53 protein-coding genes, 1 pseudogene and 1 riboswitch (2 of these 55 cut by a window edge) are annotated in these 56240 nt (G+C 63.8%); of the genes and pseudogenes, 37 read left to right on the forward strand and 17 right to left on the reverse strand.

All coding sequences use genetic code 11. From position 1 onward, the window contains the following. The 3 genes and pseudogenes from KY379_RS14805 to KY379_RS14815 form a co-directional block, all read left to right on the forward strand. On the forward strand, positions 1-143 hold the end of the coding sequence (locus KY379_RS14805; RefSeq protein WP_261240634.1) for a hypothetical protein. Its footprint begins 313 nt before the window's first position; 143 of the gene's 456 nt are visible here — the last part of the coding sequence; its start codon lies off the left edge, out of view; it ends in the stop codon at positions 141-143. A gap of 239 nt (positions 144-382) precedes the next feature. Next, on the forward strand, positions 383-700 hold the full coding sequence (locus KY379_RS14810) for a helix-turn-helix domain-containing protein (RefSeq protein WP_196173904.1): 318 nt from the start codon (positions 383-385) through the stop codon (positions 698-700). Then, a pseudogene (locus tag KY379_RS14815) lies at positions 693-845 on the forward strand (type II toxin-antitoxin system HipA family toxin); the annotation flags it as partial. The gene KY379_RS14810 and the pseudogene KY379_RS14815, both read left to right, overlap by 8 nt. A 300-nt stretch (positions 846-1145) precedes the next feature. Here the strand turns inward: KY379_RS14815 and KY379_RS14820 are convergent. After that, complete coding sequence (locus KY379_RS14820) at positions 1146-2396, reverse strand: ribonucleotide-diphosphate reductase subunit beta (protein WP_133331732.1); 1251 nt, start codon at positions 2394-2396, stop codon at positions 1146-1148. Between the two features lie 541 nt (positions 2397-2937). Next, positions 2938-5817, reverse strand: coding sequence for a ribonucleoside-diphosphate reductase subunit alpha (locus KY379_RS14825; protein ID WP_133331733.1), 2880 nt, complete (start codon positions 5815-5817; stop codon positions 2938-2940). Positions 5818-6596: 779 nt separating this feature from the next. Here KY379_RS14825 and KY379_RS14830 point away from each other — a divergent pair. Then, positions 6597-7295 carry a response regulator transcription factor gene (locus KY379_RS14830; RefSeq protein ID WP_261240631.1) on the forward strand — a complete coding sequence of 233 codons (699 nt, stop codon included), beginning with the start codon at positions 6597-6599 and terminating at the stop codon, positions 7293-7295. After that, positions 7292-8899, forward strand: coding sequence for an ATP-binding protein (locus KY379_RS14835; RefSeq protein WP_133331735.1), 1608 nt, complete (start codon positions 7292-7294; stop codon positions 8897-8899). Before KY379_RS14830 ends, KY379_RS14835 begins: the two co-directional genes overlap by 4 nt. A gap of 3 nt (positions 8900-8902) precedes the next feature. Here the strand turns inward: KY379_RS14835 and KY379_RS14840 are convergent, their stop codons facing one another. Both KY379_RS14840 and KY379_RS14845 read right to left on the reverse strand, forming a co-directional pair. Then, the gene (locus KY379_RS14840) at positions 8903-9604 is read right to left on the reverse strand and encodes a 4'-phosphopantetheinyl transferase (RefSeq protein WP_133331736.1); all 702 of its coding nucleotides are present in this window, start codon (positions 9602-9604) and stop codon (positions 8903-8905) included. A gap of 48 nt (positions 9605-9652) precedes the next feature. After that, on the reverse strand, positions 9653-10444 hold the full coding sequence (locus tag KY379_RS14845) for a dienelactone hydrolase family protein (RefSeq protein WP_261240628.1): 792 nt from the start codon (positions 10442-10444) through the stop codon (positions 9653-9655). Between the two features lie 135 nt (positions 10445-10579). Between KY379_RS14845 and KY379_RS14850 the strand changes: the two genes are divergently transcribed. The 4 genes from KY379_RS14850 to KY379_RS14865 all read left to right on the forward strand — a co-directional run bounded on the left by KY379_RS14850 (position 10580) and on the right by KY379_RS14865 (position 14924). Next, positions 10580-11185: a porin family protein gene (locus KY379_RS14850; RefSeq protein WP_261240627.1), complete on the forward strand. Its 606-nt coding sequence runs from the start codon at positions 10580-10582 to the stop codon at positions 11183-11185. Positions 11186-11271: 86 nt separating this feature from the next. Further along, positions 11272-11949: a response regulator gene (locus KY379_RS14855; RefSeq protein ID WP_133331739.1), complete on the forward strand. Its 678-nt coding sequence runs from the start codon at positions 11272-11274 to the stop codon at positions 11947-11949. Next, positions 11946-13292, forward strand: coding sequence for an ATP-binding protein (locus tag KY379_RS14860; protein WP_196173513.1), 1347 nt, complete (start codon positions 11946-11948; stop codon positions 13290-13292). The genes KY379_RS14855 and KY379_RS14860 overlap by 4 nt, the downstream gene beginning before the upstream one ends. Before the next feature lie 309 nt (positions 13293-13601). Beyond that, the gene (locus KY379_RS14865) at positions 13602-14924 is read left to right on the forward strand and encodes a dicarboxylate/amino acid:cation symporter (RefSeq protein ID WP_133331741.1); all 1323 of its coding nucleotides are present in this window, start codon (positions 13602-13604) and stop codon (positions 14922-14924) included. A gap of 109 nt (positions 14925-15033) precedes the next feature. Here the strand turns inward: KY379_RS14865 and KY379_RS14870 are convergent, their stop codons facing one another. Both KY379_RS14870 and KY379_RS14875 read right to left on the reverse strand, forming a co-directional pair. Then, entirely contained in the window at positions 15034-15528 is a 495-nt protein-coding gene (locus KY379_RS14870; protein ID WP_133331742.1) for a SprT family zinc-dependent metalloprotease, read from the reverse strand. Positions 15529-15670: 142 nt separating this feature from the next. Continuing rightward, positions 15671-16270 carry a Yip1 family protein gene (locus KY379_RS14875; protein WP_133331743.1) on the reverse strand — a complete coding sequence of 200 codons (600 nt, stop codon included), beginning with the start codon at positions 16268-16270 and terminating at the stop codon, positions 15671-15673. Between the two features lie 263 nt (positions 16271-16533). Between KY379_RS14875 and ttcA the strand changes: the two genes are divergently transcribed. Beyond that, positions 16534-17358: a tRNA 2-thiocytidine(32) synthetase TtcA gene (gene ttcA / locus KY379_RS14880; RefSeq protein ID WP_133331744.1), complete on the forward strand. Its 825-nt coding sequence runs from the start codon at positions 16534-16536 to the stop codon at positions 17356-17358. 4 nt (positions 17359-17362) lie between these two features. Beyond that, the gene (locus KY379_RS14885) at positions 17363-18034 is read left to right on the forward strand and encodes a DNA-3-methyladenine glycosylase I (protein ID WP_261240624.1); all 672 of its coding nucleotides are present in this window, start codon (positions 17363-17365) and stop codon (positions 18032-18034) included. 40 nt (positions 18035-18074) lie between these two features. On the opposite strand, the gene KY379_RS14890 is transcribed toward KY379_RS14885, so the two are convergent. The 3 genes from KY379_RS14890 to arsC are packed head-to-tail and all read right to left on the reverse strand — an operon-like array spanning position 18075 to position 19436. Next, a complete protein-coding gene (locus KY379_RS14890) occupies positions 18075-18488 on the reverse strand; it encodes a DUF2069 domain-containing protein (RefSeq protein WP_196173515.1) in 414 nt (137 codons plus the stop codon). Continuing rightward, complete coding sequence (gene wrbA / locus KY379_RS14895; RefSeq protein ID WP_133331747.1) at positions 18481-19086, reverse strand: NAD(P)H:quinone oxidoreductase; 606 nt, start codon at positions 19084-19086, stop codon at positions 18481-18483. The genes KY379_RS14890 and wrbA overlap by 8 nt, the downstream gene beginning before the upstream one ends. Continuing rightward, positions 19083-19436 carry an arsenate reductase (glutaredoxin) gene (arsC, locus tag KY379_RS14900; RefSeq protein ID WP_133331748.1) on the reverse strand — a complete coding sequence of 118 codons (354 nt, stop codon included), beginning with the start codon at positions 19434-19436 and terminating at the stop codon, positions 19083-19085. The genes wrbA and arsC overlap by 4 nt, the downstream gene beginning before the upstream one ends. Before the next feature lie 85 nt (positions 19437-19521). Here arsC and KY379_RS14905 point away from each other — a divergent pair, with 85 nt between their 5' ends. Continuing rightward, positions 19522-19986, forward strand: a complete 465-nt coding sequence (locus KY379_RS14905; protein WP_133331749.1) for a TlpA disulfide reductase family protein — start codon at positions 19522-19524, stop codon at positions 19984-19986. A 103-nt stretch (positions 19987-20089) separates the two neighbouring features. Here the strand turns inward: KY379_RS14905 and KY379_RS14910 are convergent, their stop codons facing one another. The 4 genes from KY379_RS14910 to KY379_RS14925 form a co-directional block, all read right to left on the reverse strand. Beyond that, on the reverse strand, positions 20090-20494 hold the full coding sequence (locus KY379_RS14910) for an META domain-containing protein (RefSeq protein WP_196173517.1): 405 nt from the start codon (positions 20492-20494) through the stop codon (positions 20090-20092). Then, positions 20491-20928 carry a hypothetical protein gene (locus KY379_RS14915; protein ID WP_196173519.1) on the reverse strand — a complete coding sequence of 146 codons (438 nt, stop codon included), beginning with the start codon at positions 20926-20928 and terminating at the stop codon, positions 20491-20493. Before KY379_RS14915 ends, KY379_RS14910 begins: the two co-directional genes overlap by 4 nt. A 31-nt stretch (positions 20929-20959) precedes the next feature. Further along, positions 20960-21949 carry a 2-hydroxyacid dehydrogenase gene (locus tag KY379_RS14920; RefSeq protein ID WP_133331752.1) on the reverse strand — a complete coding sequence of 330 codons (990 nt, stop codon included), beginning with the start codon at positions 21947-21949 and terminating at the stop codon, positions 20960-20962. 76 nt (positions 21950-22025) lie between these two features. Beyond that, entirely contained in the window at positions 22026-24779 is a 2754-nt protein-coding gene (locus KY379_RS14925) for a response regulator (protein ID WP_261240620.1), read from the reverse strand. A gap of 190 nt (positions 24780-24969) precedes the next feature. Here KY379_RS14925 and KY379_RS14930 point away from each other — a divergent pair, with 190 nt between their 5' ends. The 7 genes from KY379_RS14930 to KY379_RS14960 all read left to right on the forward strand — a co-directional run bounded on the left by KY379_RS14930 (position 24970) and on the right by KY379_RS14960 (position 33298). Continuing rightward, a complete protein-coding gene (locus KY379_RS14930; RefSeq protein WP_133331754.1) occupies positions 24970-25686 on the forward strand; it encodes a response regulator transcription factor in 717 nt (238 codons plus the stop codon). A gap of 3 nt (positions 25687-25689) precedes the next feature. Continuing rightward, positions 25690-27087, forward strand: a complete 1398-nt coding sequence (locus tag KY379_RS14935; RefSeq protein ID WP_133331755.1) for a sensor histidine kinase — start codon at positions 25690-25692, stop codon at positions 27085-27087. Positions 27088-27181: 94 nt separating this feature from the next. Further along, entirely contained in the window at positions 27182-28081 is a 900-nt protein-coding gene (gene cysM / locus KY379_RS14940) for a cysteine synthase CysM (RefSeq protein ID WP_261240618.1), read from the forward strand. Next, positions 28082-29440 carry a 23S rRNA (uracil(1939)-C(5))-methyltransferase RlmD gene (gene rlmD / locus KY379_RS14945; RefSeq protein ID WP_261240617.1) on the forward strand — a complete coding sequence of 453 codons (1359 nt, stop codon included), beginning with the start codon at positions 28082-28084 and terminating at the stop codon, positions 29438-29440. Positions 29441-29536: 96 nt separating this feature from the next. Then, the gene (gene relA, locus KY379_RS14950) at positions 29537-31777 is read left to right on the forward strand and encodes a GTP diphosphokinase (RefSeq protein ID WP_133331758.1); all 2241 of its coding nucleotides are present in this window, start codon (positions 29537-29539) and stop codon (positions 31775-31777) included. A gap of 123 nt (positions 31778-31900) precedes the next feature. Next, the gene (gene mazG, locus KY379_RS14955) at positions 31901-32734 is read left to right on the forward strand and encodes a nucleoside triphosphate pyrophosphohydrolase (protein WP_133331759.1); all 834 of its coding nucleotides are present in this window, start codon (positions 31901-31903) and stop codon (positions 32732-32734) included. Between the two features lie 24 nt (positions 32735-32758). Further along, the gene (locus tag KY379_RS14960; protein WP_133331760.1) at positions 32759-33298 is read left to right on the forward strand and encodes a DUF2058 domain-containing protein; all 540 of its coding nucleotides are present in this window, start codon (positions 32759-32761) and stop codon (positions 33296-33298) included. A gap of 46 nt (positions 33299-33344) precedes the next feature. Here KY379_RS14960 and KY379_RS14965 read toward each other — a convergent pair whose 3' ends face one another. The 4 genes from KY379_RS14965 to purM form a co-directional block, all read right to left on the reverse strand. Then, positions 33345-33527: a hypothetical protein gene (locus KY379_RS14965; protein WP_133331761.1), complete on the reverse strand. Its 183-nt coding sequence runs from the start codon at positions 33525-33527 to the stop codon at positions 33345-33347. 174 nt (positions 33528-33701) lie between these two features. Next, positions 33702-34412 carry a DUF3108 domain-containing protein gene (locus KY379_RS14970; RefSeq protein WP_133331762.1) on the reverse strand — a complete coding sequence of 237 codons (711 nt, stop codon included), beginning with the start codon at positions 34410-34412 and terminating at the stop codon, positions 33702-33704. 8 nt (positions 34413-34420) lie between these two features. Continuing rightward, positions 34421-35074 (reverse strand): phosphoribosylglycinamide formyltransferase, encoded by a 654-nt coding sequence (gene purN / locus KY379_RS14975; protein ID WP_133331763.1) that lies wholly within the window; start codon positions 35072-35074, stop codon positions 34421-34423. Next, on the reverse strand, positions 35074-36132 hold the full coding sequence (gene purM / locus KY379_RS14980; RefSeq protein WP_261240616.1) for a phosphoribosylformylglycinamidine cyclo-ligase: 1059 nt from the start codon (positions 36130-36132) through the stop codon (positions 35074-35076). Before purM ends, purN begins: the two co-directional genes overlap by 1 nt. 337 nt (positions 36133-36469) lie before the next feature. Between purM and KY379_RS14985 the strand changes: the two genes are divergently transcribed. The 18 genes from KY379_RS14985 to KY379_RS15070 form a co-directional block, all read left to right on the forward strand. Next, positions 36470-37528, forward strand: a complete 1059-nt coding sequence (locus KY379_RS14985) for a DUF2066 domain-containing protein (protein WP_133331765.1) — start codon at positions 36470-36472, stop codon at positions 37526-37528. Between the two features lie 12 nt (positions 37529-37540). After that, entirely contained in the window at positions 37541-38614 is a 1074-nt protein-coding gene (locus KY379_RS14990) for an AI-2E family transporter (protein ID WP_133331766.1), read from the forward strand. A 149-nt stretch (positions 38615-38763) separates the two neighbouring features. After that, positions 38764-39468 carry a DnaA regulatory inactivator Hda gene (gene hda, locus KY379_RS14995; protein ID WP_133331767.1) on the forward strand — a complete coding sequence of 235 codons (705 nt, stop codon included), beginning with the start codon at positions 38764-38766 and terminating at the stop codon, positions 39466-39468. Between the two features lie 126 nt (positions 39469-39594). Then, complete coding sequence (locus tag KY379_RS15000) at positions 39595-40230, forward strand: C40 family peptidase (protein ID WP_261240615.1); 636 nt, start codon at positions 39595-39597, stop codon at positions 40228-40230. 140 nt (positions 40231-40370) lie between these two features. After that, positions 40371-40907, forward strand: coding sequence for a C40 family peptidase (locus tag KY379_RS15005; protein WP_133331769.1), 537 nt, complete (start codon positions 40371-40373; stop codon positions 40905-40907). 125 nt (positions 40908-41032) lie between these two features. After that, positions 41033-43576 (forward strand): dermonecrotic toxin domain-containing protein, encoded by a 2544-nt coding sequence (locus KY379_RS15010; RefSeq protein ID WP_133331770.1) that lies wholly within the window; start codon positions 41033-41035, stop codon positions 43574-43576. Positions 43577-43660: 84 nt separating this feature from the next. Further along, complete coding sequence (locus KY379_RS15015) at positions 43661-46213, forward strand: dermonecrotic toxin domain-containing protein (protein WP_196173536.1); 2553 nt, start codon at positions 43661-43663, stop codon at positions 46211-46213. Between the two features lie 82 nt (positions 46214-46295). Next, positions 46296-46517, forward strand: a riboswitch (cobalamin riboswitch). Between the two features lie 120 nt (positions 46518-46637). Continuing rightward, positions 46638-47249 (forward strand): cob(I)yrinic acid a,c-diamide adenosyltransferase, encoded by a 612-nt coding sequence (cobO, locus tag KY379_RS15020; RefSeq protein ID WP_133331772.1) that lies wholly within the window; start codon positions 46638-46640, stop codon positions 47247-47249. Beyond that, positions 47246-48541 carry a cobyrinate a,c-diamide synthase gene (locus KY379_RS15025; protein ID WP_133331773.1) on the forward strand — a complete coding sequence of 432 codons (1296 nt, stop codon included), beginning with the start codon at positions 47246-47248 and terminating at the stop codon, positions 48539-48541. The genes cobO and KY379_RS15025 overlap by 4 nt, the downstream gene beginning before the upstream one ends. Further along, positions 48538-49188, forward strand: coding sequence for a 5,6-dimethylbenzimidazole synthase (gene bluB, locus KY379_RS15030; RefSeq protein ID WP_133331774.1), 651 nt, complete (start codon positions 48538-48540; stop codon positions 49186-49188). The genes KY379_RS15025 and bluB overlap by 4 nt, the downstream gene beginning before the upstream one ends. Continuing rightward, entirely contained in the window at positions 49185-50093 is a 909-nt protein-coding gene (gene cbiB, locus KY379_RS15035) for an adenosylcobinamide-phosphate synthase CbiB (protein ID WP_261240614.1), read from the forward strand. The genes bluB and cbiB overlap by 4 nt, the downstream gene beginning before the upstream one ends. Next, positions 50086-51078 carry a threonine-phosphate decarboxylase CobD gene (cobD, locus tag KY379_RS15040; protein WP_196173540.1) on the forward strand — a complete coding sequence of 331 codons (993 nt, stop codon included), beginning with the start codon at positions 50086-50088 and terminating at the stop codon, positions 51076-51078. The genes cbiB and cobD overlap by 8 nt, the downstream gene beginning before the upstream one ends. After that, positions 51075-52529 (forward strand): cobyric acid synthase, encoded by a 1455-nt coding sequence (locus KY379_RS15045; RefSeq protein ID WP_133331777.1) that lies wholly within the window; start codon positions 51075-51077, stop codon positions 52527-52529. The genes cobD and KY379_RS15045 overlap by 4 nt, the downstream gene beginning before the upstream one ends. 1 nt (position 52530) lies before the next feature. Next, entirely contained in the window at positions 52531-53052 is a 522-nt protein-coding gene (cobU, locus tag KY379_RS15050) for a bifunctional adenosylcobinamide kinase/adenosylcobinamide-phosphate guanylyltransferase (protein WP_133331778.1), read from the forward strand. Then, entirely contained in the window at positions 53049-54104 is a 1056-nt protein-coding gene (gene cobT, locus KY379_RS15055) for a nicotinate-nucleotide--dimethylbenzimidazole phosphoribosyltransferase (protein ID WP_261240613.1), read from the forward strand. The genes cobU and cobT overlap by 4 nt, the downstream gene beginning before the upstream one ends. Beyond that, positions 54101-54658 (forward strand): alpha-ribazole phosphatase family protein, encoded by a 558-nt coding sequence (gene cobC, locus KY379_RS15060; protein WP_133331780.1) that lies wholly within the window; start codon positions 54101-54103, stop codon positions 54656-54658. Before cobT ends, cobC begins: the two co-directional genes overlap by 4 nt. A gap of 1 nt (position 54659) precedes the next feature. Continuing rightward, positions 54660-55388 (forward strand): adenosylcobinamide-GDP ribazoletransferase, encoded by a 729-nt coding sequence (locus tag KY379_RS15065; protein ID WP_133331781.1) that lies wholly within the window; start codon positions 54660-54662, stop codon positions 55386-55388. A 110-nt stretch (positions 55389-55498) separates the two neighbouring features. Then, positions 55499-56240, forward strand: the 5' portion of a protein-coding gene (locus tag KY379_RS15070; RefSeq protein ID WP_133331782.1) for a glycoside hydrolase family 5 protein. It continues 440 nt past the right edge of the window; 742 of the gene's 1182 nt are visible here — the first part of the coding sequence; the start codon lies at positions 55499-55501; its stop codon lies beyond the right edge, outside the window.

A 56240-nucleotide genomic window follows, 5' to 3' on the forward strand; every position in this document is an offset into this window, starting at 1 on the left:
TCAAAAAGGGCACCAGCCAGCACCTGGTTCGTTCGCTGATGCTGACCCCGGAGTACGCCGAAGGGCAGGTGATCGTGACGGACATGACCAGCCGTATGCAGGTGGTGGTAGAGCGGGTGGAGCCCCCGGTCGAGGCCAAGTAGCCGCATGACCGGCCTACAGACTCACCGCCCTCTTGGTGCACGGCGCTGGCCCTGTAGGAGCGGGTTTACCCGCGAAGGGGCACCTCGACACTCAGAACATCTACGCACCTATGATGGATGCATATTTCCTAAATTTTGTATTTTAATTCCATTATTTATCTTTAAGGCCCATTTTTTTGTGGTTAAAATCCATCTGCAATCGTCTTGTTTTCATGGTCTTGGATGGAGGACAGCCCTAGATGCTGGATCTAAGCCTCAGCAAGCCTGCCGAAATCGTCAAACGCCTCTGTGAGCGCTTGCGCAGCGAACGGCTAGCGCAACGGCTGACGCAAGCGGAGGTCGCTGGACGAGCGGGAATTGCCACCAACACCGTATCCAGTCTGGAGGCAGGGCGCAGCGTCGGCTTCGAGAATCTGGTCCGGATCGCGATGGTGTTAGGGCGTGGACAAGAACTGGAACTGCTGTTCCAGCCTAGAGTGGAAAGTCTCGATGACTTGCAGCGGTACGAAGAGGCTGCCAAGCGTCAGCGTATAAAGCGCAGGCACGACCATGGCTGAGCGTGTGCGTGTCTATTACGAGGGATGGGGCGAGCGCTGGTTGTGGGGAACACTTGCATCCACCAAAGCTATCGCCGGTCGTCCGCAGATCGTTTTTGAGTACAGCGCCGATGCTCAGCAGCGCGGTTTGGAGCTGTCGTCATGGTGGGCCTTCCGGAAATAGAAGAGCCGTTTCTAACGGGAACGGGATTCCGCTGCGAAGCGTTCTTAGCGCTTGTACAAAGCTAACGTCCGTGGGCTGTGTTCACAATATCGTTGGCTGTAGGAAGGGGCTGTAAATGCGTGGCGCGCGGAGGGCACGACGCTTGTACAGTTGTGTTGATGAGATCGAGCGCCGCCCGCGCGGCGCTCGATATCCGCGACGCTGCAACTACCAAGACGAACGCCCAATAAAAAAGGCCACCTCTCGGCAGCCTTTCTTCAATGCTGATTCAACCTGGGAAAATCAATCCCAGCTCAAAGCCCCGCCGGTCTGATACTCGATAACCCGAGTCTCGAAGAAGTTCTTCTCCTTCTTCAAGTCCATGATCTCGCTCATCCATGGGAACGGGTTGTTGGTCCCCGGGTACTCTTCCTTCAGACCAATCTGGGTCAGGCGACGGTTGGCGATGAACTTGAGGTAGTCCTCCATCATCGCCGCGTTCATGCCCAGCACGCCGCGCGGCATGGTGTCACGGGCGTATTCGATCTCCAGCTGGGTCCCTTGCAGGATCATCTGAGTCGCTTCTTCCTTCATCGCCGCGTCCCACAGGTGCGGGTTCTCGATCTTGATCTGGTTGATCACGTCGATACCGAAGTTCAGGTGCATCGACTCGTCACGCAGGATGTACTGGAACTGCTCGGCAACGCCGGTCATCTTGTTGCGGCGACCCATCGACAGGATCTGGGTGAAGCCGCAATAGAAGAAGATGCCTTCCAGTACGCAGTAGTAGGCGATCAGGTTGCGCAGCAGCTCCTTGTCGGTCTCGACGGTGCCGGTGTTGAATTCCGGATCGGAGATGGCGCGGGTGTACTTCAGGCCCCAGGCGGCTTTCTTCGCGACCGATGGGATCTCGTGGTACATGTTGAAGATCTCGCCTTCATCCATGCCCAGCGACTCGATGCAGTACTGGTAGGCGTGGGTGTGGATCGCCTCTTCGAAGGCCTGGCGCAGGATGTACTGGCGGCACTCCGGGTTGGTGATCAGGCGGTACACGGCCAGGGCCAGGTTGTTGGCGACCAGCGAGTCGGCGGTGGAGAAGAAGCCGAGGTTGCGCATGACGATGCGGCGCTCGTCCTCGGTCAGGCCGTCCTGGCTCTTCCACAGGGCGATGTCGGCGGTCATGTTGACCTCTTGCGGCATCCAGTGGTTGGCGCAGCCGTCGAGGTACTTCTGCCAGGCCCAGTCGTACTTGAACGGTACCAGCTGATTGAGGTCGGCGCGGCAGTTGATCATGCGCTTTTCGTCAACGCGTACGCGGGCCGAGGAACCTTCCAGCTCGGCCAGGCCTTCGGCGATGTCGAGGTCGTTCAGGGCAGCCTTGGCACGCTTGACCGCCTCGGAGTCGTCGGCGGTGGCAGCACGGGCTTCCTGGGCAGCGGCGTCGCCGGCGCTGTCCAGTTTGTCGAGGGTGGCTGCGGCGTTGCCCTGTGGGGCGGCGGCGCCTTTGGCGGCGACTTCGCCGTCTTCCTTGTCGAATTCGTCCCAGCTCAGCATGGTCATTGGCTCCTGCTTGAGGGTCACCCTCGGGTAACCGGTTGGATAGTGAAAATGTGATGCCTGTACGCAAGGCCGTTACGGCGATAGGACAGCTCGAGAGGCTGACTCTCGTTTACATCTGAATGTGTTCTGGCATGTGCCTGGCCATGCCTCGGAAGGGGCCAGGGCGCGCGAACAAAAGGGCGCGAAGTATAACGGAATTCGCTCGGAATCGGGACGCGCAACACGTGCGGACGGGGTAATTTTTCGACCGGTTTTGCGCGCATCCGTTCACGTATCTCGTGTCGTTTTCCACGGGAGGAGAGTGTAGCGGCAAATGTCTGGGTCTACCACATGTAGCGTTGGAATATTTTTAGATCTACTAGATGTTGTGGTTCTACAGACGCAATCGCCGGCAAGCCGGCGTCTGCAGATACCTCGGAGGCCCGGGGTAGCTACCCAATGCCCGGCGGGCAACGCAGGGGGCAAGGTCTCTCGGTGACGCGGATACAAAAATGCCGCGCGGGGCGCCCGTGGGCACCCCGCGCGGCATCAGGCCTTACTGGCAGGCTTCGCAGTCAGGCTCGTCGATCGCGCAGGCCTTCGGCACTGGCGCAGGGCCGGCTGCCTGGACCGGGGCGCTGTCGCCACCGCTGGATACGGCGTTGAGCTTGCCGGTGTTGATGGTCGACTTCTCGGTGCTGGTCGCGGCCAGGGCACGGAGATAGTAGGTGGTCTTCAGACCACGGTACCAGGCCATGCGGTAGGTCACGTCCAGCTTCTTGCCCGAGGCGCCGGCGATGTACAGGTTCAGCGACTGGGCCTGGTCGATCCACTTCTGGCGACGGGAGGCGGCATCGACGATCCACTTGGTCTCGACTTCGAACGCGGTGGCGTACAGGTCCTTCAGCTCTTGCGGGATACGCTCGATCTGCTGAACCGAACCGTCGTAGTACTTCAGGTCGTTGATCATGACCGAGTCCCACAGGCCACGGGCCTTCAGGTCGCGGACCAGGTACGGGTTGATCACGGTGAACTCGCCCGACAGGTTCGACTTCACGTACAGGTTCTGGTAGGTCGGCTCGATGGACTGCGACACGCCGGTGATGTTGGCGATGGTCGCGGTCGGCGCGATGGCCATGATGTTCGAGTTACGGATACCTTTCTTGACGCGCTCGCGCACCGGGGCCCAGTCGAGGCTTTCTTCCAGGTTGACGTCGATGTACTTGGCGCCACGGGCCTCGATCAGGATCTGTTGCGAATCCAGCGGCAGGATGCCCTTGGACCACAGCGAACCCTGGAAGGTCTCGTACGCGCCGCGCTCGTCGGCCAGGTCGCAGGACGCCTGGATGGCGAAGTAGCTGACCGCTTCCATCGACTTGTCGGCGAACTCGACGGCAGCGTCGGAACCGTAAGGGATGTGCTGCAGGTACAGCGCATCCTGGAAGCCCATGATGCCCAGGCCGACCGGACGGTGCTTGAAGTTCGAGTTACGCGCTTGCGGCACCGAGTAGTAGTTGATGTCGATCACGTTGTCGAGCATGCGCACGGCGGTGTTCACGGTGCGTTGCAGCTTGGCGGTGTCCAGCTTGCCGTCGACAATGTGGTTCGGCAGGTTGATCGAGCCCAGGTTGCAGACCGCGATCTCGTCCTTGTTGGTGTTCAAGGTGATCTCGGTGCACAGGTTCGAGCTGTGGACCACGCCTACGTGCTGCTGCGGCGAACGCAGGTTGCACGGATCCTTGAAGGTCAGCCATGGGTGGCCGGTCTCGAACAGCATCGACAGCATCTTGCGCCACAGGTCTTTGGCCTGGACGGTCTTGAACACCTTGATCTTGTTGTACTCGGTCAGGGCTTCGTAGTACTCGTAGCGCTCTTCGAAGGCCTTGCCGGTCAGGTCGTGCAGGTCTGGCACTTCCGATGGCGAGAACAGGGTCCACTTGCCGTCGTCGAAGACGCGCTTCATGAACAGGTCAGGGATCCAGTTGGCGGTGTTCATGTCGTGGGTACGACGACGATCGTCACCGGTGTTCTTGCGCAGTTCGATGAACTCTTCGATGTCCAGGTGCCAGGTTTCCAGGTAGGCACAGACAGCGCCCTTGCGCTTGCCGCCCTGGTTGACCGCGACGGCGGTGTCGTTGACCACTTTGAGGAACGGTACGACGCCCTGGGACTTGCCGTTGGTGCCCTTGATGTAGGAGCCCAGCGCACGCACCGGAGTCCAGTCGTTGCCCAGGCCACCGGCGAATTTCGACAGCATGGCGTTGTCGTGGATCGCGTGGTAGATGCCCGACAGGTCGTCCGGAACGGTGGTCAGGTAGCAGCTCGACAGCTGCGGACGCAGGGTGCCGGCGTTGAACAGGGTCGGGGTCGAAGCCATGTAGTCGAAGGACGACAACAGGTTGTAGAACTCGATCGCACGGGCTTCCTTGTCTTTCTCTTCCAGCGCCAGGCCCATGGCCACACGCATGAAGAACACCTGCGGCAGCTCGAAGCGCACGCCATCCTTGTGGATGAAGTAGCGATCGTAAAGGGTCTGCAGGCCCAGGTAGGTGAATTGCTGGTCACGCTCGTGGTCGATGGCCTTGCCCAGTTTTTCCAGGTCGTAGTTGGCCAGTGCCGGATCCAGCAGTTCGAACTCGATACCTTTGGCCACGTAGGCCGGCAGGGCCTTGGCGTACAGGTCGGCCATCTCGTGGTGGGTGGCGCTGTCGGCCACGCCCAGGAAGCCCAGGCCTTCGGCACGCAGGGTGTCCATCAGCAGGCGGGCGGTGACGAACGAGTAGTTCGGCTCGCGCTCGACCAGGGTACGGGCGGTCATCACCAGGGCGGTGTTGACGTCCTTCAAGGCCACGCCGTCGTACAGGTTCTTCAGGGTGTCGCGCTGGATCAGGCCGCCATCGACTTCGGCCAGGCCTTCGCAGGCTTCGCTGATGATGGTGTTCAGGCGGGCCATGTCGAGCGGCGCCAGGCTGCCGTCGGCCAGGGTGATGCGAATGCTCGGGTGCGGCTCGACCACGCTGTCGGTGGCGACGCGGGTGGCGCGCTCCTTGGCGCGTTGCTCGCGGTAGATCACGTAGTCGCGAGCGACCTTCTGCTCGCCGGCGCGCATCAGGGCCAGTTCGACCTGGTCCTGGATTTCTTCGATGTGGATGGTGCCACCCGATGGCATGCGACGCTTGAACGTGGCAGTGACCTGCTCGGTCAGGCGCGCGACGGTGTCGTGGATGCGCGACGAGGCAGCGGCGGTGCCGCCTTCAACTGCGAGGAACGCCTTGGTGATGGCCACGGTGATCTTGTCGTCGGTATAGGGGACGACAGTGCCGTTGCGCTTGATCACGCGCAGTTGGCCAGGGGCGGTGGCAGCCAGATCCTGATGGGCATCGGCGGCCTGCGGCACCTTGGCCTGCGAGTTCTCGCGAGTTGTGTCGGTTTGCATGGGTGGGTGTCTCCACAGTTTCTATATTGTTCAGGCGCGTTGTGCGCGCCCACCGTTCCGTCCACTTGCTCGATGGCCAGCCGGGGGATGCGGCATGTACGCGCATCCACCCGCTCGGGCGTACCGACTTCGGGACAGATCAGGAATGAGGGGCAAAAAACCTGCCGCTCCCTGGCCGAAGTCAAATGCTGTCGGGACCGGACAGGGCCGGGCCAAAAGCTGTTGCTCTTAATGCTTCCGCTGGAGCGGTTTGGCTGACGGAACCACGTAAAACCTTGCGAGAAATTTCGCTTGAATTTCTCCGCCGGCTGGTGTTGGCGATGGTGAGCCAAACCCAATATCTAGTGGTTCGTTGCGATAGGGATACAAGATAATGCGGTCTTGGGGCCTTTGCAAGGCAATCGCCTGTGGATAACTTGTGCGTACTTTGTGAGTGAAGAGTGGGTATTCGCTGTAGGCCTTGTACCAAGAGGTTTGCGCTATTTTTCTCTGCTTCGTCGAGCCAGTGCAGTTTTTTTCGGGCGCGAACCCTATCACAAAAAACGGTTCAGTCGAGGGGGCCGTGCGGCGGCTTGGCAGTGCCCTGGGCAGCCCTTAGTATCCTGGGCATATATTGCTCTTTGGTTAAACGATCATCGTCGCTTGTGCTGGGCCCTTCGCGGGTAAACCCGCTCCTACAGGTACTGCGCCGTTCCCAGCGGGCGGTGACCATCCTGTAGGAGCGGGTTTACCCGCGAAGGGGCCAGCACCGGCAATAGAACAACAAAAGGCACGAAGCCATGGCGCACCCCGCACCCCGCATCCTCATCGTCGAAGACGACCCCCGCCTGGCCGAGCTCACCGCCGAGTACCTGCAGGCCAACGCCTTCGAGGTGACCATCGAGCACGATGGTGCCCGCGCCGTGCGCCGGATCCTCGACAGCCAGCCCGACCTGGTGGTGCTCGACCTGATGCTCCCCGGCGAGGACGGTCTGAGCATCTGCCGACGGGTCCGCGGCCAGTATCCCGGGCCGATTCTCATGCTCACCGCCCGCAGCGATGAACTCGACCAAGTGCAGGGCCTGGACCTGGGCGCTGACGACTATGTGTGCAAACCGGTGCGTCCGCGCCTGCTGCTGGCGCACATCCAGGCCTTGCTGCGGCGCAGCGAACCGGCCCAGGCCAGGGAGCAGGCGCTGGCCTTCGGCGCACTGCGCATCGACAGCCGCTTGCGCGAGGCCTGGTTGGGCGAGCAGCCGATCGAGCTCACCGGAGCCGAATTCGACCTGCTCTGGCTGCTGGCCATCAATGCTGGCAAGGTGCTCTCGCGCGAGCAGATCTTCACCGCGCTGCGTGGCGTCGGCTATGACGGCCAGGACCGCTCCATCGATGTGCGAATCTCGCGCATCCGCCCGCGCATCGGCGACGACCCGGACCACCCACGGCTGATCAAGACCCTGCGCGGCAAGGGCTACCTGTTCGTCGGCGATGCCCCATGAACAACTCGATCTTCCTGCGTATCTATGGCGGCATGCTCGCCGTGCTGGTGCTGGTCGCCTTGCTGGGTGTGCTCAGCCTGCACCTGGTCAACGAAGTGCGTACGGCCCAACACCGCGAACGCCTGGCCCAGGGGACCTTCAGCCTGATGGCTGACAACCTGGCGCAGCAGAACGACACCGAGCGCAAGCGCTCGCTGCTGATGTGGAAACGGCTGCTCGGTGTGCCGCTGGCGCTGCAGCCGATGTCGGCGCGCAGCCTCGATGGCGGACAGCGCGCCCGCCTGAATCGTGGCCAGGTGGTGGTGCTGGAGACCGGGCCGCATGCCGTGACGGTCCTGCGCAAGGTCGGCCAACAGGACCTGTTGCTGGTGGCGCAGATCAAGCAGGTGAGCGAGCAGTTGGCCCGCGCTACGTTGTACCTGCTGGCCGACGAGCTGGTGCGCTACCCGGTGACCGAGCAGCAGCAACGCCTGGCGCAGCTCCGCCAGAGCAAGGGTTTCGGCTTCGGCGTGGCCCTGACGCGGCTGGAGCGGGTCGGCCTGGACGATGATCAGCGACGGCGGGTGGAGGAGGGCGACACGGTCATGGCCCTGGGCCCGGAAGGTGATGCCGTGCGCGTGTTCGCAGGCCTGCCGGGCTCGCCCTGGGTGCTGGAAATCGGGCCGCTGCAGCCGCTCAACCCCTATCCGCCGCAGCTGTTGATCCTCATCACGTTCCTCGGCCTGTGTCTGATCGGCCTGGTGGTGTACTTGCTGGTGCGGCAACTGGAACGGCGGGTGTCGGGCCTGGAGATCGCTGCCACGCGCATCGCCCAAGGTAGCCTGGATACCCGCGTGCCCGCGGGCGATGCCGACTCGGTAGGGCGCCTGGCCGCAGCCTTCAACCGGATGGCCGAGCACCTGCAACGTTCACTGAACATGCAGCGCGAGCTGGTGCGGGCGGTGTCCCACGAGTTGCGCACGCCAGTGGCGCGGTTGCGTTTCGGCCTGGAGATGATCGAAAGCGCAACTTCCGACCAGACCCGCGCCAAGCACCTCGCCGGCATGGATGGGGATATCCAGGACCTCGACCGGTTGGTCGACGAGATGCTCACCTACGCCCGGCTGGAGCAGGGCGCACCAGCGCTGAAGTTCGAGCGGGTCGATCTCGATGCCTTGTTCGATCGGGTGATCGACGAGCTGGCCCCGCTCAATGCTCAGGTCCGGCTGCTGCGTGGCAGTTGCCAGGCCCATGGCAGCGAGCCGGCCTGGGTCGAGGCCGAGCCACGTTACCTGCACCGTGCCCTGCAGAATCTGGTCAGCAACGCCTTGCGCCATGCCCGCAGCGAGGTGCGCCTGAGCTATCAGTTGGGCCAGCAGCGTTGCCGGATCGATGTGCAGGACGACGGCCCGGGTATACCTGAAGGCTTCTGGGACCGGATCTTCACGCCCTTCACCCGCCTCGACGACAGCCGTACCCGTGCCTCCGGTGGGCACGGCCTGGGCCTGTCTATCGTGCGGCGGATCATCTATTGGCACGCCGGTCGTGCTTCGGTGGGGCGCAGTGCCGAGCTGGGAGGCGCTTGTTTCAGCCTCGACTGGCCCCGCGAGCAGGCGTCGGCCTAGAGGCTAAACGCTGACCAGGCTGAGCAGGTGGCCGTCGTGCACGTTGAACTGGGCCTGCAACTCGACGCCGTAGCGCCATTCTGGCGACAGGTCGGTGAGCAGGCGCAGGCGCGCCTGGCCGTCTGCGCACCACGTCAGCACTTCGGCATGTTCGAAGTAGAAGCGCTGGCGGGTCAGGGGATAGAGGGCCTTGAACAGGCTTTCCTTGAGCGAGAAGGTCAAGGTGACGGCCATGGCCAGTTGGCTGTGGTCCAGGCGTTCGACCTCCGCTGGCGTGAGGATTTCGCCCAGCAGCCGCTCGGCCCGGGCTTCGTCGAGCAGTGCCTCCTGGTCCAGACCCAGGCCCCGGCAACTGCCCTCGGCGGCAACCACGGCGGCAGCCCAGCCCTTGCCATGGGTGATCGAGCCGTGGATACCCGCCGGCCAGATCGGTGCGCGATCCTCGTCGGTGCCCGGGACGTAATCGCGACCATCCAGGCGCTGCAGGGCGGCGCGGGCACAGACACGCCCGGCCAGATACTCGGCCTGGCGCTTGGCCACCGAGCGCTGCAGGCTGGTGCTGGGCGTGATGCCGGCGCGTTGGAAGTCGTCGGCGGCCAGGTGGGCCGGGTCGAAGCCGCAACTGACCAGCACTGCACCGGGCAGTGGCTGGGGCAGTGGCCAATGGTACTGGAGCGGGGAACAGCAAGCGGGGAGTGTGTTCATGGCGGTTATTGTGCCAGCCGTGGGGCTGCAAGGCAGCCCCGGCAAGGTTCAGTCGAACGCCTGTTTGAAGAAGGCCTGCATGTCCGCCCAGGACTTCTCGTCCGCTTCTTTGTTGTAGCCGATGTCCGGTCCGCCATGCTCGCCGTGGCTCAGGCGGTCGGCATCCGGGTTGCTGAAGCCGTGCTTGGAGCCGGGTAGGCTGACGAACCGATAGTCGACCTTCGCGGCATCCATTTCCGCCTTGAAGGCTGCAACCTGCTGTTCGGTAACCATGCTGTCCGCCGCCCCATGTTCCACCAGGATCTTGGCCCTGACCACGCCAGGCTTGGCTGGGGTCTGGGTGGCCAGGGCGCCATGGAAGCTCACCACACCGTCGAGCTTCTCGCCCCGGCGTGCGGCATCCAGTACCACCTTGCCGCCGAAGCAATAGCCAATGGCACCCAGTTGGTGCTTGTTGGTGTTGGGTTGCAGCTTGAGCAAATCCAGCCCGGCGTCGAAACGCCTGGCTGCCGCTTGCGGGTCTTTCAACGCCGCGGCCATGAATGCCTGGGCATCGGCAGGGTGCTCGGTGTTCTTGCCGTCGCCGTACATGTCGATCGCCAGCGCGTTGTAGCCAAGTGCGGCGAGGTCGCGGGCGCGGCGCTTGGCGTAGTCGTTCAGCCCCCACCATTCATGCACCACGACGATACCGGGGCGTTTGCCCTCGATGGCGTCGTCGTAGGCGTAGTAGCCGATCAGCGCGTTGCCGTCGGCGTCCTGGTAGCGGATTTCGCGGGTCTGCACCGCCGCCTGGGCGAGCGGGACGAGGCAAATCAGGGTCAAGGCCAGCAGGGCACGCATGTTCACGCTCCAGGTTCGGTAAAAGTCGACGGTCGTTTCGTTCAGCCAAGGTTCAGCCGGGGTTCAGCCGCGGTTCAGGGGGCCTTCCTTACTCTAGCTTCACACACAGACATCGCCCACTACGGAGTGCCAACCATGAAAACCCTGTCCTCATTGATCGCCGCCCTGGCCGTTTGCGCCGCTGGCATGACCCCCGCCCAGGCCGCCGACGACAATTTCGCCAGCCTGACCTACGGCCAGACCAGCGACAAAGTGAAGAAGTCCGGTCTGCTGCAGCGCAATACCGACAACCTGAACGCCGACGGCATCATCGGCAAGGACGATACCTGGGGCGTGCGCGTCGGTAAGATCAATGACGAACGCCGCTACTACATGACCTACGACAACGTCTCCGGTGACCACAGTGGCCTCAAGTTGCGCCAGGAAAACCTGCTCGGCAGCTACGATGTGTTCCTGCCGGTAGGCGACACCACCAAGCTGTTCGGCGGCGGCACCGCCGGTATCACCAAGCTGACCCAGGACTCGCCCGGCATGAGCCGTGACAAAGACTATGGCTATGCGGTCGGCCTGCAGGCCGGTGTGATTCAGGAGATCACCGACAAAGCCTCGGTAGAGCTGGGCTATCGTTACCTGCGCAGCAACGCCGCCACCGAAGTGGGCGAGCACGGTGGGCCCAAGGCTGGCACCCTGCGTCTGACCAGCAGCGCGCAAACTTACCTGTCGGCCAACTACAAGTTCTGAGCCGCTTCACAGGGTAATCTGTAGAGGCCTGAATGCCGGTGAGCCGGCTGCGAGGCTTCTACAGGCCATTATGAAAGGAGAATGGCATGAAATTGCTGGTGGTCGAGGATGAAGCCCTGCTGCGCCATCACCTCTATACCCGACTCGGCGAAAGTGGCCACGTGGTGCAGGCGGTGGGCGATGCCGAAGAGGCGCTGTACCAGGCCGGGCAATACCATTTCGACCTCGCCGTGATCGACCTGGGCTTGCCCGGCATGAGCGGCCTGGAGCTGATCGGCCAGTTGCGCAGCCAGGACCAGACCTTTCCCATCCTCATTCTCACTGCCCGCGGCAACTGGCAGGACAAGGTCGAAGGCCTGGCGGCCGGTGCCGACGACTATCTGGTCAAACCCTTCCAGTTCGAAGAGCTGGAGGCGCGGCTGAACGCCTTGCTGCGTCGCTCCAGCGGATTCACCCAGTCGACCATCGCCGCCGGCCCACTGCTGCTGGACCTCAACCGCAAGCAGGCGACGTTGGATGAGCAGCCATTGGCGCTGACCGCCTACGAATACCGCATCCTCGAGTACCTCATGCGCCATCACCAGCAGGTCGTGGCCAAGGACCGCCTGATGGAGCAGCTCTATCCCGATGACGAGGAGCGTGATCCCAACGTCATCGAAGTGCTGGTCGGTCGCTTGCGGCGCAAACTCGAGGGTGAGCACGGTTTCAAGCCCATCGACACGGTCCGTGGCATGGGCTACCTGTTCACCGAGCGCTGCCGATGATCCGCTCGCTACGCGTACGCCTGATGCTGGCCGGCACCGTGTTGGCGCTGTTGTTCATGCTGGCCATGCTGCCGGCACTGCAGAAGGCGTTCAGCCTGGCCTTGCAGGAGTCGATCGAGCAGCGCCTGGCCTCGGACGTGACCACGCTGATTTCCGCCGCGCGTATCGAGCATGCCCAACTGCAGATGCCCGAAACGCTCCCGGACGAGCGCTACAACCTGCCCTATACCGGCCTGCTCGGCTACATCTTCGACCGCGACGGGCAATTGGTGTGGCGCTCGAAGGCCACCGTCGACAAGCACATCAACTATCGCCCCCGCTACGATGGGCGTGGCAACGAGTTCGCACGCATTCACCAGGACGATGGCGAGGAATTCTTCGTCTACGACGTCGAGGTCAAATTGCTCGGTGGGCAAAGCGCAGCCTACAGCATCGTCGCCCTGCAGCCGGTGCGCGAATACGAACACACGCTCCAGGGCCTGCGCGACGACCTCTACCTGGGGTTTGGCGCCGCGTTGCTGACCTTGCTGGCGCTGCTCTGGGCGGGACTGACCTGGGCCTTGCGCTCGTTGCGCCGGCTCAGTGTGGAGCTGGACGAAGTCGAGTCCGGGGCCCGCGATGGCTTGAGCCGCGAACACCCGCGTGAGTTGTTGCGCCTGACCGGCTCGCTGAACCGCCTGTTGCACAGCGAGCGTGAACAGCGTCAACGCTACCGGGATTCGCTCGGCGATCTGGCTCACAGTCTGAAAACCCCGCTGGCGGTCTTGCAGGGGGTGGGTGAAAGCATGGGCCAGCGCGGCGCAGAGCGGGAGCAGGCGCGGGTTCTGCAGACCCAGATCGAGCGCATGAGCCAGCAAATCGACTACCAGCTCCAACGCGCCAGCTTGCGCAAGAGCGGCCTGGTGCGTCATTCGGTGCAACTGCGTCCGGTGCTCGACAGCCTGTGCAACACGTTGAGCAAGGTCTATCGCGACAAGCGCGTGCAGGTCGACATCGAGGTGCCGCAACAGGCCCAGGTGCCGATGGAGCGCGGCGCACTGTTGGAACTGCTCGGCAACCTCCTGGAAAACGCCTACCGACTGAGCCTGGGGCAAGTGCGCGTAAGTTTGGAGCAAGCCCCTGGCCGGCTGGTGCTGGCGGTGGAGGATGACGGGCCGGGCGTGCCGGTCGACCAGCGCGAACGGATTCTCGAACGCGGCGAGCGGCTGGACCGGCAGCATCCGGGGCAGGGTATTGGCCTGGCAGTGGTCAAGGATATCGTCGAGAGCTATGACGCCCAGTTGAGCCTGGAGGATTCGCCGCTGGGCGGGGCGGCGTTCCGCATCACCTTTCACCTGGATTGATTCCTACCCTTAACGACCCGGGCCTGTCGGGCGGAATCCCGCCATCTGCCCTGTACCAATTCCGCCATCGGGCGGAAATCCGCCACATCTTCTCCAGTAAATCGCCCTGTCTCGGGGCATTTTCCCCTTGTAAATAAGGCCTCTGCACCCTCGATGGGCATTTTGGCATCGCCCTTGCTATCTCTCTGGCAGAGGCCTGCCCAGGCAGCTCGAACACAACGACAAATCCCCCCAAGTGCAGGGGGGTTAGCGATTCAGGTGCCGCCACCCTGGGAAGGGTGAAACCGGCACACTTGAGGAAAATCAGCCATGACGACTCGTCAGCCGCTTTACAAATCTCTGTATGTCCAGGTGTTGCTCGCCATCACCATCGGCATCCTGCTCGGCCACTTCTATCCCGAAACCGGCGTCGCCCTGAAACCGCTGGGTGATGGTTTCGTCAAACTGATCAAGATGGTCATCGCGCCCATCATCTTCTGTACCGTGGTCAGCGGCATCGCTGGCATGCAGAGCATGAAGTCGGTCGGCAAGACCGGCGGCTACGCGCTGCTGTACTTTGAAATCGTCTCCACCATCGCCCTGATCATCGGCCTGGTCGTGGTCAACGTGATCAAGCCAGGCGCTGGCATGCACATCGACGTCAGCACCCTGAACGCCAGTAGCGTGGCCGCCTATGCCGCCGCCGGCGCGCAGCAGACCACGGTCGGCTTCCTGCTCAACGTCATCCCCAACACTGTGGTCGGCGCCTTCGCCAACGGCGATATCCTGCAAGTGCTGATGTTCTCGGTGCTGTTCGGCTTCGCCCTGCACCGCCTGGGCAGCTACGGCAAGCCGGTGCTGGACCTGATCGACCGCTTCGCCCATGTCATGTTCAACATCATCAACATGATCATGAAGCTGGCTCCGGTCGGTGCATTCGGTGCCATGGCCTTCACCATCGGCCAGTACGGCGTGGGTTCGCTGGTGCAACTGGGCTACCTGATGGCCTGCTTCTACATCACCTGCCTGCTGTTCGTGCTGGTGGTGCTGGGCGGTATCTGCCGTGCCCACGGCTTCAGCGTAATCAAGCTGATTCGCTACATCCGTGAAGAACTGCTGATCGTGCTGGGGACCTCCTCGTCGGAATCGGCCCTGCCACGCATGCTGGCCAAGATGGAGCGCCTGGGCGCGAAGAAGTCGGTGGTCGGCCTGGTGATTCCGACCGGTTATTCGTTCAACCTCGACGGTACCTCGATCTACCTGACCATGGCTGCAGTGTTCATCGCCCAGGCCACCGACACGCCGATGGACATCACCCATCAGATCACCCTGCTGCTGGTGCTGTTGGTGGCCTCCAAGGGTGCTGCGGGCGTGACCGGTTCGGGCTTCATCGTCCTGGCCGCTACCCTGTCGGCCGTCGGTCACCTGCCGGTTGCCGGCCTGGCGCTGATCCTGGGTATCGACCGCTTCATGTCCGAAGCCCGCGCCCTGACCAACCTGGTCGGCAACGCTGTGGCCACCGTGGTCGTGGCCAAGTGGGTGAAAGAGATGGACGACGACAAGCTGGCCTCCGAGTTGGCTTCCGGTGGTGCGCCGCTGGAGCTGAACGTGCCGACCGATGACCTGGGTGTCGCAGAGGTCCCGGTTCGTTGATCGTATTGCAGTGCTGAAGAAGGCGACCCTCGGGTCGCCTTTTTCATGTCTGGGAGTCTTTCAACGGCGCATCGGGCCCTTTCGCGGGCTTACCCGCGAATGAGGCCGATCATTCGACGCGGGTCTCGCCGCTGTACACCAGGATCTCCCGGCACCGCCGGCACAGATAGCGCCGTCCTTGGCGCACCAGCTTGTGGCGCTGGGCGGTGAAAGGGAAATCGCTTTCCGGGCACGGACAGCGATAGATGTAGCGGGTCACCACGCGCCGCTGGACTTCATAGTTATGGCAACGATTTGGCGGCAGTTCGTACACCCCGCGCATGATCAGCTGCCATTCCTCGCCATGGGCCTGGATGCGCTCGCCGAACAATTGATGGGCCACCAGGTGCGCCACTTCATGGGCCACGGTCTGGCGCAGGAAGTCTTCCTGGTTGTCGCGGTACAGCTGTAGATTGAAACGCAGCAGGTTCTCGTGCAGGTGCGCGACGCCAGCTTTCTGGCCGCGTAGCTTGAAGCTGATTTCCGGGCGCGGGAACGGGCGTTTGAAGAAGGCTTCGGCTTGCTGGTAACAGGTTTCGACGCGTTGCTTGAGCAGCTCGGGCATGGCGGGGTAGTTCTCCTCGGTCGGCAATTATGCCGCAAGCTCCCGTCACCTGCCGAGCCGCTGGTCAGCGCACAGTCAAAGGCCGCTTTGCAGCGGCCCCTGGCATGATGCTCCAGTGTCGGTCGATCTGTTCTGTACAACGCTAGTTGGTATAGACGGGCCCCACGCCCAGTCCCCAGATGATCACGGTCGCGGCCATGATCGCCACCAGTACCACCAGCCCCACTGCCAGCACCGAGCTGGAAAACAGGAAGCCTTCATCCGATGGAATGTTCATGAAGGTCGGCAAGCCGACATACAGCAGGTACACGGTGTAGCAGATGGCTGCGGTACCGACCACCATGCCCAACCACAGGTGCGGGTAAAGCGCTGCGAGCCCGCCGAGGAACAGTGGGGTGGCGGTGTAGGTGGCGAAAGCGATGCACTGGGCCATGGATGGGTTCGCGTCATAGGTACGCGCCATCCAGTGGATGAACGCCCCCATCACCGCCACGCCGGCGAGCATCGCCAGATAGGACATGATGCTCATCCACAGCGCGCTCTCCATGGTCAGCATCACCGCTGGCCGTTCGCCGATCACCCAGCCCACCTGGGTCGTGCCGATAAACGCGGAGACGGCAGGGATCGCCGCCAAAATCAAAGTATGGGTCAGGTACATGTGGCTGATGCTTTCTTCCTCGCCACGAATCTCCCGCCACTCCTGATCCGGATGGGTAAACAGCCCCACTACGTGATGAATCATGCCGGTCACTCCTCTCAGTGTTGCCAATCGCCCCCCACATGGAGCGCAAGCGGCCCGAGGCCAGGACACCGATACAAAGCGGTAATGTGGCCTTATGAGGCAGTATAGGAAGCCGTACCCGGCACAAACCCGGCTTTTTAGAGCAAATTGCGCTGTCAGCGCTCGGTCTGATTCCCTTGAAGTCTTTGACGGAATGCCTACAGCATCGTGCCGTTTGTGCGTAAAATACCCGCCTTTTGTCACACCTCGCGGATTCAAGCGCTATGGGCACCCTCTCGGTCAACCAGAACAAACTGCAAAAACGCCTGCGTCGTCTCGCCGGCGAAGCCATCACCGACTACAACATGATCGAGGATGGTGACAAGGTCATGGTCTGCCTGTCCGGCGGCAAGGACAGCTACACCATGCTCGACGTTCTGTTGCACCTGCAGAAGGTGGCACCGATCAAGTTCGACATCGTCGCCGTGAACATGGACCAGAAGCAGCCAGGCTTCCCCGAGCACGTGCTGCCGGCGTACCTGAAGGAACTGGGTGTCGAGTACCACATCGTCGAGAAGGACACCTATTCGGTGGTCAAGGAACTGGTGCCGGAGGGCAAGACCACCTGCTCGCTGTGCTCGCGTCTGCGTCGCGGCACCCTGTACACCTTCGCCGACGAGATCGGTGCGACCAAGATGGCCCTGGGGCACCACCGCGACGACATCGTCGAGACGTTCTTCCTCAACATGTTCTTCAACGGCTCGCTCAAGGGCATGCCGCCGAAGCTGCGTGCCGACGATGGCCGCAACGTGGTGATCCGCCCGCTGGCGTATTGCAGCGAAAAGGACATCCAGGCCTATTCGGACATGAAGGAATTCCCGATCATCCCATGCAACCTGTGCGGCTCCCAGGAAAACCTGCAGCGTCAGGTGGTCAAGGACATGCTGGTCGAGTGGGAGCGCAAGCATCCGGGCCGTACCGAGAGCATCTTCCGCGCCTTGCAGAACGTCGCGCCGTCGCAACTGGCCGACCGCAACCTGTTCGACTTCACCAGCCTGAAGATCGACGAGAGCGCCACCCCGCGCTTCCTCGACGTACTGAACATCTGAGCCCATGCGCGACTACCAGTGGCTGCATGAATACTGCCTGAACCGCTTCGGCTCGGCCCAGGCCCTCGAGGCCTTCCTGCCGCAGCCGCGCACCGCGGCGCAGTTACGTGACATCAGCGATGATCGCTATCTGTCGACCTTGGCCCTGCGCGTGTTCCGCGCCGGGCTCAAGCACAGTCTGGTGGATGCCAAGTGGCCGGCGTTCGAGCAGGTGTTCTTTGGCTTCGATCCGGAGAAGGTGGTGCTGATGGGGGCCGAGCATCTGGAGCGGCTGATGCAGGACGAGCGCATCATCCGCCACCTGGGCAAGCTCAAGAGCGTGCCGCGCAACGCCCAGATGGTCCTCGACGTGGCCAAGGAAAACGGCAGCTTCGGTGCATTCATTGCCGATTGGCCGGTGACCGACATCGTCGGCCTGTGGAAGTACCTGGCCAAGCATGGCAATCAGCTGGGTGGGCTGTCGGCGCCACGCTTCCTGCGCATGGTCGGCAAGGATACCTTCATCCCTACCGAGGACATGGCGGCTGCGCTGATCGCGCAGAAGGTGATCGACAAGCAACCCACCAGCCAGCGCGACCTGGCGCTGGTGCAGCAGACGTTCAACCAGTGGCACGAAGAGAGCGGGCGACCGCTGTGCCAGTTGTCGGTGATGCTGGCGCATACCGTCAACTATTGAGTCCTGTGTCGTCTTCTTCGCGGGCAAGCCCGCGAAGAAACTAACTCCCTTCGCCCGCCATGCGCCGCTCGAACTGGAACTTCCAGCGCACGTACAGCAACCCGCTGACGAACAACCCCAGGCTGACCAGCACCTCGACCCAGCCAAACAAGGCCCGTGCCGGATCGAACGCCGCCAGCACGCCTTTGATGAAGTAGATGTTCACCACGAAGCAGGTCCAGGCATGTGCCCGGGCGCTGCCTATCAGCATGCCGGGCAGCAACAGCACCAAGGGCACCAGCTCGATCGCCAGGATCACCTCGACCCGTGCACCGTGCAGGTTGGCGAACCAGAGGTTGTTCACCACCAACAGGGCGATCAGGCCCAGGAAGAACGCCAGACTCAGCGCCCGTGTCAGGCGCAGTCGCGGTGCCAGCCACTCCAGCGCCGGCAACACCTTGGGCTTTCTAGCCACGCGCGGCCTCCAGGGCCTTGGCGGTGTTCGCAAGGCGTTGGCCCAAGGCGCGGCACAGGGCGATTTCATGCGGGTCCAGTTCACGTTTGCCGTCGGCCCCGGCGTGGTGGCTGGCACCATAGGGTGTGCCGCCACCGCGGGTCTCGAGCAAGGCCGATTCGCTGTACGGCAGACCCATCACCAGCATGCCGTGGTGCATCAGCGGCAGCATCATCGACAGCAGGGTGGTTTCCTGGCCACCGTGCAGGCTGGCAGTGGAGGTGAACACCCCGGCCGGTTTGCCCACCAGTTCGCCCCCCAGCCACAGGCTGCTGGTGCCATCGAGGAAGTATTTGAGTGGCGCCGCCATGTTGCCGAAACGGGTCGGACTACCCAGCACCAGGCCGGCGCAGTGACGCAGATCGTCGAGAGTAGCGTAAAGCGCACCGCTGGCCGGGATATCCGGCGCGACTGCCTCGCACTCGGTGGATATCGCCGGCACGGTGCGCAGGCGCGCTTCCAGACCGGCCATTTCAATGCCGCGGGCGATGTGCCGGGCCATCTCGCTGGTCGAGCCGTGACGGCTGTAATACAGCACCAGGATGTAGGGTTCGCTCATGGCAGCAGCTCCAGGACTTTCTCCGGCGGACGACCGATCACGGCCTTGTCACCGGCCACCAGGATGGGGCGCTCGATGAGCTTGGGGTGTTCGACCATGGCAGCGATGAGTTGCGCGTCGCTCAGCGCCGGGTCGGCCAGGTTCAGTGCCTTGTATTCGTCCTCGCCGGTGCGCAGCAACTGGCGCGGGGCGATGCCCAGCTTGGCGAGCAGCGCCTTGAGGGTGGGGGCGTCGGGCGGGGTTTCGAGGTAGCGCACGATGGTCGGCGTCAGGCCACGGGCTTCGAGCAGTTCCAGCGCGCCGCGGGATTTGGAGCAGCGCGGGTTATGATAGAGCGTCAGGTCGGTCATGTCGGTTCGCATCCAGCGGGGTGTGGCGGCTATTCTAACCATTGCGACTGACCCTTTCGCTTGAAACTTCGAGAAGGATTGACCCATGGCAAGGCGTTTGGCAGCAGTATTGGCCATCACCGCGAGCCTGTTGCTCGGTGGTTGCGGTGCCGACTACGGCGTGGACCAGCACGGCAACACGGTAAAGGCCGAACAGATCGACGGGCACTGGCTGGTGCTCAACTATTGGGCGGAATGGTGCGGTCCGTGCCGGACCGAGATTCCCGAACTGAACACCGCAGCCAAGCAGTGGGAGGGGCAAGGCATCAAGGTGGTGGGGGTGAACTTCGATGGCTTGCAGGGCCAGGACCTGAAACAGGCTGCCGACACCCTGGGCATCGGTTTCACCGTGCTCGCCCAGGACCCGGCCGAGCGCTACGACCTGCCGCGCAGCGAGGCGCTGCCGGTGACCTACATCATCGATGACAAGGGCAAGGTGCGTGAGCAACTGATGGGCGAGCAGACCCTGGAAGGGCTGCAGGCCAAGATCAAGGCGCTCAAGGGGGCCTGAAAGCTTTAAGCTGCAAGCTGCAAGCTGCAAGCTTTAAGAAAGAGCGGACCGAGCTCCGATCCGCTTCTTCTTGCAGCTTGTGGCTTGCAGCTTGCAGCTTCTCTCAGCCTTCTTCAGGCCAGAACCGCAGCGGTTTACCCGTGGCCGGCCAGAAGCGCAATTGCTCGGTTGGCGATACATCCCAGCGCTGCACGGTTTCCAAGGCCTGCAGGAAGCGTGCTTCCTGTTCCATCAACGCCGGGGCGCAGAGCTTGCGGGTCTTGCCGACCTTGCCGAAGCTCAGATGCTCGCCGTCCAGGGTGTAGGACGCGAACCAGTGGTTGCAGCCGCCATTGCCGTACGCGCGGCCATCGCTGTCCAGGGTCAGGGTCAGGTGGCTGTAATCGATCAGCGGACGTTCGCCGATCCACTCCAGCACGTAACTGCGCTCCTGCTCGAGCTTGGACGGTTCGGCAGCGCAGCCGAGCAGGCCAGTGGCGATCAGCGCGCCGGTCAGGACATGCTTCACTTGGCGCTCTCCTGGCAACGAGGACACAGGTGTTTTTCACCTTGGCTGGCCCAGCCCAGTTCGGCGATGCGCGCGGTCGCGGCCGGCTGACGGGCTTTTTTCCCGAGCTTGGCGTCGACGGCGAATTCGAAGTCCAGCAGCGCTTCGCAGCTGTCGCAGGCGACCTGCCAGTTGAGGATCTCCAGCTCGTTGAACACCGGGCCCGTGGCCACGGCGACCCACTGACCCCGTGGGTTGATCAGGTGGCGCACGCTTTCCACGGTCAGGCGCATGGCCAGGTCCTTGCTGCCCTTGAGGGTGACCAGCAGGACGTCGCCCTTGTGCATCGAGCCACCATTGCCGGTGACCTGGTAGCGCCCTGGTACCAGTGCCCGGCACTCGATCAGGGTGTGTTGCGGATTGAAGAGGGTGTAACGGAAATCGTGCTCGACCATGGGTCCTCCAGAAATGCCGCGTATCCTAGCATCAACCTGTGACCAGATTCTGCGGTTTACCTGCCGCCCAGCGGATGATGTTGTCGAGCGTCGTGGCGGCGATCGCGTCCAGCGCTTCACGGGTGAGAAAGGCCTGGTGCGCAGTGACGATGACGTTGGGAAAGGTCAGCAGTCGGGCCAGCACATCGTCTTGCAATGGCAGGTCGGAGCGGTCCTCGAAGAACAGCTGCGCTTCCTCCTCATAGACGTCCAGGCCGAGGTAGCCGAGCTGGCCGCTTTTCAGCGCATCGATCAGCGCCGGGGTGTCGACCAGTGCGCCCCGACCGGTGTTGATCAGCATGGAACCAGGCTGCAGCTCGGCCAGGCTGCGGGCGTTGATCAGGTGCTTGGTCTGCTCGGTCAGTGGGCAGTGCAGGCTGATGATCCTGGACTGGCGCAGTAACTCGGGCAGTTCCAGGTAGCGTGCGCCAAGGGCCTGCAGCTCGGGATTGGGGTAGGGGTCGTAGGCCAGCAACTGGCAGCCGAACCCGGCCATGATGCGGGCGAAGGCCACACCGATCTGGCCGGTGCCGACCACGCCGACGGTCTTGCCGTGGAGGTCGAACCCGGTTAGCCCATGCAAGGTGAAGTCACCCTCGCGGGTGCGGTTGTAGGCGCGGTGCAGGCGTCGGTTCAGGGCCAGGATCAACGCCACGGCATGCTCGGCCACGGCATGCGGCGAGTAGGCAGGCACCCGCACCACGGCCAGGCCCAGGCGCTGCGCGGCCTCCAGGTCGACATGATTGTAGCCGGCCGAACGCAGGGCGATCAGCCGCGTGCCTCCGGCGGCCAGGCGCTCCAGTACCTGGGCGTCCAGTTCGTCATTGATGAACGCGCAGACGACCTCGTAGCCCAGGGCCAGCGCGGCGGTGTCGAGGGTCAGGCGGGCGGACTGGAAGTGCAGGTCCATTGCGCTGTCGCGGGCGGCCTGGGTGAAGCTTTCCTGATCGTAGTGCTGGCTGCTGAACAACAGGGTGCGCATGGGTGGGGTTCCTTGTCTTTTGAGAGGGGCCAGCCTTGGATTGTTGGGATGGTCATGAGAGCGAGCGCCGAACACCTCAAGTCGAACACGCCCGCTCCGCCAACCGATCGATCGCCGCATCCAGTTCATCCAGCGCCTGCTGCGCCTGGGGATTTTCCTGCTTGAGCAAGGTCTCGCTGCGCTGGCAGGCGGCGCGTAACTGGGGGACGCCGCAATAACGCGTGGCACCGTTGAGACGATGGACCTGTTCGATCAGCACGCTCCGATTATCGGTTTCACGTGCGCTGCGAATGGCTTGCTGGTCGCTCTGCAGCGACGCCAACAGCATGGCCAGCATGTCGGCGGCCAGGTCCGCTTTGCCAGCGGCCAGGCGCAAGCCCTCCTCGGGGTCGAGTACCGGCAGCTCGCGAGGGTCGCCGGATTGTTCGCTGGCCAGTTCCGGCGGTGAGGCACCCAGGCTCATGCCGGTCCACTTCATCACCACCTGGGCCAGTTGCCGCTCGCTGATCGGTTTGGTCAGGTAGTCGTCCATGCCACTGTGAAGCAAGGCGCGCTTCTCGTTGGCCATGGCGTGGGCGGTGAGGGCGACGATCGGTAAGGGGCTCGCGCTGCGGGTGTTCTCCCACTGGCGGATCTGTTCGGTACAGGCCCGCCCGTCCATGCCGGGCATCTGCACGTCCATCAGCACCAGGTCGAACGGTTCGTCCTGCACTGCCTGGACGGCGGCCACGCCGCTGTCCACCGCCAACACCTCGGCGCCGAGGTCTTCGAGCAGGGTCTTGACCAACAGCAGGTTGGCGGCGTTGTCGTCGACACAGAGAATCTTCGGCGTTTGTTGCCCGCTGCCGTTGGCCGTCTCGCCCAACGGCCGGCGCGGTTGTACCAACTCCAGCAACAGGCGGCGCAGCTTGCGTGTGCAACTGGGTTTGGACAGCAGTTGGCCGTGGCCATTGGGCAGGTACGGGTGGTAAAGCGCCTGTTCGGTGGTAGGGCAGAGCACCACGCATTGGCACTGGTGTCGCTCCAGTTGTTGGTGGTAATGGCCCAACTGCTCCGGCGAGAGGATTCCCAGGTTGGCCCCCAGCACTGCGAAGTCGAAGGGCTGCCCAGCCTGGCTCGCGGCCTGGACTGCATGCAACAGTTGGTCGAACGAGCCGAACAGGGTGACACTCAGGCCACAGTCCTCAAGCTGGTGCTCCAAGGCCTGGCGTGCTAGATCGTGGCCGTCGACGATGGCTGCACGCAGTCCCAGCAAGGGTTGCAGCGGGCGTTCTTCGGTGTCGTCGTGGGCCTTGGGCAGGTTCAGGCTGATCCAGAACTCCGAGCCCTCGCCCGGTGTGCTGTCGACGCCGATCTCGCCGCCCATCTGCTCGATCAGGCGCTTGGAAATCACCAGGCCCAACCCGGTGCCTCCGGGCTGGCGGGCCAACGAGTTGTCGGCCTGGCTGAAGGCTTGGAACAAGGTGCGCACATCCTGCGGCGACAGGCCGATGCCGGTGTCCTGCACGCTGATGCGCAACTGCGCGCTGTCTTCCTGCTCGTCGTCGAGCATGGCGCGCACGACGATGGTGCCTTCGCGGGTGAACTTGATGGCGTTGCTGACCAGGTTGGTGAGGATCTGCTTGAGGCGCAGCGGGTCGCCGATCATCGAGGTCGGCGTGTCGCGGTAGATCAGGCTGAGCAACTCGAGCTGTTTGGCATGGGCAGCCGGGGCGAGGATGGTCAGGGTGTCCTGGATCAGGTCGCGCAGGTTGAACGGAATGCTGTCGAGCACCAGCTTGCCGGCCTCGATCTTGGAGAAGTCGAGGATCTCGTTGATGATCCCCAGCAGATTGTCGGCGGATTTCTCGATGGTGCCCAGGTAGTCGAGCTGACGCGGGGTCATCTCGCTCTTTTGCAGCAAATGGGTGAAGCCGAGGATTCCATTGAGCGGTGTGCGGATCTCGTGGCTCATGTTGGCCAGGAATTCCGACTTGATGCGGCTCGCTTCCAGGGCTTCCTTGCGCGCCATGTCCAGCTCGATGTTCTGGATTTCGATGGTCTCGAGGTTCTGGCGCACGTCCTCGGTGGCCTGGTCGATGCTGTGCTGTAGCTCCTCGTGGGCACTGTGCAGGGTTTCGGCCATGCGGTTGATGCCGCCGGCCAGTTCGTCCAGCTCATGGCTGCCCAGGGTCGGCAGGCGCTCTTCGAGGTGCCCGTCCTTGAGCTGGTTGACCGCATGCTTGATGCGCGCGATGGGGTCGTTGATCGCCCGGCTCATGCGCAGGGCCAGCAAGCCGCTCAAGACCAGGCAGACCAGAATCAGCAACAGACTGGTGAACAGGTTGCGATAGCCGCGCAGCAGGGTGCCGTCGTGGGACAGTTCGATCTCGACCCAGCCCAGCAGGCGCTCGGCTTCGGCCGGCACGGCGTCGGTGGCCAGGTCGCGATGATGGCCGAACACTGGCATCAGGTAGCGCGTGGCATCGTTACCGCTGCGCTCCAGCACCTGCGTGCCGGTTCCGCCGCTGGGAGGCCGGTTGAGCATGCTCGGGCCGGCGTGGGCCACGCGCGTGCGGTCCGGGGCGAGGAACGCCACGGCGCGCACATCGGCTTGCTCCAGGGTCTGCGCGGCGATCCGCTCGAGCTGCGGCACGGCGTCCCGGGCCAGAGCCGGTGCCGCCAGCGGCGCGAGTTGCTCGGCGATCATCTTGCCGCGCTGGAGCAATTGGGTGCGCAGTTCACTCTGCTGCAGCCAGGTGAAATAGCTTCCCAGCACCAAAGCCATCAGGCTGGCGGGGAGCAGGGCCAACAGCAGGACCCGGCTTCTGATTCCCAAACGATCGAGCACACCTGTCTCCTGTCATGTGCCTGCACGCCGCCTGCGTGGCGGATCAAAGCGGAAAGTTACTCCGCTCGCAGGCGTAATGCATCCTTTGTATAGCTTGGCTTCGCTTCTGCCGAGCGGTGGTCGATGGGCTGTTGCCTGAATGGCTTGCATGCTCAATAATTGCGCAATTGAGAATGTATGGCAGTTGCCAATGAATCCCGTATCTATTCACGCCTCCAGTATCCTCGCCATCGAGGACGACCCGGTGCTCGGCGCCTACCTGCACGAGGAGCTACAGCGCGGTGGTTTTCACGTCACCTGGTGCCGCAACGGCCTGGATGGCCTGGAGGTCGCCGGTCGGCAGGCGTTCGACGTGGTCCTGATGGACATCCTGCTGCCCGGCCTCAACGGCCTGGATGCGCTGGCACAACTGCGTCGGCATAGTGCCACGCCGGTGATCCTGATGTCCGCCCTGGGTGCCGAGGCCGATCGCATCAGTGGCTTCCAGCGCGGTGCCGATGATTACCTGCCCAAGCCGTTCAGCATGGCCGAACTGCAGGTGCGCATCGAGGCGATTCTGCGCCGCGTCGCCCTGGAGCGCCGCCGTCAGCCGGTGCCTGAGCCGGCCAGTGGCGATCTGTGCTTCGACGAAGATGCCTGCGATGTCAGTCTGGGTGGTCGGTGCGCCGGGCTCACGCCCAGTGAATACCGCCTGCTGGAGGTACTGCACCGCAATGTGGATGAGGTGTTGAGCAAGCCCTTCCTTTATCAGCACGTTCTACAGCGTGGCTATTCGCGGCATGACCGCAGCCTCGACATGCATGTGAGCCAGATCCGCCGCAAGCTCAAGGCCATCGGCTACCTCGAACGGCAGATCCGCACCGTATGGGGCAAGGGCTACGTGCTCAGTGCCGGTGAGTTGGGCTGAACCATGCTCGACCGTCGCTCGCTGTTCTGGAAACTGGCCATCCTGCTGGTGGGTTTCTGCCTGTTGATGATCGGCCTGAGCTACACCTGGGGCCGGCACATGGAAACCCGCAACGCGTTTCTCAGCGAGCCGGCCCGGCAGGTGCTGCGTGGCTATGCCGCCGAGGCCGAGCAGGCCTGGCGCAGCGGCGGACGGGCAGGGCTGGACCGTTGGGTGGCCGACATGCATCAGCGCGAGCGGGGCTGGATCGGGGTGTTGGACCTGCATCTGCGCCCCCTCGACAGCGCCATTCTCGGTCCGCAGATCATGCAGCGCCTGACCCGCCTGCGCGGTGCCGACTGGCCCATGAGTCGACGCGCCATCGACCAGCCCTGGCTAAGCCTGCCGTTTCCGCAGGCCCCGGAGCAAGGCATGCTGGTGATGGAGTTGCCGCAGCGTTTCAATCCGGGCCAGTACCGGGTGTTCTGGCGGATCGTCACCAATGGCGTGATTCCGGGGCTGTTCACCCTGCTGTTGTGCGTGGGGCTCTACCGCATGCTGATCGTCCCGCTCAACCAGTTGCGCGAGCAGGCCAATGCCTGGCGCGCCGACCAACTCTCGGCGCGGTTGGACGCGCGGACCATTGCTCGCCACGACGAACTCGGCGAGCTGGCCCGGGCCTTCGACCAGATGGCCGAGCGCCTGCAGGGCACGGTAGCGATGCAGCAGCAATTATTGCGCGACCTCTCCCACGAAATGCGCACCCCCCTGAGCCGCCTGCGCGTGGCCTGCGACGGTGAAACCGACCTGCAGCGCCTGCGCGAACGCCTGGAACGCGAGGTCGACTGCATGCAGCAACTGGTCGAAGGTACCTTGCAATTGGCCTGGCAGGACGCCGAACGGGCACCGATGAGTCTTGAGCCAATCCAGGTCCAGGCCCTCTGGGATCTGCTGGCGGAGGATGCCTGCTATGAAAGCGGCTGGTCGTTGGAGCGACTGCGCTGCGAACTGCCGGCTGATTGCTGGGTCCAGGGCAACCTCAATCATCTGGCCCAGGCATTGGAGAACATGCTGCGCAACGCCATTCGTCATTCGCCGGAAAATGCCCAGGTGCATCTGGGTGGCCTGCGCGAGGGAGGCTACTGGCGGCTATGGCTGGAAGACCAGGGCGGCGGTGTGGCGGAGCAGGACCTTGAGCGGATTTTCGCACCGTTCTCCCGACTCGATGGCTCCCGACCCGGGGATGGCGGTTTCGGTCTTGGGTTGAGCATCGCCCGTAGTGCCCTCCAGCGTCAGGGCGGGGCCTTGTGGGCGGAAAACGGCAAGCATGGGCTGCGCCTGTGCATGCGTCTGAAGGCGCATACGGTTGCCGAAACGGCATCGTCAGCTACCCGCGCAGTCCATCAGGAGATGGCGTTATAGCTTGTAGCTATAGCGACCACAGATTGCGTGATATGGCCACGGAAGGTTTGCCGGTATGATAGGCGCCCCTGCCGTCCGGATTGTGAAGCACGCCATGACCTTGCAGTACCCAACCATCGCCGATTGCGTCGGCAATACGCCTCTGGTTCGCCTGCAGCGCATCGCTGGCGAAACCAGCAATACCCTCCTGCTCAAGCTCGAAGGTAACAATCCTGCCGGCTCGGTGAAGGACCGCCCGGCGCTGTCGATGATCGTTCGCGCCGAATTGCGCGGCCAGATCAAGCCTGGCGACACCCTGATCGAAGCCACTTCCGGCAACACCGGCATCGCTTTGGCGATGGCGGCTGCGATCAAGGGTTACAAGATGATCCTGATCATGCCCGACAACTCCACGGCAGAGCGCAAGGCGGCGATGACCGCCTATGGCGCCGAGCTGATCCTGGTGACCAAGGAGGAGGGTATGGAGGGTGCCCGTGACTTGGCCGAGAGACTGCAGGCCGAAGGCCGTGGCGTGGTGCTCGACCAGTTCGCCAACGGCGACAATCCGATCGCCCACTACACCAGCACTGGCCCGGAGATCTGGCAGCAGACCCAGGGCACCATCACCCATTTCATCAGCTCCATGGGAACCACCGGCACCATCATGGGGTGCTCGCAGTACCTCAAGGAGCAGAACCCCAACGTGCAGATCGTCGGTCTGCAGCCGATGGAAGGCTCGGCCATCCCTGGCATCCGTCGCTGGCCCGAGGCATACCTGCCGAAGATCTTCGACGCTACCCGCGTCGATCGCGTCCTGGACATGTCCCAGCAGGAAGCCGAGGACACCACGCGCCGCCTGGCCCGTGAAGAGGGTATTTTCTGTGGCGTGTCGTCCGGCGGCGCTGTCGCAGGCATGCTGCGGCTGTCCCGTGAAGTGGAAAATGCCGTGATGGTCGCGATCATCTGTGACCGTGGCGATCGTTACCTGTCCTCCGGCCTGTTCGACCCGCGCTAAATGTCCAGAAAGAAACCCAATACCGGCCTGCGCTTCCAGCCAGCCGGTGGCAACCGCACGCCCCAGGTCCCTGTGGGCAAGAAGCAGCGCCTGGATATTGAGCGCCTGGCCGGTGACGGTCGTGGCATCGCCTTCCTCGAAGGGCGTACCTGGTTCGTCAGTGGCGCCCTGGCCGGAGAAGCGGTCGAAGCCCGTGTGCTCAACGCCCGTGGCAAGGTGGTCGAGGCCCGTCTGGAGCGGGTCCTGCAAGCCAGCCCCGAGCGCCGCGAGCCACCGTGCCGGTTCTACCACCGCTGTGGCGGCTGCAACCTGCAGCATCTGCCGCATGAGGCTCAGTTGGCGCTCAAGCAGCGCACCCTGGCCGAGCAACTGCAGCGTGTCGCTGGCGTACAACCCGATGCCTGGGCCGCGCCGTTGACCGGGCCGGAGTTCGGCTACCGTCGCCGGGCGCGGGTTGCCGTGCGATGGGACGTCAAGGCCCGTCGCCTGGATGTCGGGTTCCGTGCCGAAGCCAGCCAGGAAATTGTCGCTATTGATGACTGCGCCGTTCTGGTACAGCCTTTGCAGACTATTCTTCGTCATCTACCGACCGTGTTGCGCTCGCTGAGCAAGCCCCAGGTCATCGGCCATGTGGAGTTGTTCAGCGGCACGGCCGAGGCGGTGCTGGTGCGTCACGTCGCTCCGTTGCCGGACGATGATTTGGCACGTCTGCGTGCCTTCTGCCACGAAGCAGGTGCGCAGTTGTGGTTGCAAGGAGAGGGCGAGCCGGCCCCGGTCGATGCCGCTGCCACGCTGGGTTTTGCCCTGGCACCGTGGCAACTGGAACTGGCCTGGCGCCCGGGCGACTTCGTCCAGGTCAACGCCGAGGTCAACACGGCGATGATCGAGCAAGCCCTGGCCTGGCTCGCACCCCAGGCCGACGAGCGGGTCCTGGACCTGTTCTGCGGTCTGGGCAACTTCGCCCTGCCGCTGGCTCGGCAGGCACGCGAAGTGGTGGCGGTGGAAGGTGTGCAGGCCATGGTCGACAGGGCCGAGGCCAATGCCCGAAACAACGCAGTGCATAACGCCGCGTTTTTTCAGGCCGATTTATCGCAGCCTTTGGCAGGCGCCGGATGGGCCGCCGAAGGCTTTTCTGCGGTACTCTTGGATCCACCGCGTGACGGTGCTTTCGAGGTGGTGCAAGGCATCGCTCGCCTCAAGGCCAAGCGCCTGGTCTACGTTTCGTGCAATCCGGCCACGCTGGCACGAGACACCCAGGTACTGGTCGCCCAAGGGTATCGGTTAAAAAGGGCCGGGATCCTCGACATGTTTCCTCAGACGGCGCATGTCGAGGCCATGGCGTTATTCGAAGCGGGCTAGCGAGCTGGCCCCTTGGTGCGGCTTCCAGGGACTGGAAGCTACACGGTGATCGCCAGCGCACCCGGGTGGTGCGCTGTATGGAAAGGTAAAACAAAGATGGTACAGGTGAGAGTGCACCAGCCGGTCAACACCGACGGCAGTATCAATCTCGAAGCATGGTTGGATCATGTGGTGAGCGTGGACTCGGCATTGGACCGAGTGGCGCTGAAAGAAGCCTGCGAGTTCGCCCACGAGATCGAAAAGAAGGGCAACCCGGCCAAGCATTCCTGGGCCGATGGTACGTCCAGCTTCCAGGCAGGTCTGGAAATCGCGGAAATTCTCGCCGACCTCAAGCTCGACCAGGACTCGCTGGTCGCGGCGGTGATCTACCGCTCGGTGCGTGAAGGCAAGGTGACCCTGGCCGAGGTCGGTCAGCGGTTCGGCCCGGTGGTGTCCAAGCTGATCGACGGTGTCCTGCGCATGGCCGCCATCAGTGCCAGTCTCAGCCCTCGCCAGTCGCTGGTGCTGGGCTCCCAGGCGCAGGTCGAGAACCTGCGCAAGATGCTGGTGGCGATGGTCGACGACGTCCGCGTGGCGTTGATCAAGCTGGCCGAGCGTACCTGTGCGATTCGTGCAGTGAAGGGCGCCGACGACGAAAAACGCCTGCGTGTGGCACGCGAAGTATTCGACATCTATGCGCCACTGGCCCACCGCCTGGGTATCGGTCACATCAAATGGGAGCTGGAAGACCTGTCCTTCCGCTACCTCGAGCCCGATCAGTACAAGCAGATCGCCAAGCTGTTGCATGAGCGCCGGTTGGACCGCGAGCGCTTCATCACCGACGTGATGAGCCAACTGCAGAACGAGCTGCTGGCCACCGGCGTGAAGGCCGACATCAGTGGCCGGGCCAAACACATCTATTCGATCTGGCGCAAGATGCAGCGCAAAGGCCTGGAATTCAGCCAGATCTACGACGTGCGCGCGGTGCGGGTGCTGGTGCCGGAGGTGCGGGACTGCTATACCGCGCTGGGCATCGTCCACACCCTGTGGCGGCACATTCCCAAGGAATTCGACGACTATATCGCCAACCCCAAGGAAAACGGCTATCGCTCGCTGCACACCGCGGTGATCGGCCCCGAGGGCAAGGTACTGGAAGTGCAGATCCGTACCCACGGCATGCACGAGGAAGCCGAACTTGGCGTCTGCGCCCACTGGCGCTACAAGGGCACCGACGTCAAGTCCAGCTCCAACCACTACGAAGAGAAGATCTCCTGGCTGCGCCAGGTGCTCGAATGGCATGAAGAGCTGGGCGACATCGGTGGTCTGGCCGAGCAATTGCGCGTCGATATCGAGCCCGACCGGGTCTACGTGTTCACCCCCGACGGCCACGCCATCGACCTGCCCAAGGGGGCGACGCCACTGGACTTCGCCTATCGCGTGCATACTGAGATCGGTCACAACTGCCGCGGCGCCAAGATCAACGGGCGTATCGTACCGCTGAACTACAGCCTGCAGACCGGCGAGCAGGTGGAGATCATCACCAGCAAGCACGGCAACCCGAGCCGCGACTGGCTGAACTCCAACCTGGGCTATGTGACCACCTCGCGGGCCCGGGCCAAGATCGTCCACTGGTTCAAACTCCAGGCCCGCGACCAGAACGTCGCCGCCGGCAAGACCCTGCTCGAGCGCGAGCTCAGCCGCTTGGGGCTGCCTCAGGTCGACTTCGAGCGCCTGGCGGAAAAAACCAACGTCAAGACTGCCGAGGACATGTTCGCTGCGCTTGGGGCCGGCGACCTGCGCCTGGCGCACCTGGTCAATGCCGCCCAGCAGTTGCTGGAGCCTGAACGCATCGAGCAGATCGAGCTGCCGGTGCGCAAGCCCACCGGCATGCGCACCGGCAAGCGTGGCGATATCCAGATCCAGGGTGTCGGCAACCTGCTCACGCAGATGGCCGGCTGCTGCCAGCCGCTGCCTGGTGACGCCATCGTGGGCTACATCACCCAGGGGCGCGGCGTCAGCATCCATCGCCAGGACTGCGCATCGGTGCTGCAGCTGGCCGGGCGTGAGCCGGAACGGATGATCCAGGTGAGTTGGGGGCCGATCCCGGTGCAGACCTACCCGGTCGACATCGTCATTCGTGCCTATGACCGGCCAGGGCTGCTGCGCGATGTGTCGCAGGTGTTGCTCAATGAGAAGATCAACGTGTTGGCGGTCAATACCCGCTCGAACAAGGAAGACAACACCGCCCTGATGTCGCTGACCATCGAGATCCCTGGCCTGGATGCCCTCGGGCGTTTGCTGGGCAGGATCTCGCAGTTGCCGAACATCATCGAGACGCGGCGTAATCGAACCCCTTGAGATCACGGCGCGCCCTTCGCGGGCAAGCCCGCTCCCACAGGTGGAATGCACCCTGGTTCAAGCAGGGTAACGGTGGGAGCGGGCTTGCCCCGCGAAGAGGTTGTCACTGAAGGACCTGCTTACATGACCTACACCCTCGAAGACCTGCTGCACCTCATGGCCCGCCTGCGCGATCCGCAGCATGGCTGCCCATGGGACTTGAAGCAGAACTACGCGAGCATCGTCCCGCACACCCTCGAAGAGGCCTACGAGGTGGCCGATACCATCGAGCGTGGCGATTTCGAGCACCTGCAAGGTGAGCTTGGCGATTTACTGTTCCAGGTGGTCTATTACAGCCAGCTGGCGCGGGAGGAGGGGCGCTTCGAGTTCGACGGCGTGGTCGACGGCATCACCCGCAAGCTGATCCGCCGCCACCCCCATGTATTTCCCACCGGCGAACTCTACGCGCCGCTGGATACGCCCAGCCTGAGCGAGGCCCAGGTCAAGTCGCGCTGGGAAGAGATCAAGGCCGAGGAGCGCGCCGAAAAAAGCACCCCCGAACAGCTTTCGCTGCTCGACGACGTGCCGGCCGCCTTGCCTGCGTTGTCGCGTGCGGCAAAACTGCAGAAGCGTGCGGCCACGGTCGGTTTCGACTGGCCGCACGCCCTGCCGGTGCTGGACAAAGTCCGCGAGGAGCTCGACGAAGTCTTGCAGGCCATGGCCGCTGGTGACAGCGATGCCCTCGAAGACGAGCTCGGCGACTTGCTGTTCGCCACCGTCAACCTGGCCCGTCACCTCAAGCACGATCCGGAAAATGCCCTGCGTCGAGCCAATCGCAAGTTCGAGCGACGCTTCCGCTTCATCGAACAGGCGTTGCGCGACAGCGGCCGACCGATCGAAGATTGTAACCTTGACGAATTGGACGCCCTTTGGGGAGAAGCCAAGCGTCAGGAAAAGAACCTGCCCAGCTGCGGCTGAGCTGATGCATAAGTGAGTGAAAACATGAGCCTTTCCCTTCGCGACCAATTGCTCAAAGCCGGTCTGGTCAACCAGAAACAGGTTTCCCAGGCCAACAAGGCCGAGAAGAAACAGAAACGCCTGGAGCACAAAGGCCAGGTCGAGGTAGACGACACCCAGCAACGTCTGGCCAAGGAAGCCATGGCCGAAAAGGCCAAGCGCGACCAGGAACTGAACCGTCAGCAGCAGGAAAAAGCCGAGCAGAAAGCCCGTGCCGCGCAGATCAAGCAACTGATCGAAGCGACCCGCTTGCCCAAGCTGACCACCGAGGACTACTACAACTTCGTCGACGACAAGAAGGTCAAGCGCATTGCCGTCAACGCGTTGATGCGGAGCAAACTGAGCAACGGTTCGCTGGCCATCGTCTCTCACGGTGGCGGCTACGAGGTGATTCCGCGTGAGGCGGCGGTGAAGATCCAGGAGCGCGATCCCAATCGCATCCTGCTGCTCAACACCCATGTCGAGGAAGCGGACGAGGACGATCCGTATGCGGCCTACAAGATCCCGGACGACCTGATGTGGTAAAGACGAGAAACCCCGCCTGAGCGGGGTTTTCTTTGCAAAGTCTGTGTTATTGCGTAGCGCGCTGGCTTTCCAGCTCTTCGAGTTCTGCACGGTACAGATGGGCTTCCTGTTCACTGTGGAACATCCCCACCAATTCGCCTTGTTGGTGCACATCCCAGATCCGCACGCCAGCGGCCACGCCTTCGTGGGACATTTTCGATTCGTCGCGTTCAGTTACATGGACAGTCATCGTTAAACTCCACTGCTTGAGGTTGGCTGCGACACTGTGTCGCACAACCCCTTTATAGAGTTTGTTAGCAGCCTAAGTAAGTGAAACGGCCATGAAACAAGTTTCATGGAACCCTGGCCCATGCAGCAAAAAGCCCCGCACAAGGCGGGGCTTCGGGGTTGTAGCAGGTTTGGCTCAGTTGCCTTTGACCGACTTGCCATCGACGGTGCCGTCCTGCAGCACGATCACGTATTCCTTGCCGTCGGTCTCGACCTGGCGCAACTGCACCAGCAGATAGTCCCAGTCCTTGGCGAACCATAGCTCGGTAATACGCTTGCTCTGACTCGGATCGCGCACGCGCTCGACCTTGACCGCATCGACCTGGCCGGTCTTGGTGGTCACCTTCTCGGTGCCCAGTACACGGAAGTCGTAGGTGTCGATCTCATCACCGTCAACGACCTGGTAAGTCATGCTCTTCTTGCCGGCAGCGACATCATGCTGCAGGGCCAGTTGGTAGGACGACTTGTCCAACACGCCGCGGTTGAGTGGCAGGGTGATGGCATCGCCACGGTCCTTGCCGGTGACCTTCTTGCTCGACCAGTCGAAGTCCAGGTCGACCTTCTTGGCCTTGCCCAGCCCACCGCGCTCGAAGTGGTACTTCTGCGGCAGCAGGGTGTCGTTTTCCATGCGCAGGGTGCTTTGCTCGGTCAGGCTGGCGATCATCATGGAAGCCTTGAAATTAAGGTCCCAGGTACCGTTGGCATTCTTGACCAGGCTGCGCTCGGCGGTACCGCTCATGGGCAGCTGCTTCCAGTCGGCGGTGTAGCTGGCCGAGAAAGGCTTCAGTTCAGCTGCCTGGAGGGGCAGGGCGAGCACGGCGAGAGCCAAGAGCAGGGCGCGACGCATAAATTCTCCTAGGGTCGGATCAAATGACCACTGGCCGGCAGCGGTTGGTCGTCCAGTAACGCACCCTGTTCGCCCAGGCGCAAGCGTCCTTGGGCAAACCAGTGCACCGCCAGTGGGTAGATCTGGTGTTCCTGATGGTGGACGCGCTGGGCCAGGCTGTCGGCTGTGTCGCCAGGCGCCACGGGTACCACTGCCTGTACGACCAGGGGCCCGCCATCGAGTTCCTCGGTGACGAAGTGTACGCTGCAGCCGTGCTCGACGTCGCCTGCCTCCAGTGCCCGACGGTGGGTATGCAAGCCCTTGTACTTGGGCAGCAATGACGGGTGGATGTTGAGCAGGCGGCCCTGATAGTGGCGTACGAAACCGCCACTGAGGATACGCATGAAGCCGGCGAGCACCACCAGATCCGGAGCGAAGCCGTCGATGTGCGCCATCAGGGCGGCATCGAAGGCTTCGCGGTCATCGAACCCGGCGTGCTCGAGCACCACCGTGTCGATGCCGGCGGCTGCGGCTCGCTGCAGGCCATAGGCGTCGGCGCGGTTGGACACCACCGCGCGAATGCGTACCGGGCTGTTCTCGGCGCTGCTGCTGTCGATCAGGGCTTGCAGGTTGCTGCCGGAACCCGACAGCAGTACCACTACGTTGCAAGGCGTGCTCGGCATCAGTGTGCCTTGAGGTTGTTCAGCACGACCTGGGCGGCACCTTCGGCTGCCTCGGCGATGTGGCCGATGACCCATGGCTGCTCACCGGCGGCGCGCAGTTCGTTCAGGGCGGCTTCGACCTGATCCTGGGCGACGCAGATGACCATGCCGACGCCACAGTTCAGCACACGGTGCATTTCGTGTTCGTCGACGTTGCCTTTTTCCTGCAGGAAGTCGAATACCGCCGGGCGCTGCCAGCTCGCCACGTCGACCACTGCCTGGGCGTTTTTCGGCAGCACGCGCGGGATGTTGTCCAGCAGGCCGCCACCGGTGATGTGAGCCATGGCCTTGACCGCGCCGGTGTTCTTGATCAGTTGCAGCAGCGGCTTGACGTAGATGCGGGTCGGGGCCATCAGCAGGTCGGTCAGCGGCTTGCCGTCGAGCTGGGTGTTCTCGATGTCGGTGGCCGAGACTTCGAGGATCTTGCGGATCAGCGAGTAGCCGTTGGAGTGTGGGCCCGAGGAGGGCAGAGCGATCAGCGCGTCGCCAGTGGCGACCTTGGAGCCGTCGATGATCTCGGCTTTTTCCACCACGCCGACGCAGAAGCCGGCCAGGTCGTAGTCTTCGCCTTCGTACATACCCGGCATTTCGGCGGTTTCACCGCCGACCAGCGAGCAGCCGGCCAGTTCGCAACCGGCACCGATGCCGGTGACCACGGTGGCAGCCACGTCGACGTTGAGCTTGCCGGTGGCATAGTAATCGAGGAAGAACAGCGGCTCGGCGCCGCAGACCACCAGGTCGTTGACACACATGGCGACCAGATCCTGGCCGATGCTGTCGTGCTTGTTCAGGTTCAGCGCCAGGCGCAGCTTGGTGCCGACGCCGTCGGTGCCGGAGACCAGCACCGGCTGCTTGTAGCCGGCCGGGATCTCGCAGAGGGCGCCGAAGCCACCCAGGCCACCCATGACTTCAGGGCGTGCGGTGCGCTTGGCGACGCCCTTGATGCGTTCGACCAGTGCTTCGCCGGCGTCGATGTCTACACCGGCGTCCTTGTAGCTCAGGGAGGGTTGCTTGCTCATTGATCCAGGCCTTTAGGAGGGAGGGATTCTAAAAACGACCGCGACGGCCAAGGCCGGCATTGAAGCGGCGGCTGCCTGAAACGTCAGAGGTCTGTGAAGGCGCGCGATTTTATCAGGGTTGCCGTGCAGCGGCCATCCTCAGGCCGACGGGCAGGCCATCAAAACATGAAATAAGGCGCTTTGCAGGGCTGCGACTGGTTGCCGCCCGGGTGGCTGTATAAGGTATAGGAAAGGCTGCGGCACGAAATGCCCGCCCAAGGGGAGCGTTTCGCTTCGTCGGCGGTCACAGCCAGCACGACGGGCCCCGCGCCATTAGTCACCCGGACAGGAATTCCCCATGCGCTTTATCAACATCTCGGTAGCTGTATGCCTGGCCCTGGCCAGCGTCGCCACGCAAGCTGCAACCGTCCCCGGTCTTTATCAAGTTCGTGAGCCACTCGATGGCCAAGGCGCCGAGGCACGTACCCAGGCCACCGGCAAAGCCCTGGAAACCCTCGTACTGCGCCTGACCGGTGACCCCAAGGCGGTGCAGAGTCCGGCGTTGGCGGCATTGCGCAAGGACCCGCAACAGATCATCAACCAGGTCGGGACCGACGCCGGCCCGCCTGAATCGCTGATGGTGGAGTTCGATCCCGGGAGCACCGAGCGCGCCCTGCGCCAGGCCGGCCTGGCATTGTGGGGGAGCAACCGACCGTCGATCATCGGTTGGTGGCTGAACGATACCGTCGAAGGTAGCACCCTGGTGGGCGACGGCCAGTCCAGTGCCGAACCCCTGCGCCGCGCAGCCCAGCACCGCGGGTTGCCACTGCGCCTGCCGCTGGCTGACCTGCAAGAGCAACTGGTGGCCAATGCCGAGCAACTTGAAGGCAGCGACGTGGCCCCCCTGCGCAGCGCGTCCGAGCGTTACGCCGCCGATGCGCTGCTGGCTGTGCATGCCCGTGAAGCGGACGGCAAGTGGCAGGGTAAGTGGCAATTGTGGCTCGGCGACCAGCACGAACAGGGTAACGCCGAAGGCTCTGATCCCGCGGCCCTGGCCGATGCCGTGATGCTGGCCGTGAGCAGTCGCCTGGCACCGCGCTACGTGACCAAGCCCGGTGCCAGCGGCGAACTGCAGGTGCAGTTCCAGGGCGTCAACCTGCAGCGTTACGCCGAGCTGGGGCGTGTGCTCGAGCCTTACGGGCCGCGCCTGCAGATGGCCGAGGGCAATACCTTGACCTACGGCGTGACCGCCAACCGTGAGCAACTACGGGCCCAGTTGAGTCTGGCCAAGCTTCAGGAAGCTCCGGCCGAGTCGGTATCCACCCCCAGCCCTGTGCCGGAGGTCACCCCGGCCCCAGGCAGCGAACCGCCGTCGAATCCGCCCAAGCCCTTCGATGGCTTGCGTTTTCGCTGGTAAGGGGAGCCGAGCATGATGGATTCGCGCCGTTGGATCTGGCTGGGTATCGCCCTGTTGCTGGCTGCACTGCTGTACAGCCTGCATAACATCCTGTCACCTTTTCTGGTGGGCATTCTCCTGGCGTACCTGGCCGACCCGTTGGTCGACCGCCTGGAGCGCATGGGCCTGTCGCGCACCTGGGGTGTGATCGTGGTATTCGGTCTGTTCACACTGGTGTTGCTGGCCTTGCTGCTGGTGCTCATCCCGATGCTGGCCAGGCAGCTGCTGCGCCTCTACGAGCTGGCGCCGCAGATGCTCGACTGGCTGCAGCACGTGGCCCTGCCATGGGTCCAGAGCCGCCTCGGGCTGGCCGATGGCTTCTGGAAGTTCGACAAGATCAAGGAAGCGATCGGCGCGCACATGGGGCAGACTACCGATATCGTCGGTGTACTGTTGTCCCATGCCACGGCATCGAGCCTGGCCCTGATGGCCTGGCTGGCCAATCTGGTGTTGATCCCGGTGGTGGGGTTCTACCTGCTGCGCGACTGGGACCTGATGATGGCCAAGCTGCGCAGCCTGTTGCCTCGCCATCGTGAAGAGCGAGTGGTGGGTCTGGCAGGGGAATGCCATGAAGTGCTTGGCGCTTTCGTGCGCGGGCAACTGCTGGTGATGGTCGCGCTGGGCTTCATCTATTCTGCCGGCCTGATGTTGGTTGGCCTGGAGCTGGGGCTGTTGATCGGTATGCTCGCCGGGCTAGCGGCGATCGTACCGTACATGGGGTTCATCATCGGCATCGGCGCAGCCCTGGTGGCCGGTTTGTTCCAGTTCGGCGGCGACCTGTACCCGATGCTGGGTATCGTCGCCGTGTTCATGGTCGGCCAAGCCCTTGAAGGCATGGTCCTGACGCCCCTGCTGGTGGGCGACCGCATCGGTCTGCACCCGGTGGCGGTGATCTTCGCCATCCTGGCCGGCGGCGAGCTGTTCGGCTTCACCGGGGTGCTGCTGGCGCTGCCGGTGGCGGCGGTGATCATGGTGCTGCTGCGCCATGTGCACGGGCTGTACAAAGACTCGGACATGTATGCCGGAGATGTGGACCCGGAACTCTAGCGAGCCGGGGGGATACTCCCGGCGGTTGCGGATCTTGGCGCAACTCGTTGATTTTCCTTGGGGTCTGCGCCTGTGCGATTGTGCCGCCCGCGCTGCAGGTATAGACTTTGCACACTGTTCAGCAAGGGTCCCCCCGACCGCCCGTCAGCATGAAACCGATCCAGTTGCCCCTGGGTGTGCGTCTACGCGATGACGCCACCTTCATCAACTATTATCCGGGCGCCAATGCCGCGGCGTTGGGCTATGTCGAGCGGTTATGCGAGGCCGATGCCGGCTGGACCGAAAGCCTGATTTATCTCTGGGGCAAACAGGGCGTCGGTCGTACCCACTTGCTGCAGGCAGCCACCCATCGCTTTCAGCAACTGGGCGAACCGGCCGTCTACCTGCCATTGGCGCAGTTGCTCGATCGCGGTGTCGAACTGCTCGATCACCTGGAGCAGTACGAACTGGTGTGCATCGATGACCTGCATGTCATCGCCGGCAAAGCCGATTGGGAAGAGGCCATGTTCCATCTGTTCAACCGCTTGCGTGACAGCGGTCGAAGGCTGCTGCTGGCCGCCTCCAGTTCGCCCCGGGAGTTGCCGATCAAGCTCGCCGACCTGAAGTCCCGGCTGACCCTGGCACTGATCTTCCAGATGCGCGGTATGTCCGATGAGGACAAGCTTCGCGCCCTGCAATTGCGTGCCTCTCGGCGCGGCCTGCACCTGACCGATGAGGTGGGGCACTTCATCCTGACCCGAGGGACGCGCAGCATGAGTGCGTTGTTCGACTTGCTCGAGCGTCTCGACCAGGCATCGTTGCAGGCGCAACGCAAGCTCACCATCCCTTTCCTCAAGGAAACACTGGGCTGGTAGGCCCCGGAAAACCTGGGCTGCAGCCGCAAACAGAAAAAGTCACATCTTTTTCGATAAAATTTGCAAATGATCCTGATAGAAGGCATAGTCGCATCCTTCTAAAGGATTACAGACACGGTCGTGCCCATGCTCAAGCGCTTCGCACCCCTCGTGCCACTCGCACTCGTGACTCTGCTGTTCGGCTGCGCCTCCCAGGGCCCGGTTTCGCAACCTGCAGATCACCACTCGGTCACCGCTCAAGCGGCCGCCAAGGTCAGCCCGCCTGCTTCGTCCGTCTTCGGCGAAGAGGAAGTGGCCACTGACGATGACCTCCAAGCATTCTCCAGCAGCAAGCCCTACCAGTTGCCGGCACTGGCCGACAGCATTCTCGAGCGCGGCATGTCGTTGATCGGCACCCGCTACCGCTTTGGCGGTACCTCGGAAAAATCGGGTTTCGACTGCAGCGGTTTCATCGGCTACCTGTTCCGTGAAGAAGCCGGCATGACCCTGCCGCGCTCGACCCGCGAAATGATCAACGTCGATGCCCCGAAAGTGGCCCGCAACAAACTCAAGCCAGGCGACTTGCTGTTCTTCAGCACCAATGGCCGCGGCCGCGTCAGCCATGCCGGTATCTACCTGGGTGACAACCAGTTCATCCATTCCAGCAGCCGCCGCAGCGGTGGCGTGCGCATCGATAATCTCGGTGATCGCTACTGGAGCAAGACGTTCATCGAGGCCAAGCGTGCCTTGGCCATGGCGCCGACCAATATCGCGCGCAACTGATATCAAATTGATATATCCTCCCACGGCGGCGATGCTTTGAAAAAAAGCTCGCCGCCGTGCGCATTTACAGAAAGCGTCTAATCTAAATTCTCAACTCTTTTCGGCTGCGGCCGTTCGGTCTCAGACAGGATGCTTTGGCCATGGCGATGATGGCGCGTTTTGCAATTCTCTCCCTGGCGGCACTGCTTGCCGCCTGTTCCAGTCGTGCCCCTGCACCCGCGCCGGTGGTGCAGCCGCAGGTCAGCTACAACAGCCAGGCCGAGGCCTCGCCGGTGGCGGCCGACGTGCTGATCCGCGCGATCGGTCTGGTCGGCACGCCGTACCGCTGGGGCGGCAATACGCCGGATGCCGGCTTCGACTGCAGCGGTCTGATCGGTTATGTCTACCGTGATGCCGCTGGCATCAGCCTGCCCCGTACCACCCGGGACATGATCGTCATGCGTGCGCCAAGCGTGCCGCTCAATGCGCTGCAATCGGGCGATCTGGTGTTCTTCGCCACCAATGGCGGTTCGCAGGTGAGCCATGCCGGCATCTACGTGGGTGAAGGCCGCTTCGTCCATGCGCCTTCCTCAGGCGGCACCGTGCGTCTGGACTACCTCTCTAACAGCTACTGGTCCAAGGCCTACCTGCAGGCCAAGCGCGTGATTCCTTCGGGGCACCTGGCACAGAACCCCTGACTGGCCGGCATGCCCCTGTACCATGACCCGTCGCCAGGATTTCGGCGATAGGTCGTAGCCATGTACCGCCTGTCGAAGGCGTGCGCTGCAAGCATGTGCGCTCGATAACGACATCGGGGTAGTACATGACCGAAACAACAGCGCGCGTGCAGCATGACTTCCAGGCTCTGGGGAATGGCAAGGCCCTGGTCGATTTGATCGACCGACTGCTCGAAAGCTATCCGGACCCATTCGTGGCGGCCAACGAGCACGCCAAGCGCCTATTGCTCAAGCACACCGGCAGGAAGATCGACCCACGCTTTGTCTGGTGGCATCAGTTCGACACTGCGCAAACCAGTAATCGCACGTTCTCCGGGTGGCAGCACAGTGGGTCGCCAGTAGCGTCGATCAGTCTGGTCGAGCTGGTGATTCAGCGCTTCGACCTGCGTTTTCAATATGCGCCCGACGAACTAGACGTCTATGGCGGCTTCTATCGCCAGGGCGCCCATGCCAGGGTATTCGACGAGCGCAACGAGGTCGCCATGCTTGGCAGCGCGGTGCAGCAGGATCTGTGGGCGCTGGACTTCGCCGCGCAGTACCGGAGTACGGTCGAGCAATTCATCGCCACTTATGGCGACGAGTTTCGCGTGCTCGCCAAGGTCACGTTGCTCGCCCATGGCGAGCGGGCCGGCCGGGCAGGGCGTATCGGCACGACCGACCTGGCACGCCTGCGTAACCTGGTGATCGCCGGTTTGGCGCCGCGGCAGATGCCGACGGTCGAGCAGCTGCGTGAGCAAAGTCTGTCGACGGAGCTGACGATAAAGTCCTGCGAGTTGGTCAGCCAGGGCCGGGATTGTTTTTTCACCTTGCAGGCCAATGATGGTCGCAGTCTGCTGTGGCGACCCTGGGCGGTGGATGGCTTACGCGGGTTCGCCGACGAGATGGCGATGGTGAAGTGGTTGCGCCAGGAGCTGCGTGACGAAGATATGCTGACCGCCTACGCCGAGGCGGCGGTGGAAGATCTGCGGGATCAGGCTCGCCTCGTCGAAGCCAAAGGGGTTTTGCGCAGCCTGGCCAACAGCCGAACGGACGACGGTGCCTTGGCGGTCTTGCAGTTCAGGCAGCGATCGCTCCAGGGCAGTCTTTTTGCCCACATGGCCGAGCAAGCGAGCCAGGAGTTGGTGAGCAATGGCCGGGACATGCTCGCCAACGATGACCTGCGCAAGGCCATGCTGCGCGGTTACCTCTCGGCGTTTCTCAACGTGTTCGCCGGGTTCGCGCCCTTGGGATGGCCTGTCGCACTGACCATACTCGGCGCAACCTTCGTCAAGGTGGCGCTCGACGTCGATGCCGCAGCCCGTGCAAGGGATGCGCAAGCGCGCAAGGATGCCTTACGCCAGGCCATGCTCGAAAGCCTGTTCGGTGCGCTGTACCTGTCCGATCTCGGCTTCCAGTCCAGCTTCGCCCTGCTGGCTTTTCAGGCGCCGATGCATGAAGCCCATGCCTCGCTTGGCCAGTGGCGGGTGGCCGCATCGCCGAACCTGTTGCTGGCGGACATCGACGTCAACGAACTGCTGCTGGCGGAGCGGATCAGCGAAGGCCCCCTCCAGGGCATCCAGGTGCGCTCCGATGGCAGTACCTGGATCGCCATGCACGGTTTGAACTACCGCGTGCGCTACAGCCAGGACCTGGCAACCTGGTTGATCGTGCCGGCAGACAACCCTTTCGCGCTCGCGCCGTTACGGCCAGTGAAGCTCGATGGCAATGGCGAGTGGCAGTTGCTCGAGCGACCGGCGTTGGCTGGCGTCAGCCCGCCGCAGAACACGGTTCTGCCCAGCGAGCAGTCGGCGCTTTGGGACGAATACGTCAAGTTCGATGGTACCCGCAGTCAAACCGTGTCGGCCCGCGCCCTGGGTCGCCAGAAGCGTTTGCTCAAGGACGCCACTATCACCACGATGAGCCCAACTCAGGTACCGGACCTGGACAGCCACGGTCTGGATTGCCTGATGAAGGATGGCGTCCCGGAGTACAGCTATCGTGACGCCAATGGGCGCTATTTCAATGCCTTGATCGAGTACTACACCGACAGCGATGCAAAAATCAACGATGTGTTCCGCACAGGCAGCTATCGCTATGGTGACGAGGACGATTACATCAGGGATCTGGCCAATACCTTGCAGGAGCTGCCAAGCAACAATGAAGTCACGCTGTTCAGAGGTGGCAGTACCCATCGAGGTACGGGCGGGTTGCATTTCCGTGACGGTCGGGTTGGTGTCGGCGACGTGCTGATCAATACCGACTTCACCTCCTTCACCGAGAACCCCTACATGGCTCCGGGTTTCGCTGCCGAGTTGATCAACGAGGGCGAGCAACATTGGCGATTCGATGACAGCTCTGTGATCTTCGAGTTGCCCGCCGGGCACTACCAGAGCGGCACACCGATCAGCGCGTTCTCAATGTACTGGGACGAAGCGGAAACCCTGTTCCTGCCCGGCCACTACTTTCGTGTCGAGGCGCTCAAGCAGGTGTATGGAGAGGGCTATCGTTTCATCCTGGTATCGCTGAGCGAGATTCCCAAGCCGGCCGCCGGGCCGGTCTACGATCTGCGCACCGGCGAGTTGTTCGACAAGGCGCTGTTCAGCCTCAGGCTGCGCGTGCAGGCATTGGCCGATCGGTTTTTTCCGGCCTGAAGGCAGCGCCCTAACTATCTAACGCCTCCTCGGGCGTGGGGCTGGTCAGCATGTCGTCTCCTTTCAATGTTCTTGGAGACGATCATGCTGGATGTTCTAGCTGGGTTGCGGCACAACCTCAAGGTAATGGGGTGTGCGCGTGAGCTTGCCAAGCTCGCGGACGACCTGCTGCGTGACTACCCCGAGCCCCTGACCCTCGCCCGTCGTCAGGCCCGCACGATCCTGCAACGCCACACCGGTAAGCAATGGGATCCGGATCATGTGTGGTGGCACCAATTCAATACGGCCGTCTCGAGCCCGCGCAGTTTCACCGGTTTCGTCCACTATCAGCGGCCGATCAAGTCGTTGCGCTTTACCGAGTTGATGATCGAGCGCTTCTCCCCGGGCTTTCAGGAGGCCAGCGACGAGCTCGAGCTGTATGGCGGTTTCTATCGTCAGGGGCCCGATGCCACCGCCTTCGACGAGCACAATGAAGTACCGCTGCTGGGGCGGGATGTTCAGCACGATTTCTGGGCGCTGGATTTCGGCCAGCAGGTCCGCGAGCAGGTTGACGCATTCTGGGTCGCCCATGGCCAGGGCTTCCAATTGCTGGCCAAGGTCAGCTGGCTTGCCCAGTGCAAGGCTGCCCAGCGCGACGGCTTGATCGGCAGCGAGGATGCCGATGCCCTGCGTGCCGAGGTGGCGCAAGCGTTCACCGATGCCAGCCTGGTGCCGACGATGGCGCTGTTGCGCTCAGGCGCCAGCGCCGGTCTTTGGTCGGTCAATGCTTACCCGGGCACCGCCCTGGGCACTGCCGGGTTCTACCTGTTGCACGGTGCCGAGGGGCGCGTGGTGTGGTACATGCCCTACGACCGCCAACCACTGCGCGCCTTTGCCAGCGGCAACGACCTTGCGCATTGGCTGCGTCTGCGCTTGCAGACGCCGGCAGGCTTCGATCAGGTACTGCAACAGGTGGCACCTGATCCAAGCCTGGATGTCGATACCGATGTTGCCCGTACCGCACTGCGGCAGTTGGCCGACAGCGCCGACGACGTCAGCGCGTGGGCGCTGATCCAGGCGCGCTGCAGGCCGGTTAGCGGAGGTCTGTTCGCCAAGCTAGCAGCGGATGCCGCGCAGAACATGCGCCGCACCGCTGAAATGATCACCGACAACCACCGCTTGCGCGAAGCGATGTTCAGCGGCTACCTCGCCGTCGGGATTCGCTTTGCCTGCTACTTCGCGCCCCTGCTGGGTGGTCTGGGTCTGGCCGGCGCTGCGGTGGGCACACTGAAGCTGGCGGTCGACCTCGACCTGGTCACCCAGGCGCGCACGCTGCGCGAGCGCAACGCCAGTCTCCGCGCGGCCATCATGGATGCGATCTTCGTCACCTTGAGCATGGTGGAAATGAACGCTGCGACCCTGGCCAGCCATGCTTCCGTTGCCTACATGTCGCCGTTTCATGAAGCGGAGGTCTCTTTGGCCGAGTGGAGCGAAGCCGCTTCGCCCCAGGAAGCCCTGCGGGGGCAGGAGGGTAATGAAGTCCTCGACGACAAGTGGGTTGGCAGCGACGAGTTGCGTGGCATCCGGGTCGGCGACAACGGCGCTTGCTGGATCGAACTGGACGGACTGCCTTACCGTGTGCGTTACAGCAATGAGCTCAAGCATTGGCTGATCGTCGACCCTGACAATCCGTTCGCCTTCGGCCCCCTGCGTCCGGTGCGTCTGGATGCTCAGGGCCGATGGCGCTTGCTGGAGCCACCGCGCTTGATCGGCGGGTCGCCACCGGTAGTGTCCAGCGCCGAACCGTCTGCGTTCTGGGACGAGTACATGCGCCTCGACGAAGCGCGCAGCGTCGCCATGTCCGATGCAGCTCTGGCGCGACATGAAGCGTTGCTCGAAGGGCAGCAGATTGCCCAGGTGGAGCATGAAACCGACCTTCACGTCGATGGCGAAGGCTTCAGCTATGCCGATGATGAAGGTGTGCCCGAGTACACCTACAAGCTCGATGGCCAATACCGCAACGGGCTTATCGAGATCTACACGGCGGACGACTCGATCAACGACTATCTGCGCCACGGTACCCGCGATTTCACGGCTGCCGATGAAGTCTCCTTCCTCAACAAGCTCGCTGACTCGATGGAATTGCTGCCAACCAGCCCACAGGTGCCGCTGTTCCGCGGGGGTCATGGGGTGCGCGGCACCAGTGGCCAGGCGCTGCGCGGCGGGCCGTTGCAGGTGGGGGACACCTTGGTCAACACCGACCTGATGTCCTTCACTGAAAATCCGTACGAAGTCCGGCAGTTCGCCTCCGACCCCGAGCAGCAGGCGAGCAGTGGCCAGGCCGGTTTGTTCGACGACACCTCGGTGGTCTTTGAATTGCCCGCGGGGGCCTACAGCAAGGGGGTACCGATAACGGCGTTTTCGGCCAACCGTCTCGAGTCGGAGACCTTGTTCTTGCCCGGCTCGTACTTTCGCATCGAGGCGCTGACTGAAATCGCCGGTGTGGACTATCGGTTCCTCAAGGTCAAGTTACGCCAGGTGGCCAAGCCACAGGATGCCGTAGTGTACGAATTGCGCACCGGTCAGGCCTTCGACAAAGCGGCCTATACCCAGCGCCTGGGTGACGCGGAACTGGTCGAGCGCTTTTTCGGCGCCTGATCGGCGCTGCCAACCGGGGCGGGCGATCGGGTGTGGGCCGATTCACCCGTGTTCGATTGACGCTCCGGGTGCAACCCTCTAACCTTCGCGGCGTGTTTCAGGTGCCCTGCCAGCTTGTCTGGGCAGGGTGAAACTGGGAAGTCGGTGGGCGCCAGCAAGGCGCGATTCCGGCGCTGCCCCCGCAACGGTAGGTGAGATGATGGTCGCGCATGGCCACTGGGTAGCGGTACCCGGGAAGGCGCGCAGGCCTGGGACCCGTTCCCACTCACGAGCCCGGAGACCGGCCTGTTACTGCCAACGGCATCACGGAGGGTGATGCGCGGTGCACCGTGGCCCGTGGCCGCGGCTCCTGCGCGTTCTCCGTTTGCCTGCCTATCGATCTGTCGCCGCTTTTTCCCGTGGCGTCAGCCAGCGGAGACCCCTGATGAGCGAATCCACCGAACGCGACGAACGCCACTTGGCGCGCATGCAGCGCAAGAAGGCGGTCATCGACGAGCGTATCGCCAATTCCCCCAACGAGTGCGGCCTGCTGCTGGTCTTGACCGGCAACGGCAAGGGCAAGAGCAGCTCGGCCTTCGGCATGCTCGCCCGGGCCTTGGGTCATGGCATGCAGTGTGGTGTGGTGCAGTTCATCAAGGGCCGCAACAGCACCGGCGAAGAGCTGTTCTTCCGGCGTTTCCCCGAACAGGTGCGCTACCACGTCATGGGCGAAGGCTTTACCTGGGAAACCCAGGATCGTCAGCGCGATATCGCCGCTGCTGAAGCGGCCTGGGCGGTTTCGCGTCAGTTGTTGCAGGACCCTTCTGTGCAGTTCGTGGTGCTCGACGAGCTGAACATCGCCCTCAAGCATGGTTACCTCGATCTCGATCAGGTGCTGGCCGACCTCCAGGCCCGTCCGCCCATGCAGCATGTGATCGTCACCGGTCGTGCGGCCAAGCCAGAAATGATCGACATGGCGGACACCGTGACCGAGATGGGCATGCTCAAGCATGCCTTCCAGGCCGGCATCCGCGCGCAGAAGGGCGTCGAACTGTGAGCCAAGCGCGTCACTGCCCGGCTGTGTTGATCGCGGCTCCGGCCTCCGGTCAAGGCAAGACCACCGTCACCGCGGCGTTGGCCCGGCTGCACCGAAACCTCGGGCGCAAGGTCCGGGTGTTCAAGTGCGGGCCTGACTTTCTCGATCCGATGATTCTCGAGCGCGCCAGTGGCGCCCCGGTCTATCAGCTCGACCTGTGGATGATCGGTGCCCAGGAAAGCCGCCGCCTGTTGTGGGAAGCAGCGGGGGATGCCGACCTGATCCTCATCGAAGGGGTCATGGGCCTATTCGACGGTACCCCGTCCAGCGCCGACCTGGCGCGGCATTTCGGCGTGCCGGTACTGGCGGTGATCGATGGCACTGCCATGGCCCAGACCTTTGGCGCCTTGGCCCTGGGCTTGGCCCGTTATCAGGCCGATCTGCCGTTTGCCGGGGTGCTGGCCAACCGCGTCGGCAGCCTGCGTCACGCGCAACTGCTCGAAGGCAGCCTGACCGAAGGCCTGCGTTGGTATGGCGGGCTGTCGCGCGAGCGTGGTATCGAGTTGCCCAGTCGGCATCTGGGCCTGGTGCAGGCCAGCGAACTCAACGATTTGGATGCTCGCCTGGACGCTGCCGCCGAAGCGCTCGGCGCCAGTTGCGATGCTGCCCTGCCGCCACCAGTGGCCTTCGCCGAACCCGAGCCGCAAGCGCTCGCCGCCTCGCTGACCGGCGTGCGCATCGGCGTGGCGCGGGACGAGGCGTTCGCCTTCACCTATGGTGCCAACCTCGACCTGTTGCGCCAGTTGGGCGCGCAGTTGGAATTCTTCTCGCCGTTGCACGACCGCGAATTGCCATTGGTCGACAGCCTGTACTTGCCGGGTGGCTATCCCGAGTTGCACCATCACGCACTGGCTGCCAACGCGCCGATGAGCGAGGCGATACGCGCTCACCACGCTGCCGGCAAGCCCTTGCTGGCGGAGTGTGGCGGCATGCTCTACCTGCTCGAGGCACTGACCGATGTGGCCGGTGAGCGCGCTGAGCTGCTCGGCCTGCTGGCAGGCGAGGCGACCATGCAGAAGCGTCTGGCGGCCTTGGCTCTGCAAGCGGTGGAATTGCCCGAAGGCACCTTGCGGGGCCACACCTACCACCACTCGCTGACCAGTACTGAACTGCAGCCGATCGCTCGCGGCCAGAGCCCGAATGGCGGGCGTGGCAACGAAGCGGTCTATCGTCAGGGGCGCCTGACCGCCTCGTATGTGCACTTCTACTTCCCCTCCAGCCCCGAAGCGACGGCGGCGCTGCTGCGACCATGAGCGAGCACGCCTATAGCGCCGCCGAGCGCGCAGCCATCTATCGGGTCATCGGCGAGCGTCGCGACATGCGCCATTTCGCTGCAGGTTCGGTGTCCCCTGAAGTGCTCCACCGACTGCTGGCCGCCGCGCACCAGGCTCCCAGTGTCGGCCTGATGCAGCCGTGGCGGTTCATCCGTATCAGCCAGCGCGAGCTGCGCGGGCGCATCCAGGAGCTGGTCGAAGCGGAGCGGGTACGCACGGCCGAGGCACTGGGCGAGCGCTCCGACGCGTTCATGCAGCTCAAGGTCGAAGGCATCGATGACTGCGCCGAAGTGTTGGTGGCGGCCTTGATGGACAAGCGCGACGCGCACATTTTCGGTCGCCGCACCCTGCCGGAAATGGACCTGGCCTCGCTCGCCTGCGCTATCCAGAACCTCTGGCTCGCAGCCCGGGCCGAGGGGCTGGGCATGGGCTGGGTATCGTTGTTCGATCCGCAGGCTTTGGCCGAGCTGCTGGGCATGCCCGCCGGGGCCAAGCCGGTGGCTGTGCTGTGTCTGGGGCCGGTCCACGAATTCTACGCCGCGCCCATGCTGGTACAGGAGCAGTGGGCCGAAGAGAGGCCCCTGAGCGACATGCTGTTTGAAAACCGTTGGGGAGAGCAACCATGAGCGTGGCCTTGCTGACCGTTGCGGGGGTGGCGTTGGATGCCTTGCTCGGTGAACCGAAGCGGCGTCACCCCTTGGTGGGCTTCGGTAACTTGGCCGCGAGCCTGGAGCGGCGTCTGAATGCCGGTGGGCGAGGCTGGCGCAGCCATGGCGTGAGCGCCTGGTTCCTGGCCGTGGTGCCCTTGACTCTGGTGGCGTTGATCCTGTCCTGGCTGCCCGGTATCGGCTGGCTGGTGGACGTGCTGGCGTTGTACTGCGCCCTAGGGCTGCGCAGCCTGGGCGAGCATGTGCTGCCGGTGGCCAATGCCCTGCGCCTGGGCGATCTGGCGGAGGCGCGGCGGCGGGTTGGCTATCTGGTCAGCCGGGAAACCCGTGAGCTGGACGAGCCCGCCGTGGCGCGAGCGGCCACCGAGTCGGTATTGGAGAACGGTAGCGACGCGGTATTCGCCGCGCTGTTCTGGTTCGTGGTGGCAGGCGCCCCCGGCGTGGTGTTGTATCGCCTGAGCAATACCCTCGACGCCATGTGGGGCTATCGCAACGAGCGCTTCGAGCGTTTCGGCTGGTGCGCGGCACGCATCGATGACGTCCTCAATTACGTCCCGGCACGGCTGGTGGCGCTGACCTACGCGGTGCTTGGCAAGACCCGTCTGGCCCTGAGCTGCTGGCGCCAGCAGGCGCCGCGGTGGGACAGCCCCAACGCCGGACCGGTGATGGCAGCCGGTGCCGGGGCCTTGGCGGTCGAACTGGGCGGGCCTGCGGTGTATCACGGCGAGTTGCACGAGCGCCCGTGCCTGGGCGAGGGACCGATGGCCGACGCCGACGCCATCGAGCGTGGCTGGACCCTGGTACAGCGTGGCGTTTGGTTGTGGTTGCTGCTGATCGCGCTGGGAGGCTATCTCTATGCTTGAACACGGTGGCCGCCTGTTGCGGGCGGTGCGGCATTACGGCATCGCGCGTGAGCACTGGCTGGACCTGTCCAGCGGCATTGCTCCCTGGCCGTTCCCGATCCCGTCGATTGCGCTGGAGGCGTGGGCCCGCCTGCCGGAAACCGAGGATGGCCTGGAAGAGGCGGCGCGGGGCTACTACGGCGTCCGCCAGTTGTTGCCGGTGGCTGGTTCGCAGGCTGCGATCCAGGCTTTGCCGACCCTACGCCCCGTGGGCCGGGTCGGCGTGCTGTCGCCATGCTATGCCGAGCATCCACTGGCCTGGCAGCGCGCCGGACACAGGTTGGTCGAACTCGATGATGACGCGGTAGATGCAGCGATCGACAGCCTCGACGTGCTGGTATTGGTCAACCCCAACAACCCCACTGGCCGCTGCGTTGCGCGCGAGCGTTTGTTGGGCTGGCATGCACGGCTGGCTGCGCGGGGTGGCTGGCTGGTGGTCGACGAGGCGTTCATGGACAACACGCCTGCCCTCAGCGTGATCGACTGCGCCGAACGCCCGGGCCTGATCGTGTTGCGCTCGTTCGGCAAGTTCTTCGGTCTGGCCGGGGTGCGGCTGGGCTGCGTGGTCGCCGATCTGCCGTTGTTGCAGCGTCTGGCCGAGTCGCTCGGGCCGTGGACCGTCAGCGGCCCGACCCGGGTGCTGGCGCAATCCTGTTTCGCCGATCAGGCCGCCCATGGTCGCCAGATCGTGCGCTGCAATGCAGCCAGCCAGCGCCTGGCCACGTTGTTACGTGAGCACGGCCTGGCGCCAGCCGGCGGCTGCGATCTGTTCCAGTACGTACGCTGCGAACGCGCCGCGCAGTTGCATGATTTTCTCGCCCGCCGCGGCATCCTCGTGCGGCTGTTCGAGCAGCCTGCGGCGCTGCGCTTGGGCTTGCCCGCCAACGACGCGGACGAACGACGCCTGGCCCAGGCGCTGGCCGCCTATCAGAAGGAAACGGCATGACCACCCTCATGGTGCAAGGCACCACCTCCGATGCCGGCAAGAGCACGCTGGTCACCGCCCTGTGCCGTTGGCTGCTGCGCCAGGGCATCGGCGTGGTGCCGTTCAAACCGCAGAACATGGCCCTCAACAGTGCCGTTACCGCCGACGGTGGCGAGATCGGCCGGGCCCAGGCGGTGCAGGCCCAGGCTTGCCGGCTGGCGCCGCACACCGATATGAACCCGGTGTTGCTCAAGCCCAACAGTGATACCGGGGCCCAGGTGATCATCCATGGCCGTGCGGTCACCAGCATGAATGCAGTGGCTTACCACGACTACAAGGCCATCGCCATGCAGGCGGTTCTGGCGTCGCACCAGCGCCTGGGCGCCGCCTTTCCGGTGGTGATGGTCGAAGGGGCGGGCTCGCCTGCCGAGATCAATCTGCGTGCCGGCGATATCGCCAACATGGGCTTCGCCGAGGCGGTCGACTGCCCGGTGATCCTGGTGGCCGACATCAACCGCGGTGGCGTGTTCGCCCACCTGGTCGGTACCCTCGAGTTGCTTTCGCCCAGCGAGCAGGCGCGGGTCAAGGGTTTCGTCATCAATCGCTTCCGGGGTGATATCGCCTTGCTGCAACCGGGCCTGGACTGGCTGGAACAGCGCACCGGCAAACCGGTGCTGGGCGTGCTGCCATATGTCACCGACCTGCACCTGGAAGCCGAGGACGCCATCGACGTGCGCCAGGCGGTCAAGGGTGAGCGGGTGCTCAAGGTGATCGTCCCGGTGCTACCGCGCATCAGCAACCACACCGATTTCGATCCATTGCGCCTGCATCCGCAGGTGGACCTGCAATTCATCGGCCCCGGCCAACCGATTCCGCCGGCGGACCTGATCATCCTTCCCGGCTCCAAGAGCGTGCGCGGTGACCTGGCTCAGTTGCGTGCGCGCGGTTGGGACAGCGCCATCGCCCGGCACCTTCGCTATGGCGGCAAGCTCATCGGCATCTGTGGAGGCTTGCAGATGCTCGGTCACCAGGTGCACGACCCGCTAGGCCTGGAAGGCCCGGCTGGGTCCAGCCCTGGACTTGGCCTGCTCGACTACGCCACGGTGCTGGAAGCCGACAAGCAGCTGCGCAACGTCGCCGGCACCTTGAACCTGGAGAAAGCGGCGGTTGCCGGCTATGAGATTCATGCTGGCGTGACCAGCGGCCCGGCGCTGGAACACCCTGCCTTACAGCTTGCCGATGGACGTTGCGACGGTGCGATCAGCGCCGATGGGCAGATTCTCGCGACCTATCTGCATGGCCTTTTCGAGGGCAGTGCGTCCTGTGCAGCCCTGCTGCGTTGGGCAGGCCTTGAGGATGTGCAGACGGTCGACTACGAGGCCCTGCGCGAACGCGACATCGAACGCCTTGCGGACCTGGTGGAAAACCATCTGGACACCGCGCTGCTGCGCCAACTCTGTGGAGTCGCCTGAGATGCGCAACCTGATTCTCGGCGGTGCCCGGTCGGGCAAGAGCCGTCTGGCCGAGCAACTGGCCAGCGACAGTGGCTTGCCGGTCACCTACATCGCCACCAGCGAGCCGCTCGACGGCGAAATGAATGAACGTGTGCGCCTGCACCGCCAGCGTCGACCAGCGACATGGGGACTGATCGAAGAACCCCTGGCTTTGGCCCACGTGCTGCGCACCGAGGCTGGTGCAGGGCGCTGCCTGTTGGTCGACTGCCTGACCCTGTGGCTGACCAACTTGCTGATGCTCGAAGACCCACAACGCCTGGCCAGCGAGCGTGATGCGCTGCTCGACTGCCTGGAGCAACTGCCTGGCACCCTCATCCTGGTCAGCAATGAAACCGGCCTGGGCGTAGTGCCCATGGGCGAGCTGACCCGCCGTTACATCGACCAGGCCGGTTGGCTGCACCAGGCCGTGGCCGAGCGTTGCCAGCGTGTCGTGCTGACCGTGGCCGGCCTGCCCCTCATGCTCAAAGGACCCGCATTATGACCCAGACCTGGTGGCGCGACGCGTGCCAAGCGCTTGACCAAACCGCCCTGCAGCAGGCCCGCGAGCGCCAGCGGCAATTGACCAAGCCTGCCGGTTCCCTCGGCCAGCTCGAAGGCCTGGCCGAGCGCCTGGCTGGCTTGCAAGGCTGCGAGCGGCCGAGCCTGGAGCGGGTCGCGATCGCGCTGTTCGCCGGTGACCACGGCGTGGTGGAGGAGGGCATCTCCGCCTATCCCCAGGCGGTCACCGGGCAGATGCTGCGCAACTTCGTTGGCGGTGGTGCGGCCATCAGCGTATTGGCCCGCGAACTGGGTGCCAGCCTCGATGTCGTCGACCTGGGTACCATCGACCTCGGCCTCGACCTTCCAGGCGTGCGGCACCTGCGTTTGGGGGCCGGCACCGCCAACTTCGCCCGCCAGCCGGCGATGAGCGACGAGCAGTTGCAGGCCGCGCTCCAGGCTGGGCGGGACAGCGCGCTGCGTGCCGCTGCAAGCGGGGCTCAGTTGTTCATCGGGGGAGAGATGGGCATCGGCAACACCACCGCTGCCGCCGCCGTGGCGTGCGTGCTGCTGGACTGTCCGGCGCTGGCTCTGAGCGGGCCGGGGACTGGTCTGGATCAGGCGGGAGTACGGCACAAGGCCGAAGTCATCGAGCGCGCGCGCACGCTGCATGCGCTGCAGGCCGACCAGCCGCTGCGGGCACTGGCTTGTGTCGGTGGGCTGGAAATCGCAGCGCTGACCGGGGCCTACCTGGCCTGCGCCCAAGCCGGCATCGCGGTGTTGGTCGACGGTTTCATCTGCAGCGTCGCCGCGCTGCTCGCGGTGCGCCTGAACCCGCAATGCCAGCCCTGGCTGCTGTTCGCCCACCAGGGCGCCGAGCCTGGGCATCAGGCGCTGCTCGAAAACCTGCAGGCCGAACCGCTCCTGGCGTTGGGCCTGCGCCTGGGCGAAGGCAGTGGTGCGGCCCTGGCCGTGCCACTGATGCGCTTGGCCTGTGCACTGCACGGGCAGATGGCGACCTTCGCCGAGGCGGCGGTGGCGGATCGCCCGGCATGATCCTCGACCTGCTGCGCCATGGCGAAACCGAGCTGGGCGGCGGCTTTCGCGGCAGCCTGGACGACGCGCTGACCGCCAAGGGCTGGCAGCAGATGCGCGAAGCGCTGGCCGCTGCGGGGCCATGGCAGGTCGTGGTCAGCTCCCCGTTGCAGCGCTGCGCGCGCTTCGCCGAGACCCTGGGCCTGCCCGTGCAGTCGGACGCGGACCTACAGGAACTGCATTTTGGTGAATGGGAAGGCCGGAGTGCGCTGCAAATCATGCAGGATCAGGCCGATGAGCTGGGGCGGTTCTGGGCCGATCCCTATGGCTATACGCCGCCTGGCGGCGAGCCGGTCGCCGCGTTCGCCGAGCGTGTGCAGGGGGCGGTCGCCCGCCTGGCCGCACAGCATGCCGGCAAGCGTGTGCTGCTGGTGACCCATGGCGGCGTGATGCGCCTGTTGCTGGCCAAGGCCCGTGGTCTGCCACCTGCTCAGCTGATGCAGGTGCAGGTCGGCCATGGCGCGTTGGCACGGCTGCGGGTACAGGCCGATGGCACATTGATCGAGGAGGCATGAGATGCTGCCGTTCTGGATAGCCCTGCAGTTTCTCAGCAGCTTGCCGGTGCGCCTTGCGGGCATGCCGGAACCGCGTGACATGGGGCGTTCGCTGCTGTGTTATCCGTTGGTGGGGCTGCTGTTCGGTGTGCTGCTGTGGCTGGCCAGTCATCTGCTCCAAGGAGCACCGGCGCCGTTGCAGGCCGCTTTGCTGCTGACGCTTTGGGTAGGACTCAGCGGCGCCTTGCACCTCGATGGCCTGGCCGATGCTGCCGATGCCTGGCTCGGCGGTTTCGGCGACCGTGAGCGGACCCTGCGGATCATGAAGGATCCGCGCAGCGGACCGATTGCCGTGGTGACGCTGGTGCTGACCCTGCTGCTCAAGTTCTGCGCCCTGTGGGTGCTGGTCGAGCGTGGGGCGGGTGCGTTGTTGGTGCTGGCACCGGTGGTGGGGCGGGCGGCGATGCTTGGTTTGTTCCTTGGCACACCGTATGTGCGCCAGGGCGGGTTGGGGCAGGCACTGGCCGAGCACCTGCCGCGTCGTGCAGCCGGCTGGGTACTGCTCGCCAGCGCGACGGGCTGCCTGGTGCTGGGCGGGTGGGCGGTAGTCGGCCCTCTGTTGGCGGCGGTCGTCGTATTCTTCGCCTTGCGTCGCTCGATGTGCCAGCGACTCGGCGGGACGACCGGCGACACGGCGGGCGCGCTGCTGGAGTTGCTGGAGCTCACCGTACTGCTGGGGTTGGCCCTGTAAAGACCGCAGGTGTCGCAGCAGCGGTAATGTCTGGCAATGCTTCAATCGCTGCCTGCCTGGGCGCGGGTGGGTAACCTTGGCGTTCTTGTCCCGTGGCCAGGGAGGCCCGCATGCTTCACTTCATCCTCGCCGGCTACCTGGCGTTACTGGCCATGCCCGTTTTCGCCGCCGACCTCATCGATTTCTGGAACACCCCGCGCCACGGCGGTAACAGCTTCAATCGCCTGCCGCCCGACCAAGCTTACTTCGACGCCCTGCGTCGCTATGGTGCCACCTGGGTGCGGCTGTCCTATGACAAATGGCAACCTGCGCAACGTGATTTCCTGCTCGGCAACGCCGATCAATACCAAGGCGTGCCGGCTGCCGACCTGCAGCAGTTGCGCGGCACCCTGGACCGCGCTCACCAGGCCGGTCTCAAGGTCGTCATCGCGCCGCTGTCCCTGCCCGGCATGCGCTGGTCACAGAACAACGACGGCAATTTCGACGACCGCTTGTGGCAGGACAAAGCCTATTGGTTCCAGGCGGCCGCCTTCTGGCGCGATCTGGCCGCAGAGCTCAAGGACCATCCCGCCATTGCCGCCTACAACCTGATCAACGAACCTGCACCGGAAAAGCAGGGGGGCCTTGCCGAACATGCGCCTGCCCAGCGCATGCAACAGTGGTACACAGGTGAAAAGGGCGGTGCGCGCGACCTGCCGGGTTTATACCGGCAGGTGATCGCCGCGATCCGTGAGGTCGACGGCCACACGCCGATCATGCTCGACGCCGGCTGGTTCGCAGCGGCGGATGCCTTCAGTTACTGGCCGGCCCCCATGAGCGACGACCGGGTGCTCTACAGCGTCCATATGTACG

Origin of the sequence: Pseudomonas sp. HD6422 (assembly GCF_025377065.1) — a bacterium.
Lineage (GTDB): Bacteria > Pseudomonadota > Gammaproteobacteria > Pseudomonadales > Pseudomonadaceae > Aquipseudomonas > Aquipseudomonas putida_U.

Coding starts and splice junctions, on each gene's coding strand:
- KY379_RS14845 (WP_261240628.1), bottom strand. CDS start 10,444: ATGCGTGCCCTGCTGGCCTTGACCCTGATTTGCCTCGTCCCGCTCGCC.
- mazG (WP_133331759.1), top strand. CDS start 31,901: ATGACCTACACCCTCGAAGACCTGCTGCACCTCATGGCCCGCCTGCGC.
- KY379_RS14820 (WP_133331732.1), bottom strand. CDS start 2,396: ATGCTGAGCTGGGACGAATTCGACAAGGAAGACGGCGAAGTCGCCGCC.
- KY379_RS14870 (WP_133331742.1), bottom strand. CDS start 15,528: ATGCCCGAGCTGCTCAAGCAACGCGTCGAAACCTGTTACCAGCAAGCC.
- KY379_RS15015 (WP_196173536.1), top strand. CDS start 43,661: ATGCTGGATGTTCTAGCTGGGTTGCGGCACAACCTCAAGGTAATGGGG.
- relA (WP_133331758.1), top strand. CDS start 29,537: ATGGTACAGGTGAGAGTGCACCAGCCGGTCAACACCGACGGCAGTATC.
- KY379_RS15010 (WP_133331770.1), top strand. CDS start 41,033: ATGACCGAAACAACAGCGCGCGTGCAGCATGACTTCCAGGCTCTGGGG.
- KY379_RS14860 (WP_196173513.1), top strand. CDS start 11,946: ATGATCCGCTCGCTACGCGTACGCCTGATGCTGGCCGGCACCGTGTTG.
- KY379_RS14935 (WP_133331755.1), top strand. CDS start 25,690: ATGCTCGACCGTCGCTCGCTGTTCTGGAAACTGGCCATCCTGCTGGTG.
- KY379_RS15045 (WP_133331777.1), top strand. CDS start 51,075: ATGACCACCCTCATGGTGCAAGGCACCACCTCCGATGCCGGCAAGAGC.
- KY379_RS14965 (WP_133331761.1), bottom strand. CDS start 33,527: ATGACTGTCCATGTAACTGAACGCGACGAATCGAAAATGTCCCACGAA.
- KY379_RS14810 (WP_196173904.1), top strand. CDS start 383: ATGCTGGATCTAAGCCTCAGCAAGCCTGCCGAAATCGTCAAACGCCTC.
- cobC (WP_133331780.1), top strand. CDS start 54,101: ATGATCCTCGACCTGCTGCGCCATGGCGAAACCGAGCTGGGCGGCGGC.
- KY379_RS14930 (WP_133331754.1), top strand. CDS start 24,970: ATGAATCCCGTATCTATTCACGCCTCCAGTATCCTCGCCATCGAGGAC.
- KY379_RS14905 (WP_133331749.1), top strand. CDS start 19,522: ATGGCAAGGCGTTTGGCAGCAGTATTGGCCATCACCGCGAGCCTGTTG.
- bluB (WP_133331774.1), top strand. CDS start 48,538: ATGAGCGAGCACGCCTATAGCGCCGCCGAGCGCGCAGCCATCTATCGG.
- wrbA (WP_133331747.1), bottom strand. CDS start 19,086: ATGAGCGAACCCTACATCCTGGTGCTGTATTACAGCCGTCACGGCTCG.
- cysM (WP_261240618.1), top strand. CDS start 27,182: ATGACCTTGCAGTACCCAACCATCGCCGATTGCGTCGGCAATACGCCT.
- KY379_RS15065 (WP_133331781.1), top strand. CDS start 54,660: ATGCTGCCGTTCTGGATAGCCCTGCAGTTTCTCAGCAGCTTGCCGGTG.
- KY379_RS14915 (WP_196173519.1), bottom strand. CDS start 20,928: ATGGTCGAGCACGATTTCCGTTACACCCTCTTCAATCCGCAACACACC.
- hda (WP_133331767.1), top strand. CDS start 38,764: ATGAAACCGATCCAGTTGCCCCTGGGTGTGCGTCTACGCGATGACGCC.
- purN (WP_133331763.1), bottom strand. CDS start 35,074: ATGCCGAGCACGCCTTGCAACGTAGTGGTACTGCTGTCGGGTTCCGGC.
- KY379_RS14885 (WP_261240624.1), top strand. CDS start 17,363: ATGCGCGACTACCAGTGGCTGCATGAATACTGCCTGAACCGCTTCGGC.
- KY379_RS15000 (WP_261240615.1), top strand. CDS start 39,595: ATGCTCAAGCGCTTCGCACCCCTCGTGCCACTCGCACTCGTGACTCTG.
- KY379_RS14850 (WP_261240627.1), top strand. CDS start 10,580: ATGAAAACCCTGTCCTCATTGATCGCCGCCCTGGCCGTTTGCGCCGCT.
- KY379_RS14985 (WP_133331765.1), top strand. CDS start 36,470: ATGCGCTTTATCAACATCTCGGTAGCTGTATGCCTGGCCCTGGCCAGC.
- cobO (WP_133331772.1), top strand. CDS start 46,638: ATGAGCGAATCCACCGAACGCGACGAACGCCACTTGGCGCGCATGCAG.
- cobD (WP_196173540.1), top strand. CDS start 50,086: ATGCTTGAACACGGTGGCCGCCTGTTGCGGGCGGTGCGGCATTACGGC.
- cbiB (WP_261240614.1), top strand. CDS start 49,185: ATGAGCGTGGCCTTGCTGACCGTTGCGGGGGTGGCGTTGGATGCCTTG.
- KY379_RS14920 (WP_133331752.1), bottom strand. CDS start 21,949: ATGCGCACCCTGTTGTTCAGCAGCCAGCACTACGATCAGGAAAGCTTC.
- KY379_RS14875 (WP_133331743.1), bottom strand. CDS start 16,270: ATGATTCATCACGTAGTGGGGCTGTTTACCCATCCGGATCAGGAGTGG.
- KY379_RS15005 (WP_133331769.1), top strand. CDS start 40,371: ATGGCGATGATGGCGCGTTTTGCAATTCTCTCCCTGGCGGCACTGCTT.
- KY379_RS14855 (WP_133331739.1), top strand. CDS start 11,272: ATGAAATTGCTGGTGGTCGAGGATGAAGCCCTGCTGCGCCATCACCTC.
- KY379_RS14990 (WP_133331766.1), top strand. CDS start 37,541: ATGATGGATTCGCGCCGTTGGATCTGGCTGGGTATCGCCCTGTTGCTG.
- rlmD (WP_261240617.1), top strand. CDS start 28,082: ATGTCCAGAAAGAAACCCAATACCGGCCTGCGCTTCCAGCCAGCCGGT.
- KY379_RS14960 (WP_133331760.1), top strand. CDS start 32,759: ATGAGCCTTTCCCTTCGCGACCAATTGCTCAAAGCCGGTCTGGTCAAC.
- purM (WP_261240616.1), bottom strand. CDS start 36,132: ATGAGCAAGCAACCCTCCCTGAGCTACAAGGACGCCGGTGTAGACATC.
- KY379_RS14970 (WP_133331762.1), bottom strand. CDS start 34,412: ATGCGTCGCGCCCTGCTCTTGGCTCTCGCCGTGCTCGCCCTGCCCCTC.
- KY379_RS14825 (WP_133331733.1), bottom strand. CDS start 5,817: ATGCAAACCGACACAACTCGCGAGAACTCGCAGGCCAAGGTGCCGCAG.
- KY379_RS14835 (WP_133331735.1), top strand. CDS start 7,292: ATGAACAACTCGATCTTCCTGCGTATCTATGGCGGCATGCTCGCCGTG.
- ttcA (WP_133331744.1), top strand. CDS start 16,534: ATGGGCACCCTCTCGGTCAACCAGAACAAACTGCAAAAACGCCTGCGT.
- KY379_RS14865 (WP_133331741.1), top strand. CDS start 13,602: ATGACGACTCGTCAGCCGCTTTACAAATCTCTGTATGTCCAGGTGTTG.
- cobU (WP_133331778.1), top strand. CDS start 52,531: ATGCGCAACCTGATTCTCGGCGGTGCCCGGTCGGGCAAGAGCCGTCTG.
- arsC (WP_133331748.1), bottom strand. CDS start 19,436: ATGACCGACCTGACGCTCTATCATAACCCGCGCTGCTCCAAATCCCGC.
- KY379_RS14840 (WP_133331736.1), bottom strand. CDS start 9,604: ATGAACACACTCCCCGCTTGCTGTTCCCCGCTCCAGTACCATTGGCCA.
- KY379_RS14830 (WP_261240631.1), top strand. CDS start 6,597: ATGGCGCACCCCGCACCCCGCATCCTCATCGTCGAAGACGACCCCCGC.
- cobT (WP_261240613.1), top strand. CDS start 53,049: ATGACCCAGACCTGGTGGCGCGACGCGTGCCAAGCGCTTGACCAAACC.